This window comes from Deinococcus seoulensis (assembly GCF_014648115.1).
GTDB lineage: Bacteria > Deinococcota > Deinococci > Deinococcales > Deinococcaceae > Deinococcus > Deinococcus seoulensis.
The window spans coordinates 1-55,553 of record NZ_BMQM01000002.1 but is presented as its reverse complement, the minus strand read 5'-3'; the positions used below and the strand labels follow the sequence as shown (position 1 = coordinate 55,553).

Genomic DNA, 55,553 nt, shown 5'->3' with positions numbered 1-55,553 from the left:
GTTCTTGCTGCTGCCGGTCATGTCCACCGCGACCGTCAGGTGCAGCGGCGGCGTGGACAGCCCCAGCAGCGTCGAGGCACTCATGGCCGGAACCGGCAGGGACAGGGTGGACAGGGACAGGGCGGACAGCAGGGCAGAGGTTACAGGCATGGGCACTCCAGGGGGCAGGCGGGCGGCGCCGCCGGGGAAACAGGGGTGGGGGAGGCGCGGCGCCGGAAAAGGACGGTCACGGCGCCACCGGGGCAGGGTTACGGGGGTTCAGGCCGGAAATCGGGACGGCGGCCCCAGCCACGCGCGTGATGCCGGGCGGCGCGTCCAGGCTGCGGCGCTCGTGCGGCAACTCGCGCAGCAGGGCCACCTCGCGGCAGGCGGTCTGCTCGCGGTACAGCGTGACCGGCACGCTCTGACGGCCTTCCGGGTCGCCGATCCACACGGCCATGGCGTACTGCGGGGTGACGGCCGCGCACCACGTGTCGTTCACGTCGTCGGTCGTGCCGGACTTCGCGCCCAGCGGCATGGACCGCCCCTGAAGGCGTTGCAGCAGGCTGGGCCGCAGGAACGGCACGTGGCTGGCGTCCGTGCTGACGGCGGCGGTCAGCAGGTCGAAGGCCTCGAACGCCACGACCTCATCCCACAGTGGCTGGCAGTCCGGGCGGGGCAGCGGCAGCGGTCGCCCGCCAGTGTCCGTGACCTCGGCCAGCAGGTGCGGGCGGCACAGCAGGCCCCCACCGGCGAAACTGGCGTACGCGGCCGCCACGTCCAGCGGCGCGGCCCGGTACGTGCCCAGCGACGGACTGGAGCGGTTGCTGGCGTCCTCCTGATACCCGGCGGCGTCCAGCACGGCCCGCAGCGCCTTCTCGCGCGGAGTGCCGACCTGCACGGCCACGGTGTTCAGGCTGCTGGCGTTCGCCTCGCGCACCGTGACCGCCCGGCCCAGGAACGTGCCGCTGCTATTCCGGATGGCCTGCGAACCGTAACGGGTCGCCTGATCCGGAAAGGCACTCAGCTGCGTCAGGCCGTCCCCGAACGCGGCGGCGTACAGCAGCGGCTTGACGGTACTCGCCACCGGGCGCAGCGCACTGACTGCCCACTGCCGCCCCGCGTCGCTGCTCTGGTTACCGCCCGTGGAGCTGGCGAGTGCCACGATCCCACCGCCCCGCACGTCCACGATGGCGGCGCCCTCGGCCACGCCGGTCGGGCGGGGACCGGTGGCGCCCTCGCCGGTCACGCGGCGCGTCAGGGCGGCCTGCGCGGCCGCGTCGACGGTCAGCACGACCCGGCCCACCCGCTTCGGGTCCAGGCCCGCCGCGCGCAGTTCGCGCCGCACGAGTTCCTGCATGGCCCACACGGGCTCCGGTTCGTTCGTGTACGCGGGGTTCCGGGCGGCCTGCACCACGCGCAGGTCCGTGCCGCTCCCGGCGTACTCGGCGCGCCACAACCGGGGTTGCAGCGGCGTACTGACCGCCTCCAGGTACTCGCCCTGACCGATCAGGCCGTGCGAACGCAGGATCTCCAGCGTGACGAGCTGCTGCCTGCGCATCCAGCGGAAGCGGGCGGTGGCCGTCTCGGGCGGCGTGGTGTCCGTCACCAGGTAGCGGCCCGGTGCGGGCAGCAGACCCACCAGGAACGCACTCTGCGCCAGCGTCAGGTCCGCCGGTTCCACGCCGAACACCGCCCGGGCCGCGTCGTACACGCCCTTACGCTGCCCGATCCCGATCCACGGGAGGCTGTTCACGCTCATGGCCAGCACCTCGCGCCGCCCGTACCGCCACGTGACGACCGGCGCCAGCACGAACTCCGTGGCCTTGCGGGTCAGCGTCAGCAGCGGCCCGCGCCGGTCCGTGTCGTAATCGAAATGCCCGGCCAGCACGTTATTCTTCAGCAGCTGCATGGTGATCGTGCTGCCACCCGCGCCGCTCAGCAGCGCGCGGGGCAACCGGCCCAGGTCCACGCCCACATGCGAGAAGAACCGCACGTCCTCCTTCGCCACGTACGCCAGCAGGAACGCCTCACTGACGCCGGTCAGCGGCACGCTCAGGGACTCGCGGCACGGCACGGCGTTCACGGCGTTCCCCGCGCGGCAGTGGTCGATCACGCCCAGCGGCTCGCCTCGCCGGTCCACGACCTCGATGGGCCGCAGTTCCGCCCGCAGGTTCCACACCCGCCCCAGCGCCCCGGTCCCCACCGCGCCCGCCACGCCCAGCGCGATCATGCCCACGGTCGCCGCGCCCACCCACGCCAGCGCGGCCCGCAGCACGCGCCGCAGCGTCCACGGCGCCGGCCGCCGCAGGAACGGCGAGCGCGGCCACGGGTTCCGCCACCGTTCCCAGATCCTCAGCACGCCCGCGCCCCGTGTTCCAGGCAGGGCACGCTCAGCGGACCACGTCCGTCACGCCGGCCGCCGCCGACCGGAACTGCCAGTCACGCGCCGCGCTGTTCCACAGGCCCGACAGGCCCACCAGCAGCACCAGCACCGCACCCAGCGCCGCCAGCGCCGTCACCGCGCCCGGCCAGCCCGCACGCGGAAGCGGCGGGCGCGGCGCGCGGGGAGGTCGGGCGGGCCGGACCCGCCGCGCCGGGGCGGCAGGCACGGACGGTAACGGGGGCGTTCCAGGCAGGCCCGACGAGTACGGCCGGGGCTTACGCACGAAACTCATGGACAGAGCATACGGGGCAGGCATGAGGGACACATCCCACCAAAGGACGATCAAACGGGCGTTAACGCCACTCGCCTGCGCCGCTCCGGCCCAGCAGTGTGACAGGGCTTTCAGGATGTTCATTCGGACTAGAGATCAGGACATTCAGGGGTGGATTGAGAAAGACCTCAGACTTCCTGTGAAAATCCCTCTGATCCTGCGCCCGGATTCCTGTTTCCAGCCAGTTGGTCTTCAGAGGCTGGGTGATCTGAAAACGCATTTTCGGAGGAATCCCGTTGGTCCCCAGATCGCTGGAGCTTACTTGGCAACCTTGTTGCGTTCGGCAATCGCTTTGGCCAGTTTGGGATCAAAGAACCGAGCCGTGCTGGAAAACAGTTTCGTCCACGTCGCCCGGTCTACCACACCGGACGGCGCCAACCCGTTGGTACTCTGGAAAGCAATGACGTTGGCTTCAGTCACTGGTCCAAACCAACCGTCACCGCCCGCGCCCCGCGCTACTTTCGATACGTCCATAAGTCGGTTCTGCAGCGCTACGACATCAGCTCCATTCATTCGAGGAGTCGAGAGGCGCAGTGTGCGCCGGAACGCAGGCGCGGTCACTGCGCTGCTGGCCGTCACATCCAAAAACACGAGGGTTGACCCCGGACGGTTGGGAAACGGCGCGACCATGACTTTGACGTACCCGCTGGGCATCTGAATCCAGTTGTAGACGTAGGCAGGGTCGTCGTCGCTGCGCCAGCCACCGTACAGGTTCAACCCGCTGACGCTCAGCAGTTGACGGGTCAGGGCTGAACTTCCGTCAGCAGCCACGCAGCGGCGGTTGGCCGTGCCCAGCAACTGGAACGGAGAAGGACACGGGCGGATGACGCCGTTGAGATTCACGGCAACGGCATTGGTCGCCCGGTCAACATCGGCGGGTGAGGTAGCCGCCAGCACACCGCCCCACAGCAAGGCAAACACGGGCAGGAGGAAGCGGCTCATAGGTTACATGTAGCACAACTGGACAGCTCGCACACCCGAAAGTCAGCGTGCACCCTACGCTCTGACAGGGCTTTCAGAATGGTCGTGCGGCGTGGAGGTCGGCCTGAGCGGATGAAGGCGTGCTGGGAAAGACATCCAGGTCGCGGTGGGAAACGGAAACTGCTAGTGTTTTCCTGAAACCCTTTTCACAACCTGCCCCTGCCTGTTCCGGCCCACGTCTGGAGGTTCCGCATGATCCGAAAGTCCGTCCTGCTGCCCACCGCCTGCCTGCTGTCCACTGCCGCCCTGCTGCTGGGCACCGCGCTGGCTGCCACGCCCTTCACGACCGGCGCGCCCGCCGCGAACGCCCCGTACCGCAACGCGGCCCTGCCGGTCGACGCGCGCGTGAACGACCTGCTGCTGCACATGACCCTGGACGAGAAGATCGGGCAGATGACCCAGGCGGAACGCGCCGCCGTCCGTGACCTGGACGACATGGCCGTGTTCGGCATCGGGAGCGTGCTGTCGGGCGGTGGCAGCGGCCCGGCCGACAACACCCCCCAGGGCTGGGCGGCGATGGTGGACGCCTTCCAGGCGGCGGCGCTGCGCAGCCGTCTGGGCATTCCCATGCTGTACGGCACGGACGCCGTTCACGGGCACAACAACGTGCCGGGTGCCACCCTCTTCCCGCATAACATCGGGCTGGGCGCGGCGGGCGACCCGGACCTCGCTCGGCGCATCGGGCGGGCCACCGCCGAGGAGATGACCGGCACGGGCGTCCGCTGGAATTTCAGCCCGTGCCTGTGCGTGGCGCGTGACGTGCGCTGGGGCCGCACCTACGAGAGCTTCGGCGAGACGCCAGCCCTGCCCGTCGCGCTGAGCACCATCATCGACGGCTACCAGGGCGCGGGCGGCCTCGCGCAGCCCGGCGCGGTCCTGGCGACCGCCAAGCACTACCTGGGCGACGGCGGCACCACCTTCGGCAGCAGCGCCACCGACACGTACCTGCTGGACCAGGGGGACACCCGCCTGAGCGAGGCGGAACTGCGGCGCGTGCACCTCCCGCCGTTCCGGGCGGCCGTGGCGCGCAACGTGGGTAGCGTGATGGTCAGCTTCTCCGGCTGGAACGGCACGAAACTGCACGCCGACCGGTACCTGCTGACCGACGTGCTGAAAAAGGAACTGGGATTCACGGGGTTCGTGGTGAGCGACTGGGCGGGCGTGGACCAGATTCCCGGCGGGTACCCGGCCGCCGTGCGCGCGGCCATCAACGCGGGGATCGACATGGTCATGGTGCCCAACGACTACGTGCGGTTCGTGGACACCCTGAGCGCCGAGGTGCGCGCCGGGCGCGTCCCCATGAGCCGCATCGACGACGCCGTGACCCGCATCCTGCGTCAGAAGTTCCGGCTGGGTCTGTTCGAGCGTCCCATGACCGACGCCAGCTTCCAGCGGACCTTCGGCAGCGCCGGGCACCGCGCCCTGGCGCGCGAGGCCGTGCAGAAATCCCTGGTGCTGCTGCGTAACGATGGCGTGCTGCCGCTCCGGCCGGGCGCGCGGGTGTTCGTGGCCGGGCAGAGTGCCGACGACGTGGGCCGCCAGTCCGGCGGGTGGACCCTCACGTGGCAGGGGCAGAACGGCCCGGTGCCCGGCGGGACCAGCCTGCTCGCCGGACTGCGCGAAGTGGGCGAGGAGGCTGGCGGGACGGTCACGTACGCGCGGGCCGCGCAGCCCGGACAGGCCCGCGACGCCGATGTGGGCCTCGTCGTGGTCGGAGAGACCCCCTACGCCGAGGGCAAGGGCGACCGCGCCTCGCTGGCCCTGAACGCCGAGGACACCGCGAACATCCGCACGGTGTGCGCCGACGGGCCGTGCGTGGTCGTGACCGTCTCGGGCCGCCCGCTGATCCTGCCCGGCACGCCCATGAACGCCCTGGTGGCCGCGTGGCTGCCCGGCAGCGAGGGCGCGGGCGTGGCCGACGTGCTGTACGGCCGCGCGCCCTTCACAGGGCGGCTCCCGGTCAGCTGGCCGCGCCGTGACGATCAGCTGCCCCTGAACGCCGACACCCGCCCGTACGACCCGCTGTTCCCCGCCGGGTTCGGCCTGACTATCCGCCCCTGATACGCCCTGGCGGGCGGGGCAGTCGGGCGGGCGGGACGCTCCGCAGACCCCCACCGCTACACTCGGGGGCATGACCCGACCTGCACCGGCCCGCGCCCCGCTGCCCACCCGCGACGACCTGCGCGCCCAGTTCCCGCCGCTCGCGCAGGGCCGCGCGTACCTCGACAACGCCGCCGGGGGCCTGCTGCCCCTGCGTGCCATCGAGGCCGTCACCGGGCACCTGATGACCTACGGCGCCACGAACGCGATGCCGGGCCACCAGCCGGGCCGCGAGATTCTGGCCCTCAAGCACCGCGCCCGCGAGGGCACCGCCCTGTTCCTGAACGCCGCGCCCGAAGACGTGGCCCTCGCGCAGAGCGCCACCGCGCTGACCTTCCGCCTCGCCGGGGCGTTCGCGCGCCTGTGGGGTCCCGGTGACGAGGTCATCCTGAGCGGCCTGGAACACGAGAGCAACGCCAGCCCCTGGCGGGAACTGGAACGCGTGGGCGTCACCGTGAAGGTCTGGCACGCCCGCCAGCCCGACATGACCCTGCACCCCGACGACCTCGCCGCGCTGCTCACGCCCCGCACGCGGCTGGTCGCCGTGACGGCCGCCAGTAACGCGCTGGGCGTCACGCCGGACATTCCTGCCATCACCGCGCAGGTCCGCGCCGCCGGAGCGTGGACCATCGTGGACGCCGTGCACGCCGCGCCGCACACCTTCCCGGACGTGCAGACCTGGGGCGCGGACTTCCTGACCTTCAGCCCGTACAAGGTCTGGGCACCGCACCTGGGCGCCCTGTGGATCCGCCCGGACCTGCGCGCCACGCTCCCCTGGCCCCGCCTGGAATTCATCCCGGTCGGCGACATCACGGGCATCGAGCACGGCACCCCGCAGTTCGAGTTGCTGGCCGGGTGGCTCGGCACCCTGGATTACCTGCGTGACCTCGCCGGGCACGCCGACCTGACCCGCGCCGCCCTGGCTGCCGCCTCGGAGCGCATTCACGAGCTGGAACAGCCGGTCATGGACCGCCTCGTGACCGGCCTGCTGAATCACGACCTCGTCACCGTGTACGGTCCGCAGGGCACGCAGGGCCGCGTGGGCACCGTCGCCTTCCGCGTGAGCGGCGAGGCCCCGGAACAGACCGCAGACCGCCTCAGCCGCGCCGGGGTGGACGTCGCCGCCGGACACTTCTACGCCGCGCAACCCCTGCGGGACCTGGGCCTGTACCCGCAGGGGGTCGTGCGCGCCAGCATCGCCCACTACACCACCACCGACGACATCGACCGCCTGCTGGCCGAACTGGGCTGAAGCAGGGCAGGGGAGAGTGGAGACGCGACCGCGTCCCACTGCCCGTTCCCTCCTTCTCTTTCCCGATTTACGGCTGGGGCGTCAGCGTGAAGTCCCACTCGAACGAGCGGCCCCACGGCAGCGTGGCGTCCTGGAGGGTGTACGTGTCGCCCAGGCGCAGCGGGAAGGCGTTCCGGGCGAGGTTCAGCAGGGCGTCCTGCGTGCCGGGGGCGGTCAGTTGCGCTTCCGGGATGGCCTTTCTCAGGGCGGCGCGCAGGTCGGCGCTGTAGATCACGTCGTTGGCGTACTCGCGGGCCAGCAGGGCGTCCTGCCGGACGGGGTCCGTGCCGGGTGCGAGGGCCACCTTGGCGTGCGCGAGGGCCGCGCCGAGGTTGTTACCGGGCGTGCCCCACGCGGCCAGCGCTTTCAGGTTCGCGGTGCGGCGCAGCGTCTGCATGTCCGTCCACAGGCGTGAGTTGCCCAGGTTCACCTTCTCCACGTCGGCCACTGCGACCGGCCCGGCGGCCAGCAGGCGGCTGACGCGCACGGCCGCGCGGCGGGGGTCGCCGCCGTTGAACACGAACACCGTCAGGTCCGCCGGGCCTCCCGCCTCCTGCACGGTGAAGCCGCTGGCCTGCGCGTGATTCACGGCGCTCTGCGTCAGGGGAATGCCCTCGTACTTCATGACCTGCCGCGCGGCGGCCGGGTCGCTGTACTCGAAGGTCACGGTGGCGGGCTGCGGGGCCAGGGCGCGGGCGGTCAGCATGGACAGCACCTCGTCCGCGCCGGGGTAGACCAGCACGTTCGCGGGGGCCTCTTTGGCCAGCGCGGCGCCCTCGGCGGGGGCGGGACTGCCGGGCAGGGCGTCGTCCCAGCTGACGTGCAACTGCGCGAAACTCCCGGCGCGTGCCCAGTCCAGCAGGGTGCGGGTCACGGCGAGGTTCCGTTCGCGGTTCGTGGCGTCCGGTTCGCGCGGCAGCGTGATGAAGGCGTACACGGGTTGCCCGGTGCGGGCCGTCCAGGTGTGCAGGGGTTCCAGCCGCGCCAGCGCCTCTGCGGCGCTCAGCGGGCTCTTGCGGGACTGCACCAGCCCGCCGTACGCCAAGGCGTCCAGCGCGGCGATCAGCGGGCCGTCCTTGGGTTGCGCTTCCAGCCATGCGGTCAGGGCGGCCGGGTCCGCGCCCACCTGCGCGTTCCCCAGCATCGAGGCCGGCGGGACGTGCGCCGCGCCGCCGCGCAGGTCCGCGATCAGGGCCGGCAGGACCCGCGTGGTCGGGCGGGAATCCAGCGGCAACAGCGTCTGCGCGTGCGCGCCCCCCAGCGCCCCACCCAGGGCCAGGGTCAGGGAGGACAGCGTGCGCAGCAGGACCGGACGGGAGAACTTCATGCCCCAGCGTACGGGCGCGGCGTGAGCCTTCCCGCAGAGGAAGCTCTGGACGGACCCGTCACGGCAGTCAGCCGTCACTGTAGTCTTGCGTCACTGTAGTCATGCGTCCCCACGCACCCGGCCCGCGCGGCGTAGCCTGCGTCTCATGACGTCGCCAGGACTACGATGGACGGACATCTGGAAACTCGCCTGGAGGGGCCTGACCCGCCGCCGCGTGCGCACGCTGCTGACCACGCTGGGCATCACGGTCGCGGTCGCCAGCATGGTGATCTTCCTGTCGCTCGGCGAGGGCATCCGCAAGGTGTTCGTCTCGCAGCTCGGCGGGATCGGCCCGGACGTGCAGGTCAGCCTCACGCCGCTCTCGCAGGGACTGGCGCTGCAACCGAACCTGCCGCAGAAGACCGCCGACGACATCCAGGCGCTCGCGCCGGAGCTCGGCATTCAGACGGTCACGCCGGTCATCATGGCCGTGCGCGGCGGTCTGGAAGTCACGCAGAGCGTCGTCCTGTACGGCCTGCCCGCCGCGCAGGGCATCGCGGCCGTGTTCCCCACCACCACCGCCGCGCAGGGCCGCGCCCTGACGCCCGCCGACGAGGGCGCGGCCGTGGCGGTCGCCGGGGCGAAAGCCGCGCAGAACCTGCGGCTGGAGGTCGGCAGCACCCTCAACCTCAACCGCCGCAACCAGGTGAAGGTGATCGGCGTGCTCGCCCCGGAAAGCGGGCTGGTGGACAACTTCATCTTCATTCCGCTGGGCACCCTGCAACGCAGCGAGGGCGCGGCGGGCCGCGTGTCGCTGGTCGCCGTGAAACTCGACAACCCCCGCGACGCCCGGCGCGTGGCCGACGTGCTGTCCGAGAAACTGGACCTGGAGGCCGGCACCCAGAGCGACTTCCTGAGCTTCATCGACCGCGCCCTGATCATCAGTGACGCCGTGCGCTTCGGGATCTCGCTGATCGCCCTGATCGTGGGCGGGCTGGCCGTGGCGAACACCGTCATGATGGGCGTCTTCGAACGCACCCGCGAGTTCGGCACGCTGCGCGCCATCGGGGCGCGGCCGTCGTTCGTGCGGTCCCTGGTCCTGACCGAATCGCTGCTGCTGTCGCTGGTCGGCGGGGTGGGCGGCGTGCTGCTCGGCCTCGCCGGGATCGCCGGGGTGAACCTGTATACCCAGCAACTCGCCGGGATCGACGCGGCCGCCCTGACCCCCAGGCTGGTCCTGCTGGCGCTGGGTATCAGCCTGCTGCTGGGCCTGCTCTCGGGCCTGTTACCGGCCCGCAACGCCGGGCGCATGAGCATCGTGGGCGCCCTCGGGAGAATCTGACATGACCACCATCCACCCTGCCCGACCCACCCCCCAGGCCGCCCCCACGCTGCCGGGCCTGCGCACCGAAACCCTCTCGCGCACCTACCCCAGCGGCGACGGGCAGGTGCTGGCCCTCGCGCCCTTCACGCACACCTTCACGCCCGGCCTGACCGCCGTGGTCGGCCCGAGCGGCAGCGGCAAGAGCACCCTGCTGAACCTCCTGGCGGGCTTCGACGAACCCACCACCGGCCGCGTCGTCGTCGGAGACACCCCCCTGACCAGCCTGAGCGAGGCGGACCGCGCCGACTTCCGGCTGCGCCACTACGGGTTCGTGTTCCAGAACCACAACCTCGTCAGCATCCTCAGCGCGCAGGAGAACGTCGAGTTCCCTCTGACGCTCGCGGGCATGCCCGCCCGTCAACGCCAGGACCGCGCCCGCGAACTCCTGGCACTCGTTGGGCTGGAGGCGCGCGCCGGACACCTGCCCAACCAGCTCTCGGGCGGCGAGGCGCAGCGCGTCGCGGTCGCCCGCGCGCTGGCGCACGACCCGGCCATCCTGCTGGCCGACGAACCCACCGGCAACCTCGACAGCCGCACCGGGGAACGCATCCTGGGACTGCTGCAGGGGGCCGCCGCGACCGGCCGCACCGTCATCCTGATCACCCACGACCGCGACATCGCCGCGCAGGCCGACCATCACCTGAACGTGAAAGACGGACAGGTCAGCCCCGAAGACTGACGCGCGCAGGCGCGAGCAGCGGTGGAATCATACGGACTCGGGTTGAATGGACTGCAAAGGCCACTGGGTCCGAGCGGATGCGAGGAGGAGCAGGGCGCCCCTCCGGACGTGGAGCTGGCAGGGGCGGCGTGGGGGCGGATTGTCAGCGAAATAAACGGCAGTCCGTATCAGCTGCCGCCGACCCGGCCGGTGTCACGCAGCCAGTAGGTGTGCCCCAGGCGGTCTTTGAGCCGCAGCACGACCTGCACCTGATCCCCGCGCCGCAGGTTGCCGCTGCCACTCCAGGCGGCGGCGTTCAGCGAGCCGCCACTGACGGCCTGGGCAGGCAGCGCGGGCCGCAGCGGGGCCTTCCAGACGCCCTGCCCGGTCACGACGAACACGCCGTCCAGCCTCAGGCTGCCCAGCAGGGCCGCCGTGTTCACGCCCGGCCGGTCCGGCGCGACCTGCACGCGCACGCCCAGCCCACCCCCGTACAGGGCCGCGCTGGCCCGCGCGGTCAGCACCTGCCCGTGCAGGATCAGGGTGGTGGGGGCGCTGAGCAGGTCACCCGGCTGGGGTTCCGGCAGGCGGCCCAGGGCGCCGCAGGCAGCCAGCACGCAGGCCAGCGCGGCCATCCAGAGCTTCTTCATGAGCACCACAGTAACGGACGGGCGCGGCCAGGGCTGCCACATAAAGTTGCAGCGGCCCCCATCAGGGAGGGCCGCCACTGCCGGGCAGGGGGAAACGCGCACGTCCGGAACCCGTATTGCTCCTACCCGCTTCGCTCGGATTGAACGGTCTTTGCAGCCCCTTCAATCGGAGTCCGTGTGATCCGCTCGGGATTACCAGCTCAGGCCGGGCGTGGTCACGACCCGGTCGGCGGGCTGGTCGGTGAACAGCGTGTACGTCAGGGTGTACGTACCGGGAATCACGCGGGTCAGGACGATCCCGTCGCCTTCCACGCGCGGCGTGACGTTCGCCAGACTCGGCCCCTGCACCTGAAGGGCGCCCCTCACGGTGGGTTGCGCGCCGCCCGTGGGCAGCGGGTCGATCAGGCGCACGTTCTCCAGGGTGCTGTCCACGCTCAGGATCAGGGTGACCACGTAGCCCTGCGCGGTGGCCTCCACGCTTTTTTGCAGGCTGGCCCGCGCGCCGCCCTGCACGTTGCGGGTCACGTTCGCGCCGCCGGGGTTGCGCACGCGCGCCTGCCCGGTGGTGCGCAGGTCGATGGGGTCCAGCACGGCCTCGGCGGTGTCGCTGCGGCACACGCGTACCGGCGCTTTCAGGTTCAGGGGTTGCCCCTGGCTGAACTCGCCCGGCACTTCCAGCGGGTAGTCGCTGGTCCACCCGGCCGGCAGGTTCAGTTTCAGGCGGGCGGGCAGGCGGTACGGGAAGTCCGTGCGGGCCGTGGCGGTCAGTTGCGTCACGTCGCAGGCGTTCAGGATGTCCGGCGACGTGACCAGCGTGACTTCCGTCAGCACGCGGTACTCGATGGTCACGCGGTTCGTGCCGCCGTCCGCGACCCGGCCCGGCAGGGGGCGCGTGAAGGTGCTGCCGGGAATGGTGGTCGGCGCGACCGGGTAATCGCCGGGCGCCAGCGGCACCGTGGCGGGCGTGGTCAGGGTCCGGCCGTCGATGCTGAACGGCACGCCGGTCAGGGGGATGCGCTGGTCGCCGTACAGGGCGACGGCCTCCACGGCCAGTTGCCCCTGCGGCGGGCGGGCCACGAAACGGATGCGGTTACTGCCCGGCTGGTACCGGACCTCGCTGGGCGACACGACGTTCCCGGTGCCTTCCAGGAGCGTGCCGCTGACCGGCACGTACCCGGCGGGCAGTTCCGGCCGCACGACGGTATCCCCGATCAGCGAGTACGACGCGCCGGGAATGGGGCGGCCCTGCGGATCCACCACGTCCACGATCAGGCGGTTGGCGATCTGCGCGTCCGCGGGGGGCGTGAAGCCGCCCACGCGGGCCGTGATGGGCTTGTCGTCCAGCCGGAAGGCGTAGCGGATGGCGTTGCTGTACTGCTTCGTGGTGGGCAGCACCCGGATGTACAGCTTCCACTCGCCCAGCAACTCCGGCGTGATCTTGAAGTTGTCCGTGGCGGTGCGGCCGTTCTCACTGGGCGTCAGGTTCACGCGCGTGCCGCTGGGCTGCACGGCCCACAGTTCCGCCTCTTTCGCGCCGTCCACGTCGTAGTTCAGCAGGCCCAGCACGCGGCCGTTCCAGTCGCTGGTGACGTTCACGGTGGCGGCCAGCAGGTCGGTCGCGTCGGTGCTGCGGGCGTTCACGCTGAAATCGCTGGTTTCCAGCGCGAAGGGCGCCGCGACGCGCAGCGCGAACGAGTTCTTGCCGTCGCCCCGGCTGCTGACCTTCAGGGTGTACGTCCCGGCGCTCAGGCCGCCCGCGAACAGGCTGTCCCAGGTGTGCTCGCGGTTCAGGCCGTAGCGGCGCTCGGTGACCGTGCCGTTCGGGCCACTCAGCGTGAACGTCGTCTCGAACGGTTCGTTCTTCTTGTACAGCTCGTCCCCGAAGTACCCGTCGCTGCGGCGCCCGTCCACGTAATCCGCGAGGTTGAACGTCGGCGAGTACACCTCCAGCCCCAGGGGTTTGCCGGCGTCGGCGGCGGGCACGCGGATCACGTACGATTCCTGCGCCTGCGGCCACTTCTCACCGACCGACACCAGCGGCAGCACGCCGCCCACCTGCGCGGCGGCGGGCGCGGCCACCAGGGTCAGCAGGCCCAGGGCCAGCAGGGCGGGACGGAAACGGACAGATCGGACAGGCGTGAACGTGGGCATGACTGCGAAAAATCATACACGCGCCCGCCCCCCGTCCCACCCTGCCCAGCCCGCCCCACCCGGACGCGCCCCCCGGCGGGGGTAGCATGCGGCTCAGATGTCCGTCCTCGCCCCACGCGCCCGCGCCCTGATCGACCCCGACGCCCTGCGCGGCAACCTGAGCGTCCTGGCGGCCCGCAGCGGCACGCCCCTGATCCTGCCGGTCAAGGCGAACGCCTACGGGCACGGCCTGACCCTGATCGCCACCCTGGCCGCCGCGCACCCGGACGTCTGGGGACTGGCGGTCGCCACGCCCCGCGAGGCGCAGGCCGCCGCCGCGCTGAACACCGGCAAGCCCGTGCTGCTGCTCACGCCACCCACGCCCGCCGAGGTGCCGGTCCTGGCGGACCTGGGCGTGCGCCTGCCCGTCGCGTCCCTGGCCGAGGCGGCCGCGCTGCCCGCCCACGCCCGCGCGCACCTGAAAGTCGATACCGGCATGAACCGCCTGGGCGCCCGCCCCGACGAGGCCGTCGCCGTGGGCCGCGAACTGGCCCGCCGGGGCCTGCTGGAAGGCGCGTACACCCACTTCGCTAGTGCCGACGAACCCGACCTGGGCTTCGCGCACGAGCAACTGCGCCGCTTCCGGGCAGTGCTGGACGCCCTGCCCCCCACGCCCCGGCCGCTGCTGGCGCACGCCGCGAACGGTGGCGCCGTCCTCAGCCTGGGCCGCCTTCCGGGCATGGCGCTCGCCCGGCCCGGACTCGCCGCGTACGGCTTCGCACCGGCGCACCTGCGCGCCCACGCCCCGCTGACCCCGGTCATGACCGTGCAGGCCAGCGTCACGCACCTGCACACCGTCCCGGCCGGCGAGACCGTCAGTTACGGCGGCCTGTGGCGTGCCCCGCGCGACACGCCGGTCGCCACGGTCGGCATCGGGTACGCCGACGGCTACCCCCGGAACGCCACAGGCCGCGCCGAGGTCCTCGTCGCCGGGCAGCGCCGCCCGGTCCTGGGCCGCATCTGCATGGATCAACTCATGATCGACGTGACCGGCCTGAACGTGCAACCTGGCGACCCCGTCACCCTCTGGACCCAGCGGGGCCTGACCGTCACCGACGTGGCCGCCTGGGGAGGCACCGTGGAATACGAGGTCCTGACCGGCGTGGGCGACCGCGTGGAACGCCAAGTGGGGGAGACCCCGTAACAGGAAGGTGGGCCGTGGGAACAATCTTCCACCGCCCGCCTCTCTCACCCGCCTAGAAGAAGCGGCTCACGTCCCGCACGACCACGAACAGCATCAGCATCATCACGAACGCGAAGCCCGCGAGGTTGATGGCCTGCTCCTGACTGAAGGTCAGTGGGCGGCCCCGCACGGCGCCCACCAGCACCAGCAGGATGCGCCCGCCGTCCAGGCCCGGAATGGGCAGCAGGTTGAAGAACGCCAGCGACAGGTTCAGCAGGATGGCGATCTGCACGAGCGCCCAGGGGCTCAGCGCGGCGGCCCGCGAGACGATCTCGGCCGTGCCGATGGGACCGCTGACGTTCTCGTCCCGCGAGAGGTTCAGGGTCAGGAACCGCGCGATCAGATCCCCGAAACTCCGGATGACCTGCGGGACCGCCTCGCCCGTCACCTGCCACGCCCGCACGAACGCGGCGGGTGCCGTGGTGGCCTGCACGTCCGGCCCGTACCGGATGCCCAGCAGTTGCCGTTCGCCGTTCACGGTGGGCGTCCAGTCGAAGCGCACGTCGCGGGTCTGCCCGTCGCTCACGACCGTGAACGTGTGCGGCCCGGCCCGGGTCAGCACGTCGCGCACGCCCTCCCAGCCCGCTGCCTCGCGTCCGCCGACCAGGGTGGTGTCCGGGATGTCCTGCCCGTCGATGGCGGTGATCACGTCCCCGGCCCGCAGGCCCAGCGTCTGCGCGGTCGATCCGGCCACGACCTCCTCGATGCGGGCGCGGTCCGGGGCGGGCACGCCCTGCGCCGTGAACGTCACGGTCATGAGCAGCACGGCCAGCAGCAGGTTCATCAGCGGCCCGGCCAGCAGCACCGCCACCTTCCCCCAGGCGGGCAGCGCCGCGAAGCCCCGCGTGGCGGCCCGCACCTGCCCCTGCGCGTCCTCCTCGGGGGCCATGCCGTCGATCTCCACGTACCCGCCGATGGGCAGCAGGCTCAGCCGCCACTCGGTGCCGCGCCAGTGCCGCCGTATCAGCACCGGCCCCATGCCCACACTGAACGAGTTGACAGCCACGCCCTGCCAGCGGGCCAGCGCGTAGTGTGCCAGTTCATGCAGGAACGTCGCCACGCCGATCAGCAGCACCGTCCACAGCAGCCCCAGCGGCGTCAGGGCCGCCGCGATGCCCTGCACCACGTTCACGCCCGCACCCCGCTGCCCGTGCTGTTGCCCAGGCCGCCCGCGCACAGTTCACGCGCCCGCACCCGCGCCCAGGCGTCCGCCTCGTTCAGCGAGTCCCAGGTCAGGTCGCCGCCCGGCGTCTCGTCCAGCAACCGCTCGATCAGGCGCGGAATGTCCATGAACCCGATCTGCCCGGCCAGGAAGGCGTCCACGGCAACCTCGTCGGCGGCATTCAGCACCACCGGCGCGAGGCCCCCGGCGTTCCCGGCGCGGTACGCCAGTTCCAGGCACGGGAAGCGCCGCAGGTCCGGCGCGCGGAACTCCCAGTCACCCAGCAGCGGCCACGACCCGTGCGAGGCGACCTCCGGCCCGCGCCGCGCGCCCCGCACGTCCCCCGGACGCCGCATGCCGGTCGGCGCGGCGTCGATGGCGTACGCGATGGGCAGCCGCATGTCCGTCGGCCCGAACTGCGCCTTCAGGCTCCCGTCCCGGTAGCGCACGGCCGCGTGCACGATGCTCTGCGGGTGCACCACCACGCCCACCTGCGACAGCGGCAGCCCGTACAGGCTGGCGCACTCCATGACCTCCAGGCCCTTGTTCAGCAGCGTGGCGCTGTCCAGCGTCACCTTCGGCCCCATGCTCCAGGAGGGGTGGCGCAGCGCCTGCTCGGGCGTCACGCCGCTCAGGTCGTCCGGTCCCAGCCGGAACGGCCCGCCGGACGCCGTCAGGATCAACTCGGCCACGTCCGCCATGTCCTCGCCGGTCAGGCACTGGAACATGCCCGTGTGTTCACTGTCCACCGGCACGACCCGCCCGCCACCCACCGCCGCCGCCTGCCACATCAGGTGCGCGGCCGTGACCATCGCCTCCTTGGTCGCCAGCGCGACCGCCTGCCCGGCCTCCAGCGCCGCGCGGGTCGGGGCCAGCCCGATCAGGCCGCTCATGGCGTTCACGGTCACGTCCGCGCGGTGGGCGGCCACCTCGGACGGGTCCGCGATCACCTGCGCGCCCAGTCCCGACAGGCGCGCGCGGGCCTCGCCCAGCACACCTTCCTCCACGCTGACCAGTCCGGGCCGGAACTCCCGGACCTGCGCTTCCAGCAGCTCCAGGTTCCGCCCGGCGGCCAGGGCCGTGACCTGCCAGCCGCGCCCGCGCGCCACGTCCAGCGCCTGCGTGCCGATACTGCCCGTGCTGCCCAGCACGGCAATGGACTGCACCCCACTGGAGTGCACCGTACTGGACTGCGCCCCAATGGACTGCGCCGTACCGGGCTGCGCTGCGCCGCTCTCTGCCTGCTCTCGCTTCATCACCCTGCATGCTAGTGCAGCCCCCTCCGCAGAGTGCGGGATCAGAGACACTTGATGAGCAGGTGGGGCCGCCGTAGCCTTTGTGTGATGGCGGCCCCGCCATGACCCGCCTTCAGCGCCTGAACGTCAGTGCCTGAAGCTCAGCGCGGGAAGATGTTGATGTGCAGGAACAGGTACGTGGCGGGCACCGCGAACAGCAGGCTGTCGATGCGGTCCAGGAACCCGCCGTGGCCGGGCAGGCTGTTGCCGCTGTCCTTGGTTTTCAGCGAGCGTTTGATCAGGCTCTCGCTCAGGTCGCCCAGCTGGCTGGCGCTGGCCACCAGGATCGAGTACAGCAGCGCTTCCAGCGGGGACCAGATGCCGGTCACGGTCGTCAGGGCCAGCACGATCAGGAAACTGGCGATCAACCCGCCGATGGCGCCCTCCACGGTCTTGCCGGGACTGACTTCCGGCGCCAGCTTGCGCCGCCCGAAGAAGTACCCCACGAAGTACGCGCCGATGTCGGCCGCGAAGGTCGCCAGCAGCGGCAGCGCGAAGTACAGCAGGCCGTCCCCGGCGTCCGGGCTGTAACGCAGCATCAGGAAGTACCCCAGCAGCCACGGAATGTACAGCAGTCCGAACACCGAGTACACGATGCGTTCCAGCGGCCGCTCGCCGGGCCGGATGACCTCGATGACCAGCAGGTACGCCACGGCGACCGTCAGGACCGCCTCGCGCCACGATCCGCCGGGCCAGGGCGTCTGCGGCCACATGGGCAGGCTCGCCAGGATCAGTGCCACGGCGAACACGCCGAGGCTCACGCGGCGCACGTCGATGTCGTTGCGGTCGAGCATGCGGATGTACTCGAACAGGCCCATCACCGACACGAACAGCAGTGCAGGCAGCATCGCCCACCACCCGATCCACACGACCACGCTGATGATCGCGAAGCCCACCACGCTGGTCAGGACGCGGCTGCTCAGCGATTCCACGCGGCCTCCGGACGGGTCAGGTTTGCAAGTGGCGGGGCTGCAAAGGGCAGGGCTGCAAGGGGCATAGGCTGTGGGCTGCGGGCGGTGGGGACCTCACCACTCCCCACGGCCCGCAGCCCACACCCCGCGTCAGGCGTCCTCACCCGAGGATTTCCTGCTCCTTCTTCTGGAAGGTCTGATCCACCTTCGCCACGAACTCGTCGGTGATCTTCTGCACCTCGGCCTCGCCGCGCTTGATCTCGTCGTCGCCGATGCCCTCGACCTTCTTCACCTCGTCCAGACCGTGCTTGCGGATGTTCCGGATGGCGATGCGGGCGTCCTCGGCGTAGTTCTTGGCGTTTTTCACCAGGTCCTTGCGGCGCTCCTCGGTCAGCATGGGCAGACTGATGAAGATCGTGTCGCCCTTGTTGTTCGGGTTCAGGCCCAGGTCGCTGTCGCGGATGGCCTTCTCGATCGGGTTCAGCGCGCCCCGGTCCCAGGGCGTGATGACCAGCGTGCGGGCGTCCGGCGTGGTGATGCTGGCCACCTGATCGATCGGCACGGTGCTGCCGTAGTACTCCACGACGATCTTCTTGAGGATGCCGGGGTTGGCGCGGCCCGTGCGCAGCACGGACAGGTTGTTCTCGAGCGACTCGATGGCCTTGCCCATCTTCTCGCGCGTATCAGCCTGGATTGCTTTCATGTCAGCCATGGTCAGGGCCTCCTGAGGGGTCATGTGAAACGGGGTGAGGGGGGGTGAACTGGGGTGAACCCCGGTGGAATGCCGGAATTGTAGCGCAGCCCGGTCCTCTGTTCGGAGGCGTCCGGTCAGCTGCGCCCCGGGGGGCCAGGGGTGCCGGGCCAGGGGCGTCGGATCAGGGGCGCCGGGTCAGGGCGTCTGGATCAGCGTGCCGACCCGCTGCCCTTCGAGCAGGCGGCGCAGGTTGCCGTCCTGGAACAGGTCGAACACCACGATCGGCAGGCCCTTGTCCATGCACAGCGTCAGCGCGGTGGCGTCCATGACTTCCAGGCGCTGCTCGACCACCTCGCGGTGCGTGGCCTGCGCGATGAACTTCGCGTCCGCGTTCTTGCGGGGGTCGCTGTCGTACACGCCGTCCACACGGTTTTTGGCCATCAGGACCACGTCCGCCCCGATTTCCAGGGCGCGCAGGGTGCTGGTCGTGTCGGTCGTGAAGAACGGCGCGCCGTTCCCGCCGCCGAAGATCACCACGCGTCCCTTTTCCAGGTGACGCATGGCGCGGCGGCGGATGTACGGCTCGGCCACGGCCGCCATCTGAATGGCGCTCATGACGCGGGTGGGCCGCCCGGCGCTCTCCATGGCGTCCTGCAACGCCATGGCGTTCATGACGGTGCCCAGCATGCCGATGTAATCGGCGGTGGCGGGGTCCATGCCCTCGCCGTTGCGGGCGCCGCGCCACAGGTTCCCGCCGCCGATCACGACCGCGAGTTCCACGTCGGTGCCTTCCAGGGCGCCGGTGATCAGGCGGGCCAGCTGAGCGGTGGTGTCCGGGCTGATCCCGAAGCCCGACTCGCCGGCCAGGAACTCACCGGACAGTTTGAGCAGAACGCGCTTGAACATGCATACCTCGCTTGGGTTCGGCGCGCAGGAGCGGGCCGCGAAAAGAAAGTGAACGGTGGGGCAACAGAATACTCCCGGCAGTCGCGCGGGCGGCTACCGGGAGTCGGGAGTACTGTGTCGCGCGCAACGATGAAACCCGGCCTGTGGTTCCGGCCCCGCCCGCGTGGGGCTGTGGGGGGGGCGGAACGTCAGGGGATTTACGCGCCGATCTCGAAGCGCACGAAGCGCTTGATGGTCGCGCCGCCCAGGTACTTGCCGACGGTGACGCTGTTGTCCTTCACGAAGTTCTGCTCGGGCAGGACCTTCTCGGAGTAGAACTTGCCGATCTGGCCCTCGACGATCTTCTCGACGATCTGCTGGGGCTTGCCCTCGTTCAGCGCCTTGTTCGTGAGGATCTCGCGCTCCTTCTCGATGTCGCTGGAGTTCACCTCGTCACGGCTCAGGAACTGGGGGCGCTCGGCGGCGACGTGCAGGGCCACGTCCTTGGCCTGCGTCTCGTTGCCGCCTTCCAGGTCGACCAGCACGCCGATCTTGCCGTTGCTGTGCACGTACCCGGCGACGGTGCTGCCTTCCACGAAGGCCACGCGGTTCAGGACCAGGTTCTCGCCGATCTTGCCGGCGGCGGCGGCGACGGTGGTCGCCACGGTCTCACCGCTGGGCAGGGTGTAGGCGCGGAATTCCTCGACGTCGTTGGTGCCGGCGCTCAGGGCCGCCTGGGCCAGTTCGGCCACCAGCGCCTGGAAGTCGCTGTTGCGGGCCACGAAGTCCGTCTCGGAGTTCACTTCGACGATGGCGGCCTTGTTGCCGTCCACCACGAACCGCACGAGGCCTTCCTTCGCTTCACGGTCGGCTTTCTTGGCGGCCTTCACGATGCCGCGCTCGCGCAGCAGGGCAATTGCCTTCTCTTCGTCGTTTCCGGCGTCGGCGAGGGCCTTCTTGACGTCCATCATGCCTGCGCCCGTCAGTTCACGGAGTTTCTTGATTGATTCCAGCATGTCATGCCTCCTGTGTCGGCTTGAACTTGATTGGTGGTGTGTGTGGGCCGCGTGCTGCGGGGCAGAAAAGAGGGTGGTCCGAGAGCGTACTCGCCGGATACCACCCTCCTTTCCGGTCCCGGTGCGGGCTTAGCTTTCGGTCTGCTCGGTGTCGGCGGTTTCGGTGGCGGTCTCGCCCTCGGCCGCGCCGACGTCCTCGCCGCCGCCGCGCGCCTCGACCAGCAGGTCGCCGATGCGGTGCGTGATCAGCTGGATGGAGCGGATCGCGTCGTCGTTACCGGGAACGATGTAGTCGATGACGTCCGGGTCGCTGTCCGTGTCGGCCAGCGCGATGACGGGAATGCCCAGCTTGTTGGCTTCCTGCACGGCGATGACTTCCTTGGTGGGGTCCACCACGAAGATCGCGTCGGGCAGGCGGTTCATCTTGCGGATGCCACCCACGAAGCGCTGCAGGCGCTCGCGTTCGGCGGCCAGCTTGATGCGCTCGGCCTTCAGGCGGTCGTTGATGCGGCCGGACTCGAACATCTCGTCGAGTTCGTTCAGGCGGTCGATGCGGGTGCGCATGGTCTTGAAGTTCGTGAGCATCCCGCCGAGCCAGCGGCTGGTGACAAACGGCATGCCGGTGCGGCGCGCTTCGAGCTCCACGATTTCCTGGGCCTGCTTCTTGGTGCCGACGAACAGGATGACGCCGCCACGCTCGGACAGTTCCTTGATGAAGTCGAAGGAACGGTCCACCTGCTTGAGGGTCTTCTGCAGGTCGATGATGAAGATGCCGTTACGCTCGGCGAAGATGAAACGCTTGAACTTGGGGTTCCAGCGCTTGGTTTCGTGACCGAAGTGAACCCCGGCTTCCAGCAGTTGCTTCATGGAGATGTACGACATGTGAACTCCTGAGCGTTGAAATGTGGGACAAGTTTGCCGTTCTCGTGCCAGCCCAGCGTCATGAACGCCGAAGGTGGGCCAGGCCATACGCGACGCTCCAGCGCGCACAGCGGGTCACGGGGGCACCCAAACGGAAATTATACGACATCAGACGCACGGGTGGGAGGGGGGACGCCGGGCGGACAGCGGATGGCAGAAGGCGGATGGCTCAGCGGAGGCTGTGGGCCAGCGCCGAGACCGCCAGCGACTGCCGGGCCTGTTCCATCTGGGCGTCTTCCAGATGCCACGCCGCCGACAGGGCCGCGTACGCCCCCACCCACGCCAGCAGCCGCGCGCGGTCCAGCCCAGCCTCCCGCGCGATCAGGGCCGACTGCCGCTCCAGCCGCCCCGGCGTCAGCGCGTGCGCCAGCGTGGGATTGCACAGCATGTTCGCAAAATCGAAGGTCCGCTCCCCGATCAGCCCCTTCGGATCGATCACCAGCCACCCCCGCTCCGGGCTGCGCAGTACGTTCCCGTGATGCAGGTCGCCGTGCAGGGGCCGCACGTCACGCTGATCCGCCAGCAGGCGCTGCGCGGTGGCCCAGGCCTGCGCGAACGTCTCACCCTGCGCCTGGGCCGCTTCCAACGACCAGAACCAGCGGCGCAGGTCCGGCAGGTCCGGTGGCAGGCTGGGACGGTCCCGGTGCACGCCCGCCGCCGCGCCACACAGAATCCGGGTGGCCGCGTCGTCCTGACCGCCCAGTGCCAGGGCCGCCAGATCCGGCGCGGACTCCAGCCGCTCCATCAGCAGGGCCGCGCCCCCATGGTGGTACACCCGCGCTGCGCCCTCGCCCTCCAGCCACACCATCAGGTTGTTGCCCCGCCGCTCCTCGGCGCTGCGGGCCACCTTCAGCATTGCCGCACGGCCCTGCCAGCGCACGGGCATCAGGTCGCTGCTGGGCGTGCGCCGGGCCGCGCCGTCCGGTGTCAGATTCCAGCGCCGCAGGTAGCTGTCTACACTCACCCCCTCACTCTGCACCCAAAGAGGGACGCCCCGCCGGTGGTGACAGGGCTTACACTCGGCAACTATGGACTGGTTCTACGCAATCGTTTACGGCATCGTCGAGGGCATCACGGAATTCCTGCCGATCAGCTCGACCGGCCACCTGATCCTCACGGGGAACCTGCTGGGCGTCCCGTGGACCAAGGAAGTCAAGGACACCTTCGAGGTCGTCATTCAGGGCGGCGCGATCCTGGCCGTCCTCGCGTACTACTGGAAGGACTTCCTGCAGATCCGCCGCATCGGCACCGACCGCAGCCAGCAGACGCTCTGGCTGGGCGTGCTCGTCGCCTGCATTCCCGCCGTGATCCTGGGCCTGCTGTTCGGGGACGCCATCAAGGCGAACCTGTTCCGGCCCAGCGTGGTCGCCTGGGCGCTGATCGTGGGCGGCATCATCATCTGGCTGCTCGAGAGCCGCCGCGTCACCCCGAACGTGGACGCCATCGAGAAGATCGGCGTGCCCCGCAGCCTGCTGATCGGCGCGGTGCAGTGCCTCGCGCTGCTGTGGCCCGGCTTCTCCCGCAGCGCCAGCTCCATCCTGGGCGGCATGGCCCTGGGCCTCGACCGGCCCACCGCCACCAAGTTCAGTTTCTACCTGGGCGTGCCCACCCTGGGCGGCGCGGCCCTGCTGGACTTCATCAAGAGCCGCGACATCCTCGCGGAGATCGGCGTGGGGAACGTGCTGCTGGGCGCCGGGGTGTCGTTCGTGGTCGCGTACCTCAGCATCGGCTGGCTGCTGCGGTTCGTGTCCACCAACACCTTCAAGCCCTTCGCGATCTACCGCGTGGTGGTGGGCGTCCTGATCCTGATCCTGATCGCCACGGGCGTCCTGAGCAACGGCAACCTCGCCTGACCCTCCCGCCTGACCTGACGCGCCGTTCCTGAGTACCGGAAGCGGCGCGTTCCCGTGCAGACCGGCGGGAGGCCTGCCAGAATTCCCGTGTGGTTCCCCCCACCCTCTACCGACCATTCCTGAACGGCGCCTACAGCGTCTCGGCAGGCCTGTACCGCCTAGGTGACCAGCCCGTGCCTTGGCTGGACGACCCGGCGCCCGAACGGCACACCTTCACGCTGGACGCCGAGTACCCGCGCCTGATCGCCAGCAAGGCCGCCGCGCACGCCCGCGCCCTGCACGAGTACGCCGGCGAGGCCGCGCTGACCCCCGAACTGCGGGAGGCCGCCCTGACCTTCACGGCCCGTCAGCTGGCTGCCGACAGCGGGGGAGAGGTCCGCTGGGACGGCCGCACCCTGCGCAACACCAGGCTGGGCTGGCAGGCCGACCTGCACCCCCGCTGGAACGCCCTGGAGAACCTGCGGCGCTTTTCCGGCCCGCACGCCACGCTGGTTGCAGACACCCAGCCCGTGAGCGCCCTGGATTTCCTGGGCCTGAACGCCAGCGAGGACCTCGCCATTCTGGCCCGCGATCCCAGCAGCGGACGCGACTGGCTGGCCGCCACGCACGTCCTGAACCCCCAGCACTGGGACCCCCGCGACAAACTGGGCCGCGACTTCGCGCAGGTGCACGCCCCCATCCCCGGCAGCGGCCCCATGAACGCCACCGCCCCCCGATTGCTGGACGCCGTGATTGCACGCTGCCCGTTCGTGCGTTTCGCCTGGGGCCTGAGCACCACCGACCGCCTCGACCACCACCCCGCCGCGCCGCCCGACGCCGACCGCGACCCCCGCACCCACTTCGACCCGCACGGCACGTTCCTGCGCGTCGAACGCCAGACCCTGACCGGGTTCCCGCACGCGCACGGCGCGCTGTTCACCATCCGCCCCTACACGTACCCACTCACGCAGGCCGCGCAGCAACCGGCGCACGCCCACGCGCTGGCCGCCGCTGTCCGCTCCATGACCCCCGCGCAGACCGCCTACAAAGGATTAACGCACCTGCGGGACGACCTCCTGAACTGGCTGGACACCCAGGCCCTACACTCGGACACGTGACCCGCGCCGCCCCCACCCTCGCCGCCCTGCTTCTCGGGGCGCTGCTGGCCGCCTGCGACCTCCCGCAGGACACCCGCACCAGTTCCCCGCAACCCACCCCCACCACGCAGACCCAGGCCACCCGCGACCCGCACAGCGGCCTGCGCTGGATCGCCACGCGCGACCTGCCCCGCGAAGCAGACCCCGTCCTCACTCGCATCGCCCAGGGCGGCCCCTACCGCTACAGCAAAGACGGCAGCACCTTCGGCAACCGCGAACGCCTGCTGCCCCGCCAGAACAGCAGCTACTACCGCGAGTACACCGTCCCCACCCCCGGCGAGAACGACCGGGGCGCACGCCGCATCGTCTGCGGCGGCCCACCCCGCACCACCGCCGAGTGCTACTACACCCCCGACCACTACGCCAGCTTCAGGAGAATCCAACCATGATGCAGGTCTTCGACGAAGCGCCCCAGGGCATCCAGACCGCCCCGCACGAACCCCGCATCCTGGCCGCCGGACACCAGGTCAGCGTCCGCGAAATCAACTTCGGCAACGTGCACGACAAGAGCAGCCTGATGCTCGCCTTCCTGAACGGCCTGGGCCTGCGCGACACCTTCGGCCAGAACTGGGACGCCCTCTACGACGTCCTGACCGACCCCGACCAGCGCCCCGCCCGCCTCGCGCTGCTGCTGTGCGGCTACGCCCACTTCCGCCGCCGCCACCCCAACCTGACCCGCGACCTCGAACAGGTCCTGCTGGACGCCCAGACCGAAGCTGCCCGCACGGACCGCCACCTGTGGCTCCTGAGCGAGGAACCCGACAGCGACACCCGCCACTGGTAACCCCAATCCCCCTGACGAGAGGTGAAACAAACGTGCGCCCGAAACCACGAGAGACTTCGGCCACCGCTACCCTGGGCCCCACAATTCATGGCCCGCCCCTGCCTTGGCCCGTGCGGGTGATCGTGCGGGCCGCGCTGCGCATCCAGGCCGTACTGCGGGGCAAGCGGTGAGCGGCGCGCCCACGGTGCCCACCGGGTACAGCTCGAGTACAGACCTGATCCTGTCCTACGGCCCGGCCTTCCCGTGGCAGGTCTTCGCCCTGGCGTGCGCGCTGCTGTTCCTGGCGTTCCTCTTTCGCCGCCTTCCCTGGGCGCGCTGGGCGCTGACCGGCGCGGCCGTGCTGGCCCTGATCGTGGCGGGCGTCCTGTGGGCGGGCATGGCGTAGCACCTGGAAGACCGGCGAAGGGGAAGCGTGGGCGCGTGCCTAGGCTTCCCCTTCGCCGTGTGCCCCTGGCCCGCTCGAGCGGCGCGCGGATCATCTTCCTGACGCCGGGCACATGATCCGGCCCCCACGGTCTAAGCCCGGCTTAGGGCGTCAGGGGGTTTTACTCAGACCTGAGTAAAAGAGGGGCGGGCCGCTCAAGGGCTGGGCTTAGGGTTCGACTCCATGCCCGGTCACGAAGTCACGCACCGTTTTCAGGGCGGCGTCTGCCGTGCCTGTTTCGCGGGCGTACCACGCGGGAGATTCGCAGCCGTACCGCGCCCGCTGGGATAGTCGTTTGATGATCTGGAAGGCGTTGAGGGCCGTTTCTGCGGCCTGGGCATTCTGCCCGAAGTGCGCGCGGTAGACCTCTCTTACCTGATACGGGAACTGATCGTAATGAACCTCTTCCCTCAGTCCCCGGCCCCCCACAGCCAGGAAGGCGCGCAGCCAGTGGACGGAAGCGTAAAAGCTGACGGTGATGTACCACTCGTACAGGTCCGGTTCAAAGTTGAAGCGGCTCAGGGCCGCTTCGTTCCGCTGTGCTTTCTCAACGTGGGCGTGTTTATTCCCCATGCTGAAAGTCGGAGTCCACTTCTACATTCAGGTCAACACCGAAGGGCCGCACGGCGTCCTGCAGGGTGGCGCTGATCTCCATAGCCCGGTCGAAGCCGTAGTGAGCGTCCGGCATGATGACCTCTGCAGTGATGGTGCCGTCTGGCATGGGCTGCGCCGTCACGCTCAGAGGGAAGGCCAGGGCGGCTTCCAGGGCGGGGACGGCGTTCCCCAGTTCGGTCAGGGCGCGTTCAACGGGGGACGGTTTGACTTTCAAGTGGCCCATCTGGACGCGGCTTGAGTGTCTGAGCGTTGGCGTTGCGGTCACTGTTTCCCCCCTTTCTCGAAGTCCCGGACTGTAACGCCCGGTGACAGAGATTGTCACACTACGTTACAGAGTGGCCCTGATCTTCGCATGAATAGGCCCACAATGTGCGGGGGTGTCCGGGGGTGTGCGGGCTTACCCTATGGGCCATGACGGGGAAGCGGAAGGGCAAGGCCAGTGACCGGCAGGGGGACGTTACGCAACTGCCGTCCGGGCGGTGGCGGTGGCGGGTCCGGGTGACGTACCCGGACGGGACAACGGCGCGGCCTAGCGGTACGGTGAACACGAAGAGGGAAGGGCACGAAGCGATAGCCCGCGCCCTGCAGGAAGCGGGCGAAGGGAAGCGGCCCGCGTCCCGGACCCTGACGGTCGGCGAGATGGTCACGGAGTACATGCGCTCGAAGCGGGCCACGTGGGCAGACCGCACGGCCTGGAATAACGAAGCGCTGTACACCCGGCACATAGCGCCCCATCTGGCCCCCCTGAAAGCGGCCGGGGTGGATGCCCGCCGGTTGCGTGAGTACTTTGAGCTGCTGAGCATGGCGCGGCCCGGCGAAGAGGGAACGATGCGGCCCCCCCTGGGGTACAGCGGTCAGAGACAGGTTCACGTCCTCTTGCACGGCGCGTATGCCCACGCTATCGCTGACGGCCTGCTGAGGGACAACCCGGCGCAGTACGCGCGGCCCCTGTCCCCCTCGAAGGGCGGCGCCGTGAAAGAGGCGAAGGTGAAGCACTTCGAGCCGGAAGACCTGGCGCGCTTCGTGACCGTGGCCCTGGGGGACCGCTTCGCCCTGCCCCTGGCCTTCCTGGCGTACACGGGCCTTCGGATCGGGGAAGCGCTGGCCCTGACGTGGGGGGACGTGCGGCGGGATGACACGGGCGCGCATTACGTCAGTGTCTCGAAGACCCGCAGTGAGTTTGAGGGGAAGTACTACGCGGGCGGGCCGAAGACTTCGGCCGGCGTGCGGCGCGTGTACCTGTCCGGGGAAGCCCTGGGGATCGTGGAAGACATGAAGGGCCGCGTGGCCCGTGAGGCGCGGGCACTCAAGTACCAGGGCGCGGGTCTGGCAGACACGGCCCCGGTGTTCCCGTCAGTGGACGGGCGGCCCATGCGTCAGGACTCGCTGCGCGCCGTGATGCGCCGGACGTGCGAGGCGGCGGGCGTGCCCATCCTGTCCCCGCACGCGCTGCGCCACAGTACGGGAACGTTCCTGATCTCGAGGGGGGAAGACCCCGTGAGTGTCGCGGCCATGCTCGGACACGCGCAGGTGAGTACCACCCTGAACATTTACGCGCACGCCCTGCCCGGTAAGCTGCGCGGTCTGGGGTATGAGCTGTCAGACCTTCGGGGGCGGGGCCAGGGGCGGGCGGCACCTGCACCCCTGGAAGCGCCCACGGGGCCGGACGCGGGGCCGCTCGAGGTGGAAGGCGGGACCGGCGAAGGGAAGACGCGGGCGGGCGTGTCCCCGGTGCGCCGTGGGGCGGTCAGGAAGGGCGGGCCGCGCCGGAAGGTGTAGGCCAGGGCCAGGGCGTGCGGTCGGCACGCTGGAAAGGCGGGGGGGGTGCGGGGGGGCGGTCTGACCGTCCCTCTTCGCCGGTTCCTGCGCCGGTCCCCACCCCTGAACGGCCTGAGTCCCCAGAGTGGGGACGCAAAGTCCCAAAAGTGGGGACACGGAGAAACGCTGTCCTGCACGGCGTTTTCTGGAAGTGAGTCCCCACCCCTGTTTTTTGTGGGGACCGGGTTTTTATTCGTGTCAGACGGCGTGAAACGGCTTGAGTCCCCAATGTCCCCAGATTTTTAGGGGGTATATAGGCCAGAGTTTTTTTGACGTGTTTTTTTTGCGAAGAGGACCGGGCCAGGGGGCGGGTCATCCTGGCCCGGCGGCGGTCGCTGACGGTTCAGGCCGGGGCCAGGGGGGTCTTCGAGCGGGACCGGGCAGGGTGACCCCCTGAAACGCGGTGGGCCACGTTTGGGCCACGCGGGGCACAGTGGGCCACGTCAGCGGGTGGAAGTAAAACAAGAAACCCCGTCTGGGACGGGGTTTTTCTGGTGGGTCGTGTAGGACTTGAACCTACAACCCGCTGATTAAAAGTCAGCTGCTCTACCGATTGAGCTAACGACCCAGCTTGTGTTTGCCTTGCGCGTGCCGTTCGGGCGCGTTCTCAGCGGGAGTGAGTATATGTGGCTCGTGCCGGAGTGTCAACACCCGCCCCGGCTGATGCGCAGGGGCGGGTGTGGTGGGCGGGGGGTCAGCGTTTCATGCTGGGGGGGACGTTCGGCATGCGGGGTGGTTTCATGCCCTTGCCGCCGGGGCCGCTCATGCGCTGGAGCATCTTCATCATGTCCTTCATCTGCTCGTGCATTTTCAGGAGTTTGTTGATGTCCTGCACGGTGTGGCCGCTGCCGGCGGCGATGCGTTTGCGGCGGCGTCCGTCGATGATCTTGGGGTTGCGGCGTTCCTTGACGGTCATGGAGCTGATCATCGCGTCGATCCGCTGGAGTTGCGCCTCGTCGATGTTGAAGCCCTCGGGCAGCGCGCGGCTCATGCCGGGAATGAGTTTGAGCAGGTCGCCCAGGGGGCCCATCTTGCGGATCTGCCGCAGTTGCAGCAGCAGGTCCTCCAGGTCGAAGTCGCCGGGTTTCTTGACTTCCATGGCTTTCAGGTCGGCCTGCTGCGCGCGTTCGATCAGGCCGAGCACGTCGCCCATGCCGAGGATGCGGCCCGCGACCCGGTCGGGGTGGAAGGCGTCCAGTCCGGCGATCTTCTCGCTGGTGCCCGCGAAGTAGATGGGTTTGCCGGTCACGCTGCGCGCCGAGAGGGCCGCGCCGCCGCGCGCGTCGCCGTCCATCTTCGTGATGATCAGGCCCGTGACGTTCACGCGCTGATCGAAGGTCTGCGCGACGTTCAGCGCCTCCTGGCCGGTCATGGCGTCCACGACGAGCAGACTCTCGGTGGGCTGCATGACGCGCTGCAGGTCGGCCAGCTGGTCCATCAGCGCCTCGTCGATCTGGAGGCGGCCGGCGGTGTCCACGATCACGAGGTCACGGAAGTCGGTCTTCAGGTGCTCGTCCACGCGGCGTTTCGTCTCGGCGGGGCTCTCGCCGTCCGCGACCTTCAGAACCGGCACGCCCACCTGTTTGGCAAGGACTTCCAGCTGGTCGCGTGCGGCGGGGCGCTGCGTGTCGGCGGCGACCAGCAGGACGCGGCGGCCCTTGCTCTTGTAGTGCGCGGCGAGCTTGCCGGTGCTGGTGGTCTTCCCGGCCCCCTGCAGGCCGACCATGAACCAGACGTTGCCCTCGGTCTTCAGTTCCGGCTGGATGGTCTTGCCGCCCAGCGTCTCGATCAGTTCGTCGTGCACGAGTTTCACGACGGTCTGTCCGGCGGTCAGGCTGCCCTCGACGGACTGCCCGACGGCCTTCTCGCTGACCTTCGCCACGAAGTCCTTCGCGACGCCGAAGTTCACGTCGGCTTCCAGCAGCGCCATGCGGATCTCGCGCATCGCGGCCTTGACCTGCGCCTCGGTCAGCTGGCGTTCCTTACCCACCCGGTCCAGGATGTCCTGCAACTTGTTGCCCAGGGACTCAAACATGCTGTCACGCTACCACGCAGCCCCATCCGCGTCTGTGCCGTGGGTGCCGACTGCTACGCTGCCCGGCATGGGTAAACTCGTGCGCGACCGCATCCCGGACCTCTTCGGCGGACAGACCCGCCAGTTGAGTGGGGAGGAGTACCGCGCCGCGCTGCGCGCCAAGCTGGAGGAGGAGGTCGCGGAGTACCTGCAGTCCGGCGAGCCCGAGGAACTGGCCGACGTGGTGGAGGTGCTGCGCGCCCTGGCGGCCCTGCACGACCTGACCCCGGAGGACCTGGAGGCGCTGCGCTGCGCCAAGGCGGACGCGCGCGGTGGGTTCGCGGGCCGGGTGTGGTGGACGCCAACCTAACGCCCGTTAGGCAGGGCGCGCTATGCTGCGCGCATGCAAAGAGCAGTGATCGTCGCGGCCAGCCGCACGCCCACCGGGAAGTTCCTCGGCAGCCTCGAGAGCGTCAGCGCCGTCGACCTGGGCGCCACCACCCTCCGTGAGACCCTGCGCCGCAGCGGCCTGGACGCCGCATTCATCGAGGAAGTCGTCATGGGTCAGGTCGTGCAGGCGGGCAGCGGGCAGAACCCCGCCCGGCAGGCCGCCCTGAAAGCCGGACTGACGAACGAGGTCGGCGCGCTGACCATCAACAAGGTGTGCGGCAGCGGCCTGAAAGCCGTGATCCTCGCCGCGCAGAGCATCCGCGCCGGGGACCAGCACGCCGTCCTCGCCGGGGGCATGGAATCCATGAGTAACGCCCCGCACCTGCTGCCCGGCGCGCGCAAGGGCTACCGCCTGGGCCACGCGCAGGTCCTCGACGCGAACACCCAGGACGGCCTGTGGTGCTCCATCAATGACGAGGGCATGGGCCTGACCGGCGAACGCGTCGCCGAGAAGTACGCCATCACCCGCGAGGAACAGGACGCCTACGCCACGCAGAGCCACCGCCGCGCCATCGCCGCGCAGCAGGAAGGCCGCTTCACCGACGAGATCGTGCCCGTCACCGTGAAAGGCCGCAAGGGCGACACCGTCGTCGACACCGACGAGGGCCCCCGCGCCGACACCAGCGAGGACACCCTGGGCCGCCTCAAACCTGCCTTCAAGAAGGACGGCTCGGTCACTGCCGGGAACGCCCCCGGCCTGAACGACGGCGCCGCCAGCCTGATGGTCGTCAGCGCCGACTTCGCCCAGGCGCACGGCCTGACCCCCCTCGCCGAGATCATCGACTACGCCACGGGCGGCCTCGCGCCCGAGTGGGTCATGATGACGCCCGTCCCCGCCACGCAGAAACTCCTGACCAAGCTCGGCTGGCAGGCCAGTGATGTGGACCTGTGGGAACTGAACGAGGCGTTCAGCGTCCAGAGCCTCGCCGTTGCCCGCGAACTCGGCCTCGACCCCGCCCGCGTCAACGTGAACGGCGGCGCGGTTGCCCTCGGCCACCCCATCGGCGCATCCGGCGCGCGCATCCTCGTCACGCTCCTGCACGCCCTGAAGCAACAGAACAGGGAAACCGGCATCGCCACCCTGTGCATGGGCGGCGGCAACGGCCTCGCCCTGGCCGTCAAGCGGGTAGGCTAAAGGCATGGCAACCCCGACCCTGTGGATCATCGAAAGCACCTACGTCAAAACCGGAGACGAAGTCGCCAGGGTCACGCCCGCCCACCGCGAATGGCTCGACCAGCACTACAAAAGCGGCGTGTTCCTCACCAGCGGCCGCAAGGTTGATAACACCGGCGGCGTGATCGTCGCGCAGGCCGACACCCTGCAGGAACTCGTGGACCTGTTCGACCACGACCCCTTCGTCCAGGCGGGCTGCTCGCGCTACAGGTACACCGCTTTCAACCCCGTCAAACGCGGCCGGGCCGTGCAGATCGAGGGTGTCCCGCTCGTCGAGTGAGTCTGGACGGACTGACCTTTCAGGTCGGCCCCCTCACGGTGACCGTCCATCAGGGCCAGGTGCCCGACGGGGCGGACTTCTGGGATGCGAACTGGCTGGACGTCGCCGCCGAGATCGACCTACCCGGACAGGCCTGGGTGCGCGCTGCGGGACCATTCCTGATGACCAGTGACCTCGCCGCGTTTCTGACGGAGCTGCGGCGCATGAACGAGACGCTGACGGGAACGGCCAAACTTCAGCCCCTGGAGCCGAATCTGAGGGTGCACCTCGACTGCGGCCCGACGGGGCAGGTGCGCACTCAGATCGAGTTGACCCCCGACCACATCAACCAGATGCACACCTTCCAGCTGGAACTGGATCAGACGTACCTGCCCGGAATCATCCGGCAGTTGGACACCATTCTTGAACGTTTTCCCGTCCGGGGCAGACCGGACTGAACAGGAGTTCCTATGAAATTCGGAGTGATTGGAGCTGGACAGATGGGCGGCGGCATCGCGCAGGTCGCCGCGCAGAGTGGATTCGATGTGGTTGTGCAGGACGTGAAGCAGGAGTTCCTGGACCGGGGCCGCGCCGTGATCGAGAAATCACTGGCGAAACTGCACGAGAAGGGTCGCCTGACGGACACGCCGGACGTGATCCTGGGCCGCATGGAGTTCACGACCGACCTGAACGCGTTCGCGGACTGCGATCTGGTCGTGGAGGCCATCGTGGAGAACGAGGGGGTGAAGGCGGACCTGTTCCGGCAGCTGGGGCAGATCGTGAAGCCGGAAGGCATCCTGGCGAGCAACACGAGCAGCATTCCGATCACGGCGCTGGCGAGTGCGTCGGGCCGCCCGGAGCGGTTCATCGGGATGCACTTCATGAACCCCGTGCCGCTGATGCAACTCGTGGAGGTCATCCGGGGCTACAGCACCAGCGATGAGACGGCGCAGTTCGTCACGCAGACCGCCGAGCGGATGGGGAAGACCCCCCTGGCCTGCAACGACTTCCCCGGTTTCGTCAGCAACCGCATCCTGATGCCCATGCTGAACGAGGCCATCCAGTGCGTCATGGAAGGCGTCGCCGAACCCGAAGCGATCGACGGAATCATGAAACTCGGCATGAACCACCCCATGGGCCCCCTGACGCTGGCGGACTTCATTGGTCTGGACACCTGCCTCGCCATCATGGAAGTCCTGCACAGGGGACTGGGCGACGACAAGTACCGCCCCAGCCCGCTGCTGCGCAAGATGGTGCAGGCGGGCCTGCTGGGCCGCAAGAGCGGGCAGGGCTTCTACACGTACTGAAGGGCCATGCGCCCGCTCACTCTGCCCGTCCCTTCCGGCCGCGCGCACTGAACCGGGTCGGCAGCCGCTGGAATCCGTACCACCCATGAAAGCGGCGCGGTCAGGATGTTAGGTTGAGCAGGTCGCCTCCTCCTGACCGCGCCGCCCTTCGCGGCGCCCGACCGCTGTTCCCACTGCCCTGCGCCCCGATCTTCACGCACCACTGGAGTCCGCATGTTCAAACGCACCTGGTTGACCGCCACCGCCCTCTCCCTGAGCGCCGCCACCCTGCCCGGCACGGCCAGCGCCGCCGACGTGACCCTCGGCCTGAACAGCAGCCTCGGCCTGGGCTGCCAGGTGGCGGGCGTGCGCGCTGGTGTCCGCTCCGACCGCGTGGGCCTGTACGGGCAGGTGTCGTACTGCACCAGCAACCTGGAGGGAGAACCCGGTTCCGTGGCGGGCGGGGGTGGCGTGACCGTGGACCTGTTCAGCGCCAGCGACGTGACCGCGTACGCCCTGCTGGGCGCCAGCATCGAGGGCGGCGACCCGGTCGCGTACGCCGGACTGGGCGCCCGGTACGGCCTTGCACTCGTGCCGGTCGAGGCGTACCTGGAAGCCGGGGTGCAGCGCACCTTCACGGCCCTGGCGCCCATCACGGCGCCCCGGTTCGCGCTGGGCATCAACTACCGCGTGAACGTGGCGAACTTCGAGGGTGGCTTGCAGAGACAGGGCGCGGCCGCCGGGTCTGACGGCACCAGTAGTGCCCCGGCTGCGTGCAATCTCACGAGCGATCAGGACGCCGCGAACGCGCAGGCGGCCGCGCAGAGCGCCGCGCAGCGGGCCGTGGCGGCCGCCGCCCGTTCGTATTCGGCGGTGTACTCGAACGTGTCGTACTCGGTCAGCGCAGGTGAGGCGAGTGTGGGCAGCAACACCGCGACCGTCAGTGGCAGCATCACCCTGAACGCCACCCGCAAGAGTGACGGTCAGGCGGTCGGCGGGACGTACAGCGGCACCGTGAACCTGGTCCGGTCCGGGTGCGGTTGGAGTGCGGCCGGGTACACCCGCAGCGGGGAGTAACCCGGCCGCGCGCAGGTCAGCGGTTCCGGGTGTGGTACTCGGCGTTGGGTGTGAAGCCCAGGGCGCTGCTGACGCGGTTGGTCATGTTGAACATGCCGGTGACCTGCGTGGCTTCGAGGATTTCGTGGTCGTTCAGGCCCGCCGCGCGCAGGGGGGTGAGGTCGCGTTCGGTCATGTCGGCGGGCGTGCGCGTCAGTCTCTCCGCGAACGCGCACAGCGCCGCCTGCCGCTCCGTGAGGGCCGCGTGCCGCCAGTTCACGGCGACCGTGTCGGCCCAGGCGGGGTCGCCGCTGTACTCGCGCAGGGCCGCGCCGTGTGAGACGGCGCAGTACACGCAGCGGTTCACGCTGCTGACGGTCACGCCGATCAGTTCGCGTTCCAGGGGGCTCAGGTGCCCGTCGCGGTTGACGAGGGTGTTGAAGTCGTTCCACCATGCCAGGAACGCTTCGCCGTTCAGGGCCTGCGCGCGGAACACGTTCGGGACGAAGCCCAGGTTCGCCTCGGCTTTCGCCCAGAGTTTCTGCACGCCCTCGTGCGCGGATTGCTCGTCCGGCACGGCCAGCCAGGAGATTCGGTTCATGGTCCGTCCAGAGTAGGGCATGGGCGGGCCGGGGGCGTGGCATCATCGGCGGGTGCTGCCCTCCCGCGCCGAGCTGATCAGCGTGCCCATGTACGCCAACGTGTTCCTGCTGACCTCCCCTCAGGGCCGTCTGCTGGTCGATACCGGCACGGTGGTGCACGCGCCGCGGTTCCTGCGGCTGCTGCGGTCGTTCCGGCCGGACGCGCTGCTGGTCACGCACGCGCACCCGGATCATGCGGGCAGCGCGTTCCTGGCGGGGCGGGCGGGCCTGAGCGTGCTGGCGCACCCGCTGGAGCACCCGGCGCTGCTGGGGGAGGTGCATGACCTGCCGTACCCGGCGGGCCGTCCGGGCGTGGGGCGGCTGGTGTCGCGCGCGCATCCGAACGTCCGTGCGTCGGCGTTGCGGGCGGCGCTTCCGGGTCAGGACGTGCTGGGCTGGGAGGTCGTTCACCTGCCGGGCCACACGGCCGGGCAGATCGGGTTGCGGCGCGGCGGCGTGCTGATCGCGGCGGACGCCGTGGTGGGCAGCGCAGACGGCGCGCACCTGCCCCGCGCGGCATACAACCACGACCACGCGCAGGCTCTGGCCACCCTGAAAACCGTGGCGGGCATGGACCTCCGCGAGATCTGGCCCGGCCACGGGGGCGTCCTGACGGCCGCGCAGGTGCAGGCCCGCGCGGCGCGGGACGGGGGTTGATGGTTGACGGAAGGGTGATCCCTCCATCAACCATCAACTGTTCACTTTCAACCTGCGACGGGTTTACTTCTTGGGTTCGTCGGCGACCTGTCCGGTCACGCCGGGCACGACCCAGGCCATGCTGTTCAGTTCGCCGATGCTGGCGACCTTCCCGGCGGGAACGCGCAGGATGCCGTTGCGGTCCTTGATGGGGCCGGTGAAGGGGTCGAACTTGCCGCCCTTCTCCATCTCGGTTTTCAGGGCCATGACGCGGTCGTAGACGGTGGTTTTCTTTCCGGCCACGGTGATGGTCTTGGCTTTCAGCGCGGGGATCCACTTGGGGTTGATGGCCATGCCGTCCTGCGCGCCGAGTTCCACGCTGCCGCCGCGCAGCAGGTTCCAGTAGTCGACGTTCTGGAGGTTCTTGGTGGTGTACGTGCCGTTATGCACCTTGGTCAGGAAGTCGATGTAGATCTTCTCCCAGTGGACCAGCTGTCCGCTGACGACGTAGTCGGGCGCGAACTTGTACATGGGGGTGTAGTGCGCGAACACCGGGATCTTGCGCGCCCCGGCGGTCTGCACGACGGTGGCGGTGTCCTCGGTGAAGGCCAGCGCGCCGGCGCCCTCGCTGATCAGGCTCTCGGCGGCCTCGCGGGCCTTGTTCGGGTCGAACCACGCGTTGATCCACTTGACGCTGACGGTCGCCTTGGGGTTCACGGCGCGCGCGCCCATGGCGAAGGCGCTGATGTGCCGCTTGAGTTCCGGGACGGGGAACGCGGCGACGTACCCGAGCTTGTCGCTCTTGCTGACGGCGGCGGCCATCATGCCGTTCAGGTAGTACAGCTGGTAGAAGTCCGCCATGTACGTCGCCATGTTCGGGGCGCGTTTGAAGCCGCTGGCGTGCGCGAAGATCACGTTCGGGTACTTCTTGGCGGCTTCGGCGGTCTGGTCCATGAACCCGAAGGAGGTGGTGAAGATGACCTTGCAGTTGTCCTTCACAAGGCGGTCGATGACGGGCATGGCCTGACCTTCGGGCACGCTTTCGACGTACTTGGTTTCCAGCCAGGGCAGGGCCTTCTCACTGAGTTTGCGGGCCTGGTCGTGCGCGTAGCTCCAGCCGATGTCGCCGACCGGGCCGACGTAGATGAAGCAGGCTTTCAGTTTGCCGGTCTGCTGGGCCTGCGCGGCGGGGCTGAGCGCGGTGCTCAGCAGGGCCAGGGAGAGGGGCAGGGCAGCGAGGAGTGCTTTTTTCATGGTGGACCTCCAGGGTGGGGCGTGACGCTCGCCTTTATTGTGCCTTCATTCTGTTCCCAGGAAAAGGGACAAGCTGACCAGAATCCTAGATTACTGCCCCCGTACCGCCCGGTCGCCCTGCGATCTGTTCCGCGAAACGCGGTCACTGTGACCCCGCACCCGGCACTTGAACCGATTACGCGCAGAATGCGTATACCTGTACAGGAGGGCCACCATGACCGACCCACGCACCCCCGAGGACCAGACCCAGCCGACCGACCTTCAGACTCCGGACGGGCAGCGCCGCATCCTGACGCCCGGCAGCGACCTGAACCCCCGCCGTGAATTCATGCGCAGCGCCGCGTTGTTCACCGGTACCGTCGCCGCGCTCGGCGGCGGCCTGGAAGTCCTGACCCGCCGCCCCGGCCTGAGCAGCGCCGAGGCGCAGGCGACCGACCCGTTCAGCCGCCCCGACCGGCCCCTCGGGCCGTACGACACCGACGAGAAGGTCACGTCGTACCAGCAGGCCACCACGTACAACAACTTCTACGAGTTCGGCACCGACAAGAGCGACCCGGCCCGACTGGCCCGCAGCCTCAAACCGCGCCCCTGGACGGTCCGCATCGACGGCGAGGTCCGCAAGCCGCAGACCATTGACATCGACACGTTGCAGTCCTGGTTCCCGCTCGAGGACCGCATCTACCGCATGCGCTGCGTGGAAGGCTGGAGCATGGTCATGCCGTGGCTGGGCTTCCCGCTGGCCGCCCTGATCCGCCGCCTGGAACCCACCAGCAAGGCCAAGTACGTGCAGTTCACGGCGCTGCTGGACACCAAACAGTTCCCCGGCCAGAAACAGCAGGTGCTGAAATGGCCGTACGTGGAGGGCCTGCGCCTGGACGAGGCGCTGCACCCCCTGTCGTTCATGGCGGTCGGGCTGCACGGCCGCACGCTGCCCGGCCAGAACGGCGCGCCGCTGCGACTGGTCGTGCCCTGGAAGTACGGGTTCAAGAACATCAAGAGCATCGTGCGGATCACCCTGACCGAGAAGCAACCGCAGACCACCTGGGCACTGGCCGCCCCGCAGGAGTACGGCTTCTACGCGAACGTGAACCCGGCCGTGCCGCACCCCCGCTGGAGTCAGGCGACCGAGCGGCGCATCGGTGAACTGGGCCGCCGCAAGACCCTGCCGTTCAACGGGTACGCCGACGAGGTCGCCGGGCTGTACCGGGGCATGGACCTGCGGAAGAACTTCTGACCGTGACCCGCCCCGCCCCCACCCCGGCCCCCGCACGGCGGCCCCCGGCCCGCCTGGGCTGGCTGGTTCCGGCCATCACGGTCGGCGGTCTGCTCCCGGTCGCCGTGCTTGTCTACGACGCCCTGAGCGGCGCGCTGGGAGCCAACCCCATCCAGCGCGCCACGCTACAGACCGGCCTGCTGACACTGGTGCTACTGGTCCTGTCGCTGGCCTGCACGCCGCTGCGCCTGCTGACCGGCTGGACGTGGCCCGCCCGCATCCGCAAGACCCTGGGCCTGCTGGGATTCGGGTACGCCGCGCTGCACTTCCTGATCTACCTGTTCGACCATTCCTTCGACCTGACCCTGATGACCGAGGACGTCCTGAAACGCCCGTTCATCACCGCCGGATTCACCGCCCTGCTGCTGCTGGTACCACTGGCCCTGACCAGCACGCCCCGCGCCGTGAAACGCCTGGGCTTCGCGCGCTGGACGCGCCTGCACCAGCTGGCGTACGTGGCCGTCAGCCTGGGCGCCCTGCACTACTACTGGGGCGTGAAGAAAGACCACACGCCGCCCCTGATCTACGCCGCCGTGATCGCCGCACTGTTCCTGATCCGCTTCCTGAAACGCCGCCCGGCCCGCAGCGCCCGCACCGGAAGCCGCGCCGCGAAATCCTGACCCCAGCCGCCTCACCCGCCACCCCCGGCACAGCCCCCAGCCTTCTGGCCGGGGGTTCGTTCATGCCGGACCTTGAACCCCGGCGCCCAGGCGCACGTACCCAGGGTGACGCCCACGCACACCGGAGGACCCATGAACCGACTGCCCACCCCCACGACCCTGGCGACCCTGGCCGCCGCTGCCCTGCTGACCCTCGCGCCGCCCGCGCAGGCCGTGACCGCGCGGACCGTCACGGTGACCTCCGTGGCGACCGGGCAGACACCCCCTGAACTGACCGGCGGCCCCTGGCTGAACACCTCCGCCCCGCTGACCCTGGCGGGCCTGAAAGGCCGGGTGGTGCTCGTGAACTTCTGGGTGTACTCGTGCATCAACTGCCACAACAGCCTGCCCACCCTGCGCGGCTGGTACGGGCAGTACCGCGCGCAGGGCCTGGAGATCGTCGGCGTGCACACCCCGGAATTCGAGTCCGACAAACCCACCGCCAGCGTGCAGGCCGCCCTGAAAGAGGACCGCGTGACCTGGCCGGTCGTGCAGGACAACGCCCGCACCAACTGGCGCGCCTGGGGCATCCGGGCGTGGCCGACGTTCCTGCTGATCGACCGGCAGGGCCGCGTGCGGTACACGCACCGGGGCGAGATCAGCTCCCGCTTCCCGCAGGCCATTCCGGGCCTGGACGCGCAGATCCGGGCGCTGCTGGCCGAGAAGTGATCCCGGCCCTGCTGCTGGCCGCCACCCTCGGCGCGGCCCCATCTGTCCCGGCCCTGCTGGTCAGCGTGCGTCCGCCGCCCGGCGTGGGATTCAACGTGCGTGGGCCGTCGCTGATCACCGTTCAGGCCGGAACGTACCGGCAGCAGTTCCCGCTGACCGGCGTGCCCGACCCCACGTACCCGGACGCCTTCCGCGCCGTGCGGCCCGTGACCGTACGGCTGCCCGCCCGCGTGCGCGGCCCCGTGACCCTGCACGCGCGCCTGTTCCTGTGTGACCGCGTCAGCGGCGTCTGCACCGTGCAGGAACACGCCCGCCGCGTGACCCTGAAGGCCGGAACGACCGTGCCCGTGATGCTGCAACTGCCAGCGGAAAGGTGACGCTGAGGTGGACAGGGAAGAGGCCCGGTGTACGGATACGCCGGGCCTCTCCCACTTCCTGTTCCCTACTGACTGTTGCCCGTTCTCAGCGCTCGCCCCGCACGTACGCGCGGCCCAGCGCGGCGGGTGCATTCCCGGCCTGACCGCGCACGCCTGCCAGGGCCAGGACGACCAGCACGAGAATGAACGGCATGGCGCTGAAGACCTCGGTGGGAATGGGGCTGTTGCCCTGAAGGCGGAACTGCAGGTAGTACAGGAACCCGAAGAACAGCGCCCCGGCAATGGCCCGCAGGGGCCGCCAGCCGACGAAGATCACCAGGGCCACGGCAATCCAGCCCAGCCCGGCGGTCATGTTGTCCGCCCACGAGGACCGGTACGACAGCGACAGGAACGCCCCGGCCAGTCCGGCGAGGGCGCCGCCGCCCATGACGGCCAGCACGCGGATCAGGCCGACGTTCACGCCCAGCACGTCCGCCGCCGCCGGGTTCTCACCCACCGAGCGCAGCGTCAGGCCCGAGCGGGTAGCGCCCAGCCAGAAGGCCATCGCACCGGCCAGCAGCAGGGCCGCGACCGTGAACGGGCTGACCGTGAGGCCGCCCAGGGAAAGGTCGGCGACCTTGTTGAACAGCGGCAGGCCCTCGAACCGCTTGCCGAGCAGGCCTGCGGCGCCCGTGCCGATCAGGGCGAGCGCCAGGCCACTGACGAACTGGTTGGCGCGCAGCGTGATGGTCGCGACGGCGTGCAGCAGGGCCAGCGCGGCGCCCGCCAGCATGGACGCGCCCACCGCCAGCCACAGGTTCGCGTCCGGGCTGCTGGCGGCGACCGCGAAGGCGGCCAGGGCGCCCACGGCCATCAGGCCCTCGACGCCCAGGTTCACGACCCCGGCGCGTTCGTTCAGGATGGCGCCCAGGCAGGCGAGCAGCAGCGGCGTTCCGACTGCCAGGGCGCGCACGAGCGCCTCGATCACAACGTTATCCATGAGACACCTCGGGGTGCGCGGGGCGCGGGAAGCGGGCCGCAGTGGGGGAGGGGCGGCCCGTCACGCGCGGCCCCACTGCACGCGGTGGCGGATGAAGACCTCGCTGGCGATCAGGCACAGCAGGATCACGCCGCTGAACACGTCCACCACCCGGAACGGGAGGTTCAGGTCGATTTTCAGGATGTCGCCGCCCGCCAGGATCACGCCCATCAGCGGCGCGGTGATCAGGCACAGGGCCGGGTTGCCGCGCGCCAGCCACGCGACGATCACGGCCGTGAACCCGTACCCGAGGCTGATCTGCCCCGCCTCCAGCAGGCGGTGGTGAATCCCGGCGACCTCGCCCGCACCGGCCAGCCCGGCGACGCCGCCGGTGATCAGCGCGACCAGCAGCGCCACCCGGCCGCTGCTGAGGCCCGCGTAGCGCGCCGCGCCGGGGTTCTCGCCGACCACGCGTAGCGCGTACCCGAACGTGGAGCGCGACAGCACCCACTGCAATCCCAGCGCGACGGCCACGCCCAGCAGCAGCGTGGGCCAGTGCACCTGCGAGCCCGGCAGCGTGGGCAGGTACGTGCTGGCGGGGAAGGTGTCGGTGTAGATGTACCCGCGCACGTCCTTGCCCTTCCACGGCCCGGCGATCAGGTACGTGACGAGCGCCACCGCGATGTAATTGAGCATCAGCGTGGACAGGATCTCGTTCACGTTCACGCGCCGCAGCGCCGCCGCGATCAGCGCCCACAGGCCCCCGCCGACGAAACCCGCGACGAACACGGCGGGCAGCAGCAGCGGTCCCGGCAGCGGCACGAACAGCGCCGTCCCGGCCGCGAACACCGCGCCCAGCAGCAGTTGCCCCTCGGCGCCGATGTTGAAGAACTGCGCGCGGAACGCGAGCGCCAGCCCCGCCCCGATCAGCAGTAGCGGAATGGTGCGCCGTCCCACCTCGCCCAGGCCGGTGGAGTCGCCCAGCGTGCCGCGCAGCATGGTGCCGTACACCTCGCCCGGCGCGTGCCCGGACAGCGTGAACACCAGCGCGCAGATCAGCAGCGCCGCCGCCAGTGCCGCCAGCGTGACCAGCGCCGAGCGGGCCGCCGACGGGGCGTTCAGTGCCACGAACCTCATGCGCCCACCCCACCCTGCGCCACTCCCTGATCCGCACCCGGAATGGAGTGCGGGTGCGCGCCGCCCATCAGCAGGCCCAGCGACTCACGCGTGACCCCGGACACCGGGAACGGCCCCAGCAGCGAGCCGCCCACCATGACCGCCACGCGGTCCGACAGGCTCAGCAGTTCATCCAGATCCTCGCTGACCAGCAGCACGCCCGCCCCCTGCGCCGTGCGGTCCAGCAGCACCCGGTGCACCTGATCAGTCGCGCCGATATCCAGCCCGTACGTGGGATGCACCGCCAGGATCAGTTTCGGCTGCCCGGCCAGTTCACGCGCCAGGATCAGCTTCTGGATGTTCCCGCCCGACAGCAGCCGCGTGGGCGTGTGAATGCCCGGCGTGGCGACCGCGTACGCCTCGACCTCGCGCCGCGCGCGGTCGTCGGTGGCGCCCAGGTCCCGCGCCAGCCCGCGCGCCAGCGGCGCCCGCGCGAAGTCCCGCAGCGCGAGGTTCTCCGCGACCGTCATGGTCGGCACCGTGCCGCTGTGAATGCGGTCCTCGGGAATGTGCGCCACGCCTGAACGGAAACGCCCGGCGGCGTCCCCGCTCAGCGGCTGCCCGTCCAGCGTGACCGTGCCCGTCGCCTCGTGCAGCCCGGCCAGGACCTCGACCAGTTCACTCTGCCCGTTCCCGGCAATTCCGGCCACGCCGAGCACCTCGCCGCGGCGCAGTTCGAAGCTCACGCCGCGCAGGGCCGGCAGGCCGCGCGAGCCGTGTGCGCTCAGGTCACTCACGTTCAGCAGCGTGCCCGCCTCCGGGCCGGGGCCGTCCGCGCGCTTGCGGGTAAAGTCCACGCTGCGGCCCACCATCAGCTCCGCGAGGCTCTCACGGGTCGCGCCCAGCGTCGGCACGCCGCCCACGACCTTCCCGCGCCGCAGCACCGTCACGCGGTCCGCCACCGCCAGCACCTCGTCGAGCTTGTGAGAGATGAAGATCAGGCTGCGCCCGTCCGCCTTCAACTCGCGCATCACGCGGAACAGCCCGTCGGCCTCCTGCGGGGTCAGCACGCTCGTCGGCTCATCCAGAATTAGGACCCGCGCGCCGCCCAGCAGTGCCCGCACGATCTCCACGCGCTGCTTCTCGCCCGGCGACAGGTCCGACACGCGCGCCTCCGGGTCCACCTCCAGCCCGTACCGCGCCGAGAGGTCCCGCACCCGGCCCGCCACGCGCCGCGCCGGGAACAACCCACCCGCGCCACCCAGTGCCAGATTCTCGGCCACCGAATGCCGCGACACCAGCAGCGGATGCTGCGGCACCAGCCCGATCCCGAGCCGCAGCGCCTGCGCCGGACTGCCGATCCGCACCGCCCGGCCGTCCAGTTCCACCGCGCCCTCGTCCGGCTGGTACAGGCCGTACAGGATCGAGATCAGGGTACTTTTCCCCGCGCCGTTCTCGCCCAGCAGGGCCAGCACCTCGCCCGCGTGGACGGTCAGGTCCACCGAGTCGTTGGCGACCACGCCAGGAAAGCGTTTGGTGATGCCGCGCAGCCGCAGCGCAGGCGGCGCACCCGCAGCCCCCGAGGGGGAACCGGAAAGATCAGAAGAATGTGTCACGCAGAAAAGTCCTTTGGAGTCGCGGCCCGCCGCGCCTGCCCTCGAATGTGCCCGTACAGACCGGGACAACCCGCACAGACTAGGACAAACGGCCGCCCCCACCCCCGCCCCTGCCCAGCCAGCAGGCCGCCGGAAGCATCAGCGCGGGGTCTTCAGGGCCGGAACTTCAGTAGAAGTCGCCGCCGCTGGGGAAGGTCACGACCTCCGCGATTCCGTGACGGTTCAGTCGGGCGATGAATCCGGCGTCCTCGCGGTACGCCATGCCGCTGTCCATCGCCACGCACAGCCGCCCCGCGTACGGAATGGGCGCCCCCGCCCCCACGGTCGGGCCGTGCAGGTGCTCGTCCAGCAGCACGTACACCGGCGTGTGCCCGTGCGCGATCCGCTGCCCGCCGAAGGTACTCAGCATCTGCCGGGCCTTCTCGTCCCCGGCGCCCAGCACGAACGCGAAACGGTCCGTGAAGGCGTTCAGGAACGCGCCCCAGTCGTCCGGGTCGGGGTTCGTCATCAGGTCCAGCACGGCGGCGTTCACGCCCTCGACGCTGCTGCCCAGCTTCAGGTACATCAGGCTGTCGGCGTGCACCAGCAGCCAGTCGTGCGAGGTCGCCATGGCCGGCCGCCCGCACAGCCACGCCAGGTCACTGGGTTCCAGCAGGTCCGCGTCCCGCACCTGCCCGCCGTTCTCCAGCCAGTACTCCCGGTACCCGTAACGGTCCTGCGGGTCGCTGTGCCGGAACACCAGCGCCGCCAGGAACATCACCTCGTGGTTACCCAGCAGCGCCGTCACCTGCCCGCCCACCTCCTGCGCCTGCACCTCCAGGCTGCGGATCAGGCGGATCACGCCCACGCCGTTCGGGCCGCGGTCCACGTAGTCACCCAGGAACACCACGTGCGCGTCCCCGGCCGTCCAGCTGCCGTCGAAGTCGATCAGGCCCGCGCGCAGCAGGATGGCACGCAACTTGTCGTACGCGCCGTGAATATCCCCGATCACCCACAGAGGCCTCATGCCTGCGCGCTCCACAGGGGACAGGCGGCGCGGCAGGCAGCGTGGCAGGACAGGTGGACTCCGGCAGGAGAGGGAAGACGCTGTTCAGGAAGGCCGCAGTTCACGCCCCGAAGTGTAGCGCCCCCGCAGCGGCCCGCGCGGGGGCTCTGCTGCGCCCCGACGCCCCCCGTCACCCGTCGTCGTCGGTGCCCGCGCCGTCCCCTTCCGGCAGGGTGCGCCACTTGGTCATGCGGTCCGTGATGTCGTCCTGAATGCGCCGCACGTTGCTTTCCAGCCCGGCACGCGTGGAATCCAGCTGATGACGCAGGCGCATGATCTCCTCGACCCCGGCGAGGTTCACGCCGAGTTCCTGCGTCAGGCGGCGGATCTCGCGCAGGTGCTCGATGTCCCGCTCGCTGTACAGCCGCGTCTTGCCGCTGCTGCGCCCCGGACGGATCAGCTGCTTACGCTCGTACAGCCGCAGCGTCTGGGGGTGCATGTCCACCAGTTCCGCCGCGATGCTGATCACGTACACGGGCCGGTCCTTCGGGTCCACCCTGCCGTCCGGTCCCGGCAGGGCACGCGGCTGCGCCTGCGCCCGCAACTCGTCCTCGATCCGTTCGATCTCCGCCTCGAACTCGCCCTGAATGTCGTCCAGTTCATGCTGGAGGCGCATGACCTCCTCGACCCCGGCGAGGTTCACGCCGAGTTCCTGCGTCAGGCGGCGAATCTCGCGCAGGTGCTCGATGTCGCGTTCGCTGTACAGGCGGGTCTTGCCGCTGCTGCGACCGGGGCGGATCAGACCCTTGCGTTCGTACAGCCGCAGCGTCTGGGGGTGCATGTCCACCAGTTCCGCCGCCACGGAGATGACGTACACGGGCCGATGTCTGGAGTCAGAGGGCATAACTTCCGTTGAGTATACCCGCGTCAGTGTTTCTGCAATGGAAGGGCAGGCGGGGTGCAGGCGGTGCGGACTGCGCGCGGCCCACATCCCACTGCCCTCCGATCCTGGACGCCCGGCGCGGGTCAGCCCGTATCATCCCCGGTATGACCCATCAGACTCCGGACCTGAGTGCCGCCCTGAACCGCGAGCAGGCGAACGAGGAACTGTTCGCGCTGCTGCGCCTCCCCTCGGTCAGCGCCGACCCGACCCGCAAGGGCGACATGGCCGCCACCGCCGAGTTCCTGCGCGCCAAACTGGCGGGGCTGGGCTTCACGGCCCGCATCGACCCGACCGCCGGGCACCCCGTCGTGTACGCCGAACGCCTGAACGCCCCCGGCAAACCCACCGTCCTGATCTACGGCCACTACGACGTGCAGCCCGAGGCGCCCCTGGAAGAATGGGTCACGCCGCCCTTTGAGCCGACCATCCGCGACGGGCGCATCTACGCGCGCGGCAGCACCGACGACAAGGGCCAGGCCTACGCGCACGTCAAGGGCGTGGAACTGCTGCTCGCGCAGGGCGAACTGCCCGTGAACGTGAAATTCCTGCTGGAAGGCGAGGAGGAGATCGGCAGCCCGAACCTCGAACCGTACCTGCGGGACCACGCCGAGGAACTGAAGGCCGACGTGATCGTCATCAGCGACGGGAGCCGCTTCGCGCCCGACGTGCCCACCATCACCTACGGCGTGCGCGGCCTCAGCTACGTCGAGATTCACGTTCAGGGCGCCAACCGCGACCTGCACAGCGGCAGCTACGGCGGCGCCGCCCCCAACCCCATTGGCGCCCTGGCGGAGATCATCACGCGCCTCAAGGACGACCAGGGCCGCGTCACCATCCCCGGCTTCTACGACGGCATCGACGACCTGACCGACACCGAACGCCAGATGTGGGCCGACCTGCCCCACGACGACGCTGAATTCGCCGCCAGCATCGGCGTGCCCGCCCTGCCCGGCGAAGCCGGGTACACCACCCTGGAACGCCTGTGGGGCCGCCCCACCCTCGACGTGAACGGCATCTGGGGCGGCTACCAGGGCGAAGGCAGCAAGACCGTCATCGCCGCCAAGGCCGGAGCCAAGGTCAGCATGCGCCTCGTGCCCGGACAGGACCCCGACCGCATCACGGGACTGATCACCGACTACGTGCCCACCCTTGCGCCCGCAGGGACCACCGCCGTCGTCCACCCGCACCACGGCGGCCGTCCCTTCAAGTTCGACCTGAACAGCCCCTACAACCTCGCCGCGAACCGCGCCCTCAAGCGCGTCTTCGGCCGTGAAGCCGTGTTCGCCCGCACCGGCGGCAGCATCCCCATCGTCGCCGCGTTCAACGACCTGCTGCACGCCCCGGTCCTGTTCGTGGACCTTGGCCTGAACGAGGACGCCCCCCACAGCCCCAACGAGAGCTTCGCCGTCAGCGACTACCACAACGGCATCCTCACCAGCGCCTACCTGCTTCAGGAACTCGGCGCACCCGCGACCGAATGAAACTGGGCTTTCTCGCCTCGCACGGCGGCAGCGCCGCGCGGCACCTCGTCGAGGCCTGCCGCGCAGGCGACCTGAACGCCACCCCCGTCGCGCTGGTCAGCAACAACAGCCGCTCCCCGGCCCTCGCCTGGGCACGCGACGCGGGCCTCACGACCGCGCACCTCAGCAGCGCCAGATACCCCGACCCGGACGACCTCGACGCCGCCATCCTCGAAGTCCTCGTCAGCGCGGGCGCGGACACACTCGTCCTCAGCGGCTACATGCGCGAGATCGGCCCCCGCGTCCTGAACCACTTCGAGGGCCGACTCGTGAACATCCACCCCAGCCTCCTGCCCCGCCACGGCGGACGCGGCATGTACGGCGACCGCGTCCACGAGGCCGTCCTCGCCAGCGGCGACACCGAAAGCGGCGCCACCGTCCACCTCGTCACCGCCGGCATTGACGAGGGACCCGTGCTGGCGCAGGCCCGCGTACCCGTCCTGCCCGGCGACGACCTCGCCAGCCTCAAAGCCCGCGTGCAGGCCACTGAGGGCGAACTGATGCTGCGGGCCGTCCGCAGCCTCGCGTAGGACGGGGGAGGCTTCACCTCGCCCCCTCACCCTTCCGGCGCTCCGCGCCTCCCTCCCTCTCCCACAAGGGGAGAGGGGACAACGGAAGACGCTCAAGCTGAACTGCAGGCAGAACCATTTCAGGAAGCTGATAGGGAGGGGCATGAAACGGAAAGTCTTTGACCTGAGCGGCTGGGCGCGCGTCACCCGGCACACCCAGACCGTCCTGCACGTTCCCGGTCACGTGATCGTGGATTTCGTCGCGCACGAGGTCAACCGGTCCCTCGATGTGCCCATCCCCGGACGGGACGGCCTGCGCCGCATCCTGGGCAGCGGGTACCGCTGGGTGCGCGCCCACCCCACCACCGGGGAGGGCACGCCCGGCAGCGCCCTGACCATCCAGCTTGACCCTACCGGGCGACCCGTGCAGTACTACATCGACCTGCACGGCGGCGAAGGCTGGCACGACAGCGGGTACCCCTGGCACGACGACCTGTACCTCGACGTGATCGGCCACCCCGCCGAACACGCCCCCTGGACGGTCGCCGCGACCGCGATCATCGACGGGGACGAACTCGACGACGCCGTCACCCAGGGCCTCGTCACACCCGCCCAGGCCGACGCCACCTGGACGCACGCCCGGCACGTCGAAACGCAACTCCAGGCGGGCACCTACCCACCCGTACACGTCCTGAAACGCTACCTGGAAGACCCGTACACCTGACCGTGAAGCCATGACCGCCGTGCCCGCCACACCTGCGGAGCGCAGCGCTTCACCCCTGCTCTACGCTGCGTGGGTGAAGCGCAAGGATGGTCGGTACCTTCAGTTCTTCCCTGGCGTGCAGGGGACGCAGCGCGTCGTGACGCTCCCGGAGGGTTGGCTGGTGGACGTGACCTTCACGCACGTTCCTCAGCCGCATGCGGTGACCGTTCACGGGGTCACGGTGCCCACCCTGGCGGTCGGGGCGCGCTGGCTGACGCTGGTGCCCACGCAGGGGCACGCGACCCTGCTGGTCATCCTGCACGGGGAAACCCCCGTGTTCGCCTACGCGGACGTGTGCGCCGCCACCGGCATAGGAGAGGACGGCATGCCGTGGCTGGATGACCTGTACCTCGACGTGCAAGCTACCCTGAACGCGGACTGGACGCCCGGCGTGCCGGAAATCATCGACGCGGATGAACTCGACACCGCCCTGCACAGGGGCGAGATCACCCCGGAGCAGCACGCACTGGCCTGGGTTACGGCGCGGGAGGTGGCGGCGCAATTGACCTGCCATGCGAACCCGCTTCTGCATGCAGTCCGGGCGTTCGTGCTGGGTGGCGGGGCGTCAGGGTGAACCTCCGTGCCTTCTCCGCTTATACTTGAACTCAGTTCAAATTCTGTGTTCGACCCTGGAGGTTCCACCCATGACTCAAGCTGCCACCCTGCCCGCTTTCGCTGCCCAGGCCGTCAAGAAGGCCCTGCATGACATTCCCATGAACGCCACGGTCGGCGTGCAGATCACCGACGTGGGCGTCGGCTGGGCGACCGGGGAGGCGCCGGACACCGCCCCGTTCCGCAACCACCTGGGCACCATTCACGCGGGCGTGCAGTTCCTGCTGGCCGAGGCTGTGAGTGGCGCGGCGTTCGCGGGGGCGTTCGCGGCGCAACTGGCGGGCGCCGTGCCCCTGATCGAGAAACTGGAGACGCACTACGTGAACCGCGCCGTGGGCGACCTGACCGCGCGGGCCGAGGCGGCCGACCCGGCGGGGATCGCGGCGGCGCACGCCGAGTTCGCAGCGGACGGCAAGGCCCGCCTGATCGTGAACGTGACCGTGCAGGACGGCGAGGGCAAGGACGTGATGCGCGCCGTCGCCCACTGGTACCTGCGCGCCCGCCCCCAGGCGAAGTAACGGGGATCAGCGGTCAGTGGGCTCGGCCTGCCTCCCGCGTCCCGCGCCCGTGCTTTACCCTGCGTGCATGACTGTGTTGCTGCTGGATCACGTGGCGATCGCCACCCCGGACCTGGAGGCGGGTTCGGCGCCGTACGTGGCGCTGGGCCTGCACCCGGAAGGGCCGGACGAGGAGGTCGCGTCGCAGGGCGTGCGGGTGCGGGCGTTCCAGGTGGGGGAGACCCTGATCGAACTGCTGATGCCCACGCGGGACGACAGCCCGATTGCGGCTTTCCTGGCGCGCAAGGGGCCGGGGCTGCATCACACGGCGTACCGCGTGGCGGACCTGAACGCCGAGATGACCCGCCTGCGCGCGGACGGCGCGCGGTTCCTGAACGAGGAGCCCACGCCGGGCCGCGCCGGGTCACGCGTGGCGTTCCTGCACCCGAAGTGGGGCGCGGGCACCCTGATCGAGCTGGTCGAGCATCCAGCCGGTGGGCATCCAGCGGGTGGGCACGCTTGAGCGGCAGGCGTCCCAGGCCGTTGTGGTGGGTGCCGGCGCTGCTGATCATGGGGGCCATCTGGTCCCTGAGCAGCGCGCCGCAGACGCCGGGACCGTCGCTGGAGCACCCGAAGGACTGGATCGCGCACTTCACGGCGTACCTCGCGCTGGCGTTCACGCTGGCCCGCGCGACCGGGCGGCGCGGCGCGGCGCTGGTGATCGCGGCGTGGTTCGGCGCGCTGGACGAGGCGCATCAGGCGTTCGTGCCGCCGCGTGAGGCGGGCGTGCAGGACTGGCTGTTCGACGTGGCGGGCGCGTGGCTGGGTTCATGGCTGGCCCTGCGCGGCGCGGCCCGCACGTCGGCCCGGCCGGACGGGGCTCCGGAGCGGGCCGTGAGCCACGCGACCTGACCGCCGGGCGGGGTGAATCTCTGCCCCCGTCGCAGTTCTGTCAGAGTCGGGCCGCTACGCTACCCGGCATGACGACCGCCCTGAGTTCCGCTTCCATTCCCACCGGGCACGTCGCGGCCCTGCAGGCGGCCCTGACGCAGCTGGACAGCGTCATCCTGGGCAAGGGTGGGCAGATCCGGCTGGCCCTGACCTGCCTGCTGGCGCGCGGGCACCTGCTGATCGAGGATCAGCCGGGCGTGGGGAAGACCACGCTGGCGCAGGCGCTGGCCCGCACCTGCGGCCTGGAGTTCCGGCGCGTGCAGTTCACGGCGGACCTGCTGCCCGCCGACCTGACCGGCGTGAGCGTCTGGGACGCCCCGGCCGCCGCGTTCCGGTTCGTGCCGGGGCCGGTGTTCAGCGAGATGCTGCTGGCCGACGAGATCAACCGCGCCACGCCCCGCACGCAGGGCGCGCTGCTGGAAGCCATGGAGGAACGGCAGGTCTCGGAAGGTGGCGTGACCCGCCCGCTGCCGCAGCCGTTCTTCGTGATCGCCACGCAGAACCCGGCGGCGTTCGTGGGTACCAGCCCCCTGCCGGAAGCGCAGCTGGACCGTTTCCTGATGACCGTCACGCTGGGCTACCCGGACGTGCGCGCCGAGCGGCAACTGCTGGAAACCGGGGGCCGCAGCCAGAGCGTCCGGGACCTGGGCGCCGTCCTGAGCGCCCCGGCCCTGCTGGCCATGCAGGCCGAGGTGGACCGCGTGCACGCCGCCGCGCCGCTGCTGGATTACCTGCAACTGCTGGCCCGCGCCACCCGCGAACACCCTGCGCTGGCCGCCGGGCTGAGCCCGCGCGCGCTGCTGGCGCTGCTGGCCGCCGCGCGCGCCTGGGCGTACCTGCACGGGCGGCCCATGGCACTGCCCGAGGACGTGCAGGCCGTGTTCCCGGCGCTGGCCGCGCACCGACTGCCGCCCCGCGACCCGTCCGTGAACGTGGGCACGCTGATCAGGGCGCTGCTGGCCGACACGCCCATCCCCTGAGATGACCCGCTCCACGACCACTGGTCCCACGCGACGCGCCGACCGCGTGATACGGGTTCCGTTTGTTTCGCTGACAATCCGGAACTTCACCGGATTGCCAGCTCCACGTCCGGAACCCGCCCTCCTCCCACTCGCATCCGCTCGGACCCAGTGGTCTTTGCAGCCCATTCAATCGGAGTCCGTATGAGCGCCGCGCTGCACCTGCGGCCCACGGGGTTCGGGCTGGCGTTCCTGATCCTGATCCTGCTCACCCTGATCGGCTGCGTGAACTACGGCCTGAGCCTCGGGTACGGTCTGACGTTCCTGCTGGGCGGCGTGTGGGTGATCACGGCGGCGCAGGCCATGCGGGCCGCGCGCAGCCTGACCCTGACCGTGCGCCCGGCCGGTCCCGCGCACGCCGGGCAGCCCGCCTCGCTGAACGTGCAGGCCCAGGCCTCCGGGGACAGCGGCACGCTGGAAGTCCGCCTGCGCGGCCAGGGACGCGAACTGCGCGCCGCGCTGCACGTACCGGCAGGCGGCGCGGCCCTGACCGTGGCGTTCCCGGCCTCCGTGCGCGGCCCCCTGACCCTCCAGGTCGGCGCCTGGGCTCAGGACCGGCTGGGCCTGTGGCGCGCCGCGCTGCCCGCCCGGCCGGACCCCGTGACGCTGCTGGTCTGGCCCGCCCCGGAAAGCCCGGTCCCGCCGGTCCCGGACCGCGCGGCGCCCGGCGTGGGCGGCGAAGGCCACCGCGGCCCCGGCGACGAGGAATTCGCCGGACTGCGCCCCTACCAGCCCGGCGACTCGCCCCGGCAGGTGTCGTGGCGGCACGTGGCCCGCACCGGGCAACTCCTGACCCGCGAGACCGACGCCGCGCGCGGGCACGCCACCGATCTGCACTGGCAGGACGCGCCGGGCGACGCCGAGGCCCGCGCCTCCCGCCTGAGCGCCTGGGCGCAGCACCTCTCGGCGCTGGGCACGCCGTTCGCGCTGACGTTGCCCGGCACGCACCTGAAGGCCGCCAGCGGCGAGGCGCACCTGCACGCCGCACTGAACGCCCTGGCGACCGTGGACCCCCTGCCCGCCGCGCCCGTCCCGGCCAGGGGCGCGGCGCGGCTGGTGTCGCACGCCGCCACGCTGGTCACGCAGGCCACGCCACCCACGCTGCTGGCCCTGGCGGTCACGCTGGCGCCCGGCGCACTGCGGCAACCCGTGTGGATCACGTTGCCGATCGCGCTGCTGCTGGCACACGCCCTGGCCCGCGTGCTACCACGCCCCGGCCGGACACTCGACCCGCTGCCCGTGTGGCTGCTGGCGCTGCTGGCCGTCGGCGGGGCCGCCGCGCTGATCGCCACGCAGGGCACCCTGCTGGGCCGCGACGCCGGAACGGCCTTCCTGGGCCTGCTGATCGCCCTGAAAACCGCCGAGAGCCGCTCGTCCCGCGACGGACGCATCCTGATCCTGCTGGGACTGTTCATGACCAGCACGCACTACTTCTACAGTCAGGGGCCGCTCTCGGCGCTGCACACCCTGATCAGCGCCGCGTTCCTGCTGGCCGCCGCGCCCGCCTGGATCGCCCCGGTCACCTCTGGCCCGGCCTCCACCCCGGCCACCCCCGGCGGGGAAGGGAGGCGCACGCACCTGCGTGACTCGCTGCTGGGCGCGGGCCGCCTGCTGGCCCTGGCAGCCCCGCTGGCACTGGTGCTGTTCGTGCTGTTCCCCCGCCCCGACCGCCCCCTGTGGCAACTGCCGGTGCAGGGGCAGGCCACCACCGGCCTGAGCAACGAGATCAGCGCCGGCGAGTACTCGAACCTCGCGCAGAACAGCGCCGTCGCCTTCCGCGCCGACTTCCAGGGCGCGCTGCCCACCCCCGACCAGCGCTACTGGCGCGGCCCCGTCTACGAGGCGTACGACGGCCGCACCTGGCGGCAGGTCCGCGCGCCCGGCCGGACACCCAGCGTGGACGTGACCGGCCCACCCCTGAACTACACCCTGACCCTGGAACCCAGCGGCAACCCCTGGCTGCTGGCGCTGGACGTGCCCCTGACCGTCCCGGACGGCGCGTTCCTGACCAACGCCTTCCAGGCTGTCACCCCCCGACCCGTCACCACCCGCCGCCGCGTCGAACTCCAGAGCCGCGCCGCCCGCCTGGGCGTGCAGGAAGACCCAGACCGACTGGCCTTCGACCTGCAACTCCCGGCCGGACAGAACCCCCGCGCGGTCGCCCTGGCCGCCAGCTGGCGCAACCTGAACCTCCAGGCGCGCGTTCAGGCGGGCCTGGACCTGCTGCGCACCGGGGGCTTCACGTACACCCTGTCCCCGCCACTGCTGCCCGAACAGGACCGCGTGGACGCCTTCCTGTTCAGCTCCCGCCAGGGCTTCTGCGAACACTACGCCAGTTCCTTCGCATTCCTCATGCGCGCCGCCGGCCTCAGCGCCCGCGTGGTCGGCGGGTACCAGGGCGGCGAGCAGAACGGCTCGTACCTGATCGTGCGCCAGCAGGACGCCCACGCCTGGACGGAAATCTGGCTGCCCGGCCAGGGCTGGGTCCGCGTGGACCCCACCGCCGTCGTCGCACCCGCCCGCGTCAGCGCCGGCCTGAGCACCGCCCTGACCCGCCCACAGGCCGCCGCCCCCACCGCACCCGGCACCCTCAAACGCCTGCAACTCCGCCTGGACGCCATCCAGAACCGCTGGAACGACCTCGTCGTCGACTACGACGGAGACCGCCAGAGCGACCTGCTGACCCGCGCCGGACTGGGCGGCGTGGGCAGCACCCCGTACCTGCTGCTGCTCCCCACCCTGATCGCCCTCACCCTACTCCCCGCCCTGCTGCTCGCCCGCCGCCGCGCCCGCCCCAGCGACCCCGCCAGCCGCGCCCTGCACGACCTGAGCGTGCGCCTGCACCTGCCCCGCGCGCCCGGCGAAACCCCCACCGCGTACATGACCCGCGCCGCCACGCAACACCCGCACCTGCACGCCGCCCTTCAGGACGTCCTGAACGCCTACCACGCCGCCCGCTACGCCCCCCACCCCACCCCGGACACCCTGACCCGCCTGCGCCGCGCCGTTCGCAACATCCGCCGCTGACCGGAACGAAAGCCTCCCGCCACCTGACGCGGCTTGGCGGGAACGGCAGGAACATCCCGTTTTTCCCCCGAGCGGCAATGGACGGCAGTCCATCGTGCCCACCAGTCAGATCGGAGGCCGGATAACAAGCTCGGATTCATCGCGACGACGCCGGAGTACCCCTTCTTCGTCGTGTAGCCCGCTGATGCCCAGCCCAGGCCCGCGCCGGAAGGCCACGGCGACCTCAGCCGGAACTGGGTGGGCGCGGGGCACTTCAAGATCGGGGATAAAATCAAGCAGGCCGACGGCACCACCGGCCTCGTCGCGAACGTCACCACCGTGCAGCAGACGCGCGAGATGTTCAATTTTACCGTCAGTGAGGCCCACACCTACTACGTGGGGAATGACGGGTGGTTGGTGCATAATGCTACCAATCCAACTATGTTTCGAATTGAGGGCAATATAAATCAGCATTAGTCCTTGACACCAATGGTAATGTTTCTATACTTTCTAATAACAGAGGGATGTTATAAGTGGCGTTTGACGATGATCATGCCCTGTATTTTCTCGAAAAACGTGTGGGACAAGGACTGGAGGGCTCAAGGCTAATTGGGGTACAGGTTGATCCAGCATTCTTGGAAAAGCTCAGAGCGGATGCCATACCCCAGCAATTGGCAAAGAAGTTTCCCGGAATGCCACAGATTGCTGATCCAACAATTGGTAAAGATCTTTATGGAATTCCAGCTGAATATTTCGATGAGCTGCAAAAGGCTATCAAGCCCTGAGCGGGATTTAAAATCTGCCCGTAAGGAGGCCAGAAAATGATCTCTTCGCTTGAGCAAATACTTGACATAGAAAAATCTGCCATTGATGGCGAAGGCCATTTCAACCTTTCAAGCTGCAGCGTAGCAACTGAATGGAAAGATACATCGCTTGCTCGAGTTATGCAGTTTTTGGCTGTAATAAATGAATCAATGAAACGAAATGCTGGCCATTTTGATCTCCCAGAATGGTTTCTCATTTTTACACCAGAGATTTCTGTCGATGAAGCGCGCAGATTGCTTGAATCGACGCCTAAAGAGCAATGGGATACTTTGCCTTGGGATAGAGATAGTTGGCTGGGTGCTGTTGATGAAAGGTCATGGTTCTTTGTAGGAATACGTGATCATGCCAAGCAGCTCCAATGGCATTTGATGCTGTCGGGTTTTCCGGCTAATATTGAATCGTTCATCCATATACTTAAAGCTGCAGGCTTCAGACACATCTCTACTTCATCCAGCAACTAATCCTCAAGTCTGTGATTAGCGATCGCTCGGGTGCCCGGCTTCCGGCCGGGCACTCCTGCCGTTACCATGCT

At 69.8% G+C, this 55,553-nt stretch carries 59 protein-coding genes and 1 tRNA gene (1 of these 60 running past the window's edge); 34 read left to right on the top strand and 26 right to left on the bottom strand.

The annotated features are described in order from the left end of the window. The 4 genes from IEY70_RS02090 to IEY70_RS02075 form a co-directional block, all read right to left on the bottom strand. Positions 1–150 carry the 5' portion of a VWA domain-containing protein gene (locus IEY70_RS02090; RefSeq protein WP_189063339.1) on the bottom strand. 561 nt of this gene lie to the left of the window's left edge, so 150 of the gene's 711 nt are visible here — the first part of the coding sequence; the start codon lies at positions 148–150; its stop codon lies off the left edge, out of view. Between the two features lie 76 nt (positions 151–226). Continuing rightward, positions 227–2,341, bottom strand: coding sequence for a transglycosylase domain-containing protein (locus tag IEY70_RS02085; protein WP_229777560.1), 2,115 nt, complete (start codon positions 2,339–2,341; stop codon positions 227–229). A gap of 31 nt (positions 2,342–2,372) precedes the next feature. Next, entirely contained in the window at positions 2,373–2,657 is a 285-nt protein-coding gene (locus IEY70_RS02080) for a hypothetical protein (RefSeq protein ID WP_189063338.1), read from the bottom strand. 297 nt (positions 2,658–2,954) lie between these two features. Beyond that, positions 2,955–3,638 carry a peptidoglycan-binding domain-containing protein gene (locus IEY70_RS02075; protein WP_189063337.1) on the bottom strand — a complete coding sequence of 228 codons (684 nt, stop codon included), beginning with the start codon at positions 3,636–3,638 and terminating at the stop codon, positions 2,955–2,957. Positions 3,639–3,869: 231 nt separating this feature from the next. On the opposite strand from IEY70_RS02075, the gene IEY70_RS02070 reads away from it, so the two are divergent. Together IEY70_RS02070 and IEY70_RS02065 are read left to right on the top strand one after the other, a co-directional pair. Next, positions 3,870–5,738: a glycoside hydrolase family 3 protein gene (locus IEY70_RS02070; protein WP_189063336.1), complete on the top strand. Its 1,869-nt coding sequence runs from the start codon at positions 3,870–3,872 to the stop codon at positions 5,736–5,738. Positions 5,739–5,808: 70 nt separating this feature from the next. After that, positions 5,809–7,029 (top strand): cysteine desulfurase-like protein, encoded by a 1,221-nt coding sequence (locus IEY70_RS02065; RefSeq protein WP_189063335.1) that lies wholly within the window; start codon positions 5,809–5,811, stop codon positions 7,027–7,029. Positions 7,030–7,096: 67 nt separating this feature from the next. Here the strand turns inward: IEY70_RS02065 and IEY70_RS02060 are convergent, their stop codons facing one another. Then, positions 7,097–8,395 carry a DUF4127 family protein gene (locus IEY70_RS02060; RefSeq protein ID WP_189063334.1) on the bottom strand — a complete coding sequence of 433 codons (1,299 nt, stop codon included), beginning with the start codon at positions 8,393–8,395 and terminating at the stop codon, positions 7,097–7,099. A 145-nt stretch (positions 8,396–8,540) separates the two neighbouring features. Here IEY70_RS02060 and IEY70_RS02055 point away from each other — a divergent pair, with 145 nt between their 5' ends. Both IEY70_RS02055 and IEY70_RS02050 read left to right on the top strand, forming a co-directional pair. Beyond that, complete coding sequence (locus tag IEY70_RS02055) at positions 8,541–9,716, top strand: ABC transporter permease (RefSeq protein WP_189063333.1); 1,176 nt, start codon at positions 8,541–8,543, stop codon at positions 9,714–9,716. A 1-nt stretch (position 9,717) separates the two neighbouring features. Then, positions 9,718–10,437 carry an ABC transporter ATP-binding protein gene (locus IEY70_RS02050; RefSeq protein WP_189063332.1) on the top strand — a complete coding sequence of 240 codons (720 nt, stop codon included), beginning with the start codon at positions 9,718–9,720 and terminating at the stop codon, positions 10,435–10,437. Positions 10,438–10,604: 167 nt separating this feature from the next. Here IEY70_RS02050 and IEY70_RS02045 read toward each other — a convergent pair whose 3' ends face one another. Further along, positions 10,605–11,066 carry a hypothetical protein gene (locus IEY70_RS02045; protein WP_189063331.1) on the bottom strand — a complete coding sequence of 154 codons (462 nt, stop codon included), beginning with the start codon at positions 11,064–11,066 and terminating at the stop codon, positions 10,605–10,607. 192 nt (positions 11,067–11,258) lie between these two features. After that, positions 11,259–13,217, bottom strand: coding sequence for a hypothetical protein (locus IEY70_RS02040; RefSeq protein ID WP_189063330.1), 1,959 nt, complete (start codon positions 13,215–13,217; stop codon positions 11,259–11,261). Positions 13,218–13,314: 97 nt separating this feature from the next. Here IEY70_RS02040 and alr point away from each other — a divergent pair, with 97 nt between their 5' ends. Next, positions 13,315–14,400, top strand: a complete 1,086-nt coding sequence (gene alr / locus IEY70_RS02035) for an alanine racemase (protein WP_189063329.1) — start codon at positions 13,315–13,317, stop codon at positions 14,398–14,400. Positions 14,401–14,452: 52 nt separating this feature from the next. Here alr and IEY70_RS02030 read toward each other — a convergent pair whose 3' ends face one another. From IEY70_RS02030 to IEY70_RS01995, 8 genes are all read right to left on the bottom strand, one after another. Beyond that, the gene (locus IEY70_RS02030; RefSeq protein ID WP_189063328.1) at positions 14,453–15,571 is read right to left on the bottom strand and encodes a M50 family metallopeptidase; all 1,119 of its coding nucleotides are present in this window, start codon (positions 15,569–15,571) and stop codon (positions 14,453–14,455) included. Continuing rightward, positions 15,568–16,857 carry a 1-deoxy-D-xylulose-5-phosphate reductoisomerase gene (gene dxr, locus IEY70_RS02025; protein WP_189063327.1) on the bottom strand — a complete coding sequence of 430 codons (1,290 nt, stop codon included), beginning with the start codon at positions 16,855–16,857 and terminating at the stop codon, positions 15,568–15,570. Before dxr ends, IEY70_RS02030 begins: the two co-directional genes overlap by 4 nt. Before the next feature lie 140 nt (positions 16,858–16,997). After that, complete coding sequence (locus IEY70_RS02020; protein WP_189063326.1) at positions 16,998–17,828, bottom strand: phosphatidate cytidylyltransferase; 831 nt, start codon at positions 17,826–17,828, stop codon at positions 16,998–17,000. Between the two features lie 139 nt (positions 17,829–17,967). Then, positions 17,968–18,519, bottom strand: coding sequence for a ribosome recycling factor (frr, locus tag IEY70_RS02015; protein ID WP_189063553.1), 552 nt, complete (start codon positions 18,517–18,519; stop codon positions 17,968–17,970). 177 nt (positions 18,520–18,696) lie between these two features. Then, entirely contained in the window at positions 18,697–19,407 is a 711-nt protein-coding gene (pyrH, locus tag IEY70_RS02010) for a UMP kinase (protein ID WP_189063325.1), read from the bottom strand. Positions 19,408–19,604: 197 nt separating this feature from the next. Beyond that, positions 19,605–20,402 (bottom strand): translation elongation factor Ts, encoded by a 798-nt coding sequence (gene tsf / locus IEY70_RS02005; protein ID WP_189063324.1) that lies wholly within the window; start codon positions 20,400–20,402, stop codon positions 19,605–19,607. 129 nt (positions 20,403–20,531) lie between these two features. Further along, complete coding sequence (rpsB, locus tag IEY70_RS02000; RefSeq protein ID WP_189063323.1) at positions 20,532–21,284, bottom strand: 30S ribosomal protein S2; 753 nt, start codon at positions 21,282–21,284, stop codon at positions 20,532–20,534. 208 nt (positions 21,285–21,492) lie between these two features. Continuing rightward, a complete protein-coding gene (locus tag IEY70_RS01995; RefSeq protein WP_229777558.1) occupies positions 21,493–22,287 on the bottom strand; it encodes an aminoglycoside phosphotransferase family protein in 795 nt (264 codons plus the stop codon). A 64-nt stretch (positions 22,288–22,351) separates the two neighbouring features. Here IEY70_RS01995 and IEY70_RS01990 point away from each other — a divergent pair, with 64 nt between their 5' ends. From IEY70_RS01990 to IEY70_RS01970, 5 genes are all read left to right on the top strand, one after another. Further along, on the top strand, positions 22,352–23,176 hold the full coding sequence (locus IEY70_RS01990; protein WP_189063321.1) for an undecaprenyl-diphosphate phosphatase: 825 nt from the start codon (positions 22,352–22,354) through the stop codon (positions 23,174–23,176). An 89-nt stretch (positions 23,177–23,265) separates the two neighbouring features. Then, the gene (locus tag IEY70_RS01985; RefSeq protein ID WP_189063320.1) at positions 23,266–24,273 is read left to right on the top strand and encodes a heme-dependent oxidative N-demethylase subunit alpha family protein; all 1,008 of its coding nucleotides are present in this window, start codon (positions 23,266–23,268) and stop codon (positions 24,271–24,273) included. Continuing rightward, positions 24,270–24,701, top strand: a complete 432-nt coding sequence (locus IEY70_RS01980) for a guanyl-specific ribonuclease (RefSeq protein WP_229777557.1) — start codon at positions 24,270–24,272, stop codon at positions 24,699–24,701. Before IEY70_RS01985 ends, IEY70_RS01980 begins: the two co-directional genes overlap by 4 nt. Beyond that, on the top strand, positions 24,698–25,096 hold the full coding sequence (locus IEY70_RS01975) for a barstar family protein (RefSeq protein ID WP_189063319.1): 399 nt from the start codon (positions 24,698–24,700) through the stop codon (positions 25,094–25,096). Before IEY70_RS01980 ends, IEY70_RS01975 begins: the two co-directional genes overlap by 4 nt. Before the next feature lie 166 nt (positions 25,097–25,262). Beyond that, on the top strand, positions 25,263–25,481 hold the full coding sequence (locus IEY70_RS01970; RefSeq protein WP_189063318.1) for a hypothetical protein: 219 nt from the start codon (positions 25,263–25,265) through the stop codon (positions 25,479–25,481). A gap of 207 nt (positions 25,482–25,688) precedes the next feature. Here the strand turns inward: IEY70_RS01970 and IEY70_RS01965 are convergent, their stop codons facing one another. Then, a complete protein-coding gene (locus tag IEY70_RS01965; protein ID WP_189063317.1) occupies positions 25,689–26,093 on the bottom strand; it encodes a hypothetical protein in 405 nt (134 codons plus the stop codon). After that, positions 26,083–26,349, bottom strand: a complete 267-nt coding sequence (locus IEY70_RS01960) for a hypothetical protein (RefSeq protein ID WP_153013665.1) — start codon at positions 26,347–26,349, stop codon at positions 26,083–26,085. The genes IEY70_RS01965 and IEY70_RS01960 overlap by 11 nt, the downstream gene beginning before the upstream one ends. A gap of 197 nt (positions 26,350–26,546) precedes the next feature. On the opposite strand from IEY70_RS01960, the gene IEY70_RS01955 reads away from it, so the two are divergent. Then, positions 26,547–27,914 (top strand): tyrosine-type recombinase/integrase, encoded by a 1,368-nt coding sequence (locus IEY70_RS01955; RefSeq protein WP_189063316.1) that lies wholly within the window; start codon positions 26,547–26,549, stop codon positions 27,912–27,914. Between the two features lie 531 nt (positions 27,915–28,445). Here IEY70_RS01955 and IEY70_RS01950 read toward each other — a convergent pair. Continuing rightward, positions 28,446–28,521: transfer RNA gene (locus IEY70_RS01950), tRNA-Lys, on the bottom strand. Positions 28,522–28,647: 126 nt separating this feature from the next. After that, positions 28,648–29,988, bottom strand: coding sequence for a signal recognition particle protein (ffh, locus tag IEY70_RS01945; protein WP_189063315.1), 1,341 nt, complete (start codon positions 29,986–29,988; stop codon positions 28,648–28,650). A 67-nt stretch (positions 29,989–30,055) separates the two neighbouring features. Between ffh and IEY70_RS01940 the strand changes: the two genes are divergently transcribed. From IEY70_RS01940 to IEY70_RS01915, 6 genes are all read left to right on the top strand, one after another. Beyond that, a complete protein-coding gene (locus tag IEY70_RS01940; protein ID WP_229777556.1) occupies positions 30,056–30,337 on the top strand; it encodes a nucleoside triphosphate pyrophosphohydrolase in 282 nt (93 codons plus the stop codon). A gap of 33 nt (positions 30,338–30,370) precedes the next feature. Next, entirely contained in the window at positions 30,371–31,552 is a 1,182-nt protein-coding gene (locus IEY70_RS01935) for a thiolase family protein (RefSeq protein ID WP_189063314.1), read from the top strand. Positions 31,553–31,556: 4 nt separating this feature from the next. Next, complete coding sequence (locus tag IEY70_RS01930; RefSeq protein WP_189063313.1) at positions 31,557–31,871, top strand: YciI family protein; 315 nt, start codon at positions 31,557–31,559, stop codon at positions 31,869–31,871. Further along, complete coding sequence (locus IEY70_RS01925) at positions 31,868–32,308, top strand: WapI family immunity protein (RefSeq protein ID WP_189063312.1); 441 nt, start codon at positions 31,868–31,870, stop codon at positions 32,306–32,308. Before IEY70_RS01930 ends, IEY70_RS01925 begins: the two co-directional genes overlap by 4 nt. A 12-nt stretch (positions 32,309–32,320) precedes the next feature. Continuing rightward, entirely contained in the window at positions 32,321–33,157 is an 837-nt protein-coding gene (locus IEY70_RS01920; protein ID WP_189063311.1) for a 3-hydroxyacyl-CoA dehydrogenase family protein, read from the top strand. Positions 33,158–33,370: 213 nt separating this feature from the next. Beyond that, positions 33,371–34,213, top strand: coding sequence for a hypothetical protein (locus IEY70_RS01915; protein WP_229777555.1), 843 nt, complete (start codon positions 33,371–33,373; stop codon positions 34,211–34,213). A 16-nt stretch (positions 34,214–34,229) separates the two neighbouring features. Here the strand turns inward: IEY70_RS01915 and IEY70_RS01910 are convergent, their stop codons facing one another. Next, positions 34,230–34,793: a peroxidase-related enzyme gene (locus IEY70_RS01910; RefSeq protein WP_189063310.1), complete on the bottom strand. Its 564-nt coding sequence runs from the start codon at positions 34,791–34,793 to the stop codon at positions 34,230–34,232. A 52-nt stretch (positions 34,794–34,845) separates the two neighbouring features. Between IEY70_RS01910 and IEY70_RS01905 the strand changes: the two genes are divergently transcribed. After that, the gene (locus IEY70_RS01905) at positions 34,846–35,490 is read left to right on the top strand and encodes an MBL fold metallo-hydrolase (protein ID WP_308425504.1); all 645 of its coding nucleotides are present in this window, start codon (positions 34,846–34,848) and stop codon (positions 35,488–35,490) included. 63 nt (positions 35,491–35,553) lie between these two features. On the opposite strand, the gene IEY70_RS01900 is transcribed toward IEY70_RS01905, so the two are convergent. Next, positions 35,554–36,723, bottom strand: a complete 1,170-nt coding sequence (locus IEY70_RS01900; protein WP_189063309.1) for a BMP family ABC transporter substrate-binding protein — start codon at positions 36,721–36,723, stop codon at positions 35,554–35,556. A 214-nt stretch (positions 36,724–36,937) separates the two neighbouring features. Between IEY70_RS01900 and msrP the strand changes: the two genes are divergently transcribed. The 4 genes from msrP (at position 36,938) to IEY70_RS01880 (ending at position 39,701) form a co-directional block, all read left to right on the top strand. Then, positions 36,938–37,957, top strand: a complete 1,020-nt coding sequence (msrP, locus tag IEY70_RS01895) for a protein-methionine-sulfoxide reductase catalytic subunit MsrP (protein ID WP_189063308.1) — start codon at positions 36,938–36,940, stop codon at positions 37,955–37,957. Between the two features lie 2 nt (positions 37,958–37,959). Next, entirely contained in the window at positions 37,960–38,616 is a 657-nt protein-coding gene (gene msrQ / locus IEY70_RS01890) for a protein-methionine-sulfoxide reductase heme-binding subunit MsrQ (RefSeq protein WP_505706060.1), read from the top strand. Between the two features lie 132 nt (positions 38,617–38,748). Then, the gene (locus tag IEY70_RS01885; protein WP_189063307.1) at positions 38,749–39,324 is read left to right on the top strand and encodes a redoxin domain-containing protein; all 576 of its coding nucleotides are present in this window, start codon (positions 38,749–38,751) and stop codon (positions 39,322–39,324) included. Further along, a complete protein-coding gene (locus IEY70_RS01880; RefSeq protein ID WP_189063306.1) occupies positions 39,321–39,701 on the top strand; it encodes a hypothetical protein in 381 nt (126 codons plus the stop codon). The genes IEY70_RS01885 and IEY70_RS01880 overlap by 4 nt, the downstream gene beginning before the upstream one ends. 85 nt (positions 39,702–39,786) lie before the next feature. Here IEY70_RS01880 and IEY70_RS01875 read toward each other — a convergent pair whose 3' ends face one another. The 5 genes from IEY70_RS01875 to hspR form a co-directional block, all read right to left on the bottom strand. Then, a complete protein-coding gene (locus IEY70_RS01875; protein ID WP_189063305.1) occupies positions 39,787–40,680 on the bottom strand; it encodes an ABC transporter permease in 894 nt (297 codons plus the stop codon). A gap of 60 nt (positions 40,681–40,740) precedes the next feature. Next, positions 40,741–41,796 carry an ABC transporter permease gene (locus tag IEY70_RS01870; RefSeq protein WP_189063304.1) on the bottom strand — a complete coding sequence of 352 codons (1,056 nt, stop codon included), beginning with the start codon at positions 41,794–41,796 and terminating at the stop codon, positions 40,741–40,743. Then, on the bottom strand, positions 41,793–43,295 hold the full coding sequence (locus IEY70_RS01865) for an ABC transporter ATP-binding protein (RefSeq protein WP_189063303.1): 1,503 nt from the start codon (positions 43,293–43,295) through the stop codon (positions 41,793–41,795). The genes IEY70_RS01870 and IEY70_RS01865 overlap by 4 nt, the downstream gene beginning before the upstream one ends. 262 nt (positions 43,296–43,557) lie before the next feature. Then, positions 43,558–44,397, bottom strand: coding sequence for a metallophosphoesterase (locus tag IEY70_RS01860; protein WP_189063302.1), 840 nt, complete (start codon positions 44,395–44,397; stop codon positions 43,558–43,560). Positions 44,398–44,566: 169 nt separating this feature from the next. Beyond that, a complete protein-coding gene (gene hspR, locus IEY70_RS01855) occupies positions 44,567–45,280 on the bottom strand; it encodes a heat shock protein transcriptional repressor HspR, fused homodimer type (protein ID WP_189063301.1) in 714 nt (237 codons plus the stop codon). Between the two features lie 143 nt (positions 45,281–45,423). Between hspR and IEY70_RS01850 the strand changes: the two genes are divergently transcribed. From IEY70_RS01850 to IEY70_RS01795, 12 genes are all read left to right on the top strand, one after another. After that, complete coding sequence (locus IEY70_RS01850) at positions 45,424–46,800, top strand: dipeptidase (protein WP_189063300.1); 1,377 nt, start codon at positions 45,424–45,426, stop codon at positions 46,798–46,800. After that, entirely contained in the window at positions 46,797–47,369 is a 573-nt protein-coding gene (gene purN, locus IEY70_RS01845; protein WP_189063299.1) for a phosphoribosylglycinamide formyltransferase, read from the top strand. Before IEY70_RS01850 ends, purN begins: the two co-directional genes overlap by 4 nt. Before the next feature lie 142 nt (positions 47,370–47,511). After that, entirely contained in the window at positions 47,512–48,072 is a 561-nt protein-coding gene (locus IEY70_RS01840; protein ID WP_189063298.1) for a DUF402 domain-containing protein, read from the top strand. 73 nt (positions 48,073–48,145) lie between these two features. Then, the gene (locus IEY70_RS01835; protein ID WP_189063297.1) at positions 48,146–48,685 is read left to right on the top strand and encodes a DUF402 domain-containing protein; all 540 of its coding nucleotides are present in this window, start codon (positions 48,146–48,148) and stop codon (positions 48,683–48,685) included. 70 nt (positions 48,686–48,755) lie between these two features. Then, positions 48,756–49,241 (top strand): PaaI family thioesterase, encoded by a 486-nt coding sequence (locus tag IEY70_RS01830; protein ID WP_189063296.1) that lies wholly within the window; start codon positions 48,756–48,758, stop codon positions 49,239–49,241. 67 nt (positions 49,242–49,308) lie between these two features. Next, positions 49,309–49,743, top strand: coding sequence for a methylmalonyl-CoA epimerase (mce, locus tag IEY70_RS01825; RefSeq protein ID WP_189063295.1), 435 nt, complete (start codon positions 49,309–49,311; stop codon positions 49,741–49,743). Beyond that, on the top strand, positions 49,740–50,132 hold the full coding sequence (locus IEY70_RS01820; protein WP_229777554.1) for a VanZ family protein: 393 nt from the start codon (positions 49,740–49,742) through the stop codon (positions 50,130–50,132). Before mce ends, IEY70_RS01820 begins: the two co-directional genes overlap by 4 nt. A gap of 68 nt (positions 50,133–50,200) precedes the next feature. Continuing rightward, positions 50,201–51,151 (top strand): AAA family ATPase, encoded by a 951-nt coding sequence (locus IEY70_RS01815; protein WP_189063294.1) that lies wholly within the window; start codon positions 50,201–50,203, stop codon positions 51,149–51,151. Positions 51,152–51,334: 183 nt separating this feature from the next. After that, entirely contained in the window at positions 51,335–54,217 is a 2,883-nt protein-coding gene (locus tag IEY70_RS01810) for a transglutaminaseTgpA domain-containing protein (protein ID WP_189063293.1), read from the top strand. A gap of 237 nt (positions 54,218–54,454) precedes the next feature. Next, positions 54,455–54,673, top strand: a complete 219-nt coding sequence (locus IEY70_RS20870) for a polymorphic toxin-type HINT domain-containing protein (RefSeq protein ID WP_229777553.1) — start codon at positions 54,455–54,457, stop codon at positions 54,671–54,673. Positions 54,674–54,729: 56 nt separating this feature from the next. Beyond that, positions 54,730–54,981 carry a hypothetical protein gene (locus tag IEY70_RS01800; protein WP_189063292.1) on the top strand — a complete coding sequence of 84 codons (252 nt, stop codon included), beginning with the start codon at positions 54,730–54,732 and terminating at the stop codon, positions 54,979–54,981. Positions 54,982–55,017: 36 nt separating this feature from the next. Further along, positions 55,018–55,482 carry a hypothetical protein gene (locus IEY70_RS01795; RefSeq protein ID WP_189063291.1) on the top strand — a complete coding sequence of 155 codons (465 nt, stop codon included), beginning with the start codon at positions 55,018–55,020 and terminating at the stop codon, positions 55,480–55,482. The last annotated feature ends 71 nt before the right edge of the window (positions 55,483–55,553 follow it).

Excerpts from the sequence above, each read along its gene's own strand:
- IEY70_RS02080 (WP_189063338.1), bottom strand. The coding sequence starts at position 2,657 with ATGAGTTTCGTGCGTAAGCCCCGGCCGTACTCGTCGGGCCTGCCTGGA.
- IEY70_RS02075 (WP_189063337.1), bottom strand. The coding sequence starts at position 3,638 with ATGAGCCGCTTCCTCCTGCCCGTGTTTGCCTTGCTGTGGGGCGGTGTG.
- IEY70_RS02070 (WP_189063336.1), top strand. The coding sequence starts at position 3,870 with ATGATCCGAAAGTCCGTCCTGCTGCCCACCGCCTGCCTGCTGTCCACT.
- IEY70_RS02065 (WP_189063335.1), top strand. The coding sequence starts at position 5,809 with ATGACCCGACCTGCACCGGCCCGCGCCCCGCTGCCCACCCGCGACGAC.
- IEY70_RS02060 (WP_189063334.1), bottom strand. The coding sequence starts at position 8,395 with ATGAAGTTCTCCCGTCCGGTCCTGCTGCGCACGCTGTCCTCCCTGACC.
- IEY70_RS02055 (WP_189063333.1), top strand. The coding sequence starts at position 8,541 with ATGACGTCGCCAGGACTACGATGGACGGACATCTGGAAACTCGCCTGG.
- IEY70_RS02050 (WP_189063332.1), top strand. The coding sequence starts at position 9,718 with ATGACCACCATCCACCCTGCCCGACCCACCCCCCAGGCCGCCCCCACG.
- IEY70_RS02045 (WP_189063331.1), bottom strand. The coding sequence starts at position 11,066 with ATGAAGAAGCTCTGGATGGCCGCGCTGGCCTGCGTGCTGGCTGCCTGC.
- IEY70_RS02040 (WP_189063330.1), bottom strand. The coding sequence starts at position 13,217 with ATGCCCACGTTCACGCCTGTCCGATCTGTCCGTTTCCGTCCCGCCCTG.
- alr (WP_189063329.1), top strand. The coding sequence starts at position 13,315 with ATGTCCGTCCTCGCCCCACGCGCCCGCGCCCTGATCGACCCCGACGCC.
- dxr (WP_189063327.1), bottom strand. The coding sequence starts at position 16,857 with ATGAAGCGAGAGCAGGCAGAGAGCGGCGCAGCGCAGCCCGGTACGGCG.
- frr (WP_189063553.1), bottom strand. The coding sequence starts at position 18,519 with ATGGCTGACATGAAAGCAATCCAGGCTGATACGCGCGAGAAGATGGGC.
- pyrH (WP_189063325.1), bottom strand. The coding sequence starts at position 19,407 with ATGTTCAAGCGCGTTCTGCTCAAACTGTCCGGTGAGTTCCTGGCCGGC.
- tsf (WP_189063324.1), bottom strand. The coding sequence starts at position 20,402 with ATGCTGGAATCAATCAAGAAACTCCGTGAACTGACGGGCGCAGGCATG.
- rpsB (WP_189063323.1), bottom strand. The coding sequence starts at position 21,284 with ATGTCGTACATCTCCATGAAGCAACTGCTGGAAGCCGGGGTTCACTTC.
- IEY70_RS01990 (WP_189063321.1), top strand. The coding sequence starts at position 22,352 with ATGGACTGGTTCTACGCAATCGTTTACGGCATCGTCGAGGGCATCACG.
- IEY70_RS01975 (WP_189063319.1), top strand. The coding sequence starts at position 24,698 with ATGATGCAGGTCTTCGACGAAGCGCCCCAGGGCATCCAGACCGCCCCG.
- IEY70_RS01965 (WP_189063317.1), bottom strand. The coding sequence starts at position 26,093 with ATGGGGAATAAACACGCCCACGTTGAGAAAGCACAGCGGAACGAAGCG.
- IEY70_RS01955 (WP_189063316.1), top strand. The coding sequence starts at position 26,547 with ATGACGGGGAAGCGGAAGGGCAAGGCCAGTGACCGGCAGGGGGACGTT.
- ffh (WP_189063315.1), bottom strand. The coding sequence starts at position 29,988 with ATGTTTGAGTCCCTGGGCAACAAGTTGCAGGACATCCTGGACCGGGTG.
- IEY70_RS01940 (WP_229777556.1), top strand. The coding sequence starts at position 30,056 with ATGGGTAAACTCGTGCGCGACCGCATCCCGGACCTCTTCGGCGGACAG.
- IEY70_RS01935 (WP_189063314.1), top strand. The coding sequence starts at position 30,371 with ATGCAAAGAGCAGTGATCGTCGCGGCCAGCCGCACGCCCACCGGGAAG.
- IEY70_RS01930 (WP_189063313.1), top strand. The coding sequence starts at position 31,557 with ATGGCAACCCCGACCCTGTGGATCATCGAAAGCACCTACGTCAAAACC.
- IEY70_RS01920 (WP_189063311.1), top strand. The coding sequence starts at position 32,321 with ATGAAATTCGGAGTGATTGGAGCTGGACAGATGGGCGGCGGCATCGCG.
- IEY70_RS01915 (WP_229777555.1), top strand. The coding sequence starts at position 33,371 with ATGTTCAAACGCACCTGGTTGACCGCCACCGCCCTCTCCCTGAGCGCC.
- IEY70_RS01910 (WP_189063310.1), bottom strand. The coding sequence starts at position 34,793 with ATGAACCGAATCTCCTGGCTGGCCGTGCCGGACGAGCAATCCGCGCAC.
- IEY70_RS01900 (WP_189063309.1), bottom strand. The coding sequence starts at position 36,723 with ATGAAAAAAGCACTCCTCGCTGCCCTGCCCCTCTCCCTGGCCCTGCTG.
- msrP (WP_189063308.1), top strand. The coding sequence starts at position 36,938 with ATGACCGACCCACGCACCCCCGAGGACCAGACCCAGCCGACCGACCTT.
- IEY70_RS01885 (WP_189063307.1), top strand. The coding sequence starts at position 38,749 with ATGAACCGACTGCCCACCCCCACGACCCTGGCGACCCTGGCCGCCGCT.
- IEY70_RS01875 (WP_189063305.1), bottom strand. The coding sequence starts at position 40,680 with ATGGATAACGTTGTGATCGAGGCGCTCGTGCGCGCCCTGGCAGTCGGA.
- IEY70_RS01870 (WP_189063304.1), bottom strand. The coding sequence starts at position 41,796 with ATGAGGTTCGTGGCACTGAACGCCCCGTCGGCGGCCCGCTCGGCGCTG.
- IEY70_RS01860 (WP_189063302.1), bottom strand. The coding sequence starts at position 44,397 with ATGAGGCCTCTGTGGGTGATCGGGGATATTCACGGCGCGTACGACAAG.
- hspR (WP_189063301.1), bottom strand. The coding sequence starts at position 45,280 with ATGCCCTCTGACTCCAGACATCGGCCCGTGTACGTCATCTCCGTGGCG.
- IEY70_RS01850 (WP_189063300.1), top strand. The coding sequence starts at position 45,424 with ATGACCCATCAGACTCCGGACCTGAGTGCCGCCCTGAACCGCGAGCAG.
- purN (WP_189063299.1), top strand. The coding sequence starts at position 46,797 with ATGAAACTGGGCTTTCTCGCCTCGCACGGCGGCAGCGCCGCGCGGCAC.
- IEY70_RS01840 (WP_189063298.1), top strand. The coding sequence starts at position 47,512 with ATGAAACGGAAAGTCTTTGACCTGAGCGGCTGGGCGCGCGTCACCCGG.
- IEY70_RS01830 (WP_189063296.1), top strand. The coding sequence starts at position 48,756 with ATGACTCAAGCTGCCACCCTGCCCGCTTTCGCTGCCCAGGCCGTCAAG.
- mce (WP_189063295.1), top strand. The coding sequence starts at position 49,309 with ATGACTGTGTTGCTGCTGGATCACGTGGCGATCGCCACCCCGGACCTG.
- IEY70_RS01815 (WP_189063294.1), top strand. The coding sequence starts at position 50,201 with ATGACGACCGCCCTGAGTTCCGCTTCCATTCCCACCGGGCACGTCGCG.
- IEY70_RS01810 (WP_189063293.1), top strand. The coding sequence starts at position 51,335 with ATGAGCGCCGCGCTGCACCTGCGGCCCACGGGGTTCGGGCTGGCGTTC.
- IEY70_RS01795 (WP_189063291.1), top strand. The coding sequence starts at position 55,018 with ATGATCTCTTCGCTTGAGCAAATACTTGACATAGAAAAATCTGCCATT.